Here is a 57671-nt window from a genome sequence, read left to right on the forward strand (position 1 = left end):
AAGAGGGCCCATGCGGCCCTCTTCGCGTTCCTGCAGAACGCGCAAGATTGACGCGGGGTGGAGCAGCCCGGTAGCTCGTCAGGCTCATAACCTGAAGGTCGCAGGTTCAAATCCTGCCCCCGCAACCAATCAAAACCATTAAAACCCAGCACAATAACAATACACCAACCCCGCAAGCAAAAGCTCGCGGGGCACTCCGCGTTTGTTCATTGAAGCGCGCTGGTCTGCACGCCGCCTTCGCTGGCGAAATGCCGACCTTATACTCCACCACCAGGCGCCCACATTCTGCACTGGCTGCAGAGTGCCCCCATCCCCTGAGAGCATGAAAAAAGCCGCGTCCTTGCAAGGACGCGGCGATTTTTTTGACCTCGTTTTCCGTTCTTAGCCGCGTTGGCGTTTAAGCACCCGCTCCGCCCACAGGCCGAAGGCTATGCCAATCGTCGTCCACATCAAGAGTTGCGTCGCGATTGAGGCGATACGGAAGTTCCATAGGAGAGTGGCCGGGAAGTCGGCCGGCACTTCGTCTATGGTAGGCAGCAAGAGCTGTCCCAGCCCCACGATCGCCGCGTAGGCGCCAAGCGCCAGCAGCGTTGCATCGAAACCACGCCCCGATCGGCTCGCCAATGCCGCACGTACCTTGCCTGCGATGGCCGCTGCGCCCAGCGATAAGGCGATCATCGCGAAGTAGGCTGCCGTGCGCAGGCCCACGGTTTCGTGCTTGCCTACTGCAGGCGGAGTTTGCGGGTACTTGATCGCAGGCACGACCACCACCAACAGGAACACCAATCCCGCCATCAGCAATGCCAGGCTGCGCGGCCCGATCGCACCAAACCGGCCGTAGCCATAAGCGAAGACGATGGCGAAAATTCCGCCCACCGCAGCCCCGTAAAGCGCCAGCGCCGTGAGCAGACCAGCGCCCTTCTGCGTCGAGCGACTGACGACTTCTTCCTCAGGTTCGCTGACGGTCGATCCACCGCCATGGGGGGCGCTCATGTGATGAGCCGAATGCGATTGCTCCACCCCGATAGCCAGATCGATCTGCGGTTCGGCAAAGGCACGCGCAAAAAGCGTAGCAAGCAAGGCCGCGAGAATGCCGGCCAGCATTCCGCGCCACAACAGGTCCCTGGTCACCGCAGTATCAGTGGCAGGGGAAGCCGAGGAGATGGCGGCCGTCGTGAACGAATTCGTGCACGTAAGTGCCCTGGAACAGCGCGAAGGCGCCCTGTTCTGTGCTGACGAAGTAGAGAAAGATCAGCGCCAGAAGCGTGCCGAGCACGGCCCAGGGGGCGATGTCTTCTACGGGAATGGCAGCACCGCCCTGTACGGGGATAAAGCTGTCGTCGAACAAACCGGCAGTCGTAGCCATGTCACGCTCCTTCAGGGGATTTCGCGTCCCGGGGAATCCATCAGCTTCTGGGATGAAGGTCTGGCTCTCGACGCCGGGGCATGGCGTCGATTACAGTGGCGCGACCGCGCCGGACTCAAACCGGCTTCCTCATCCCGAAGGCCGCCGCCACTTAGGGCGCGCAAGGCTGCCGCGTCAACGAAGAGTTGGAAATTCCCCGTGGCGACATCGCTCCTGCTGCTATGCGCGGCCTCCACGAAGCTGAGCCGCAGCGGCGGCTTTCCCGGCCCCGCCGACCCGCTCGATGAACCCGGCGCACAAGCTGCCGCCGCCTGCCGCCTGCCTTCGCAATACACGGCGGAACTGCGGTGCAGCCCAGCGCAGGCAGCCCGCGAAACGGTAGCGGCGATGGGCCTGACGGTGCGGATCGACCCGGCGCTGGCGGATATCGACCACGGCCCCTGGGCAGGCCGCGCCTTCGAGGACATCGCCCCGGACGCCCTTGCCGCATGGCTCAACGCCCCCGCTGGCGGCGCGCCCGGCGGCGAAACGCTGGCGCAGGTACACGCCCGCGCGGGGGCATGGCTGGACGATATCGCCGCCGCGCCCGGCGCCGTCTGCGCCGTGACCCACCCCATGACCGTCCGCGCCGCGCTGGCCCATGCGCTGGGCCTGCCGCTGCCTGCCACTCTCGCCATCGACCTTGCCCCGCTCTCGCGCACGCTGCTGTCGTTCAACGGCCGGTGGCGGCTGCAATCGCTCATCCCCAACTGAACGCTTGCCAGCCCATACGCCCGCCGGTATCCGCTGAAGGGTTCGGGAATGCCCCGCAAGGCATGAACGGGCAATGATCGCGCCGGTGCCTCGATTTCGAGGCTTAAAACGGGAAGGCGGTGCGGGCTTTACGGCCCAATTCCGCTGCTGTCCCTGCAACTGTAAGCGGTGAGCGCGATGCACATCGCCTGTCCCCCAGCGGGGATGGGCAGCCACTGGGCCGGACGCTGAAACATGCGAGGCCTGGGAAGGCCGTGCATCGAGCGATGACCCGCGAGCCAGGAGACCTGCCGGCGTCTGGTCGCTCTTGCCCTGGCCCAGGGGATGGCCGCGGCACGGTGAACTCCGTCTGAGCGACGACTGTTTCATGCGGCCGGGGCCGCATCGGCATGCGCCTTCGCGCGCGTGCCGAACCGTTCGATCGCGCGCGTCGATCCAGCGGTGCGTCCCGCCGCGTCGATTGTCGTGAGCGCGCGGGAGAAGATCTTTGAGCAAAGTGCCGACCACCGTCATCACCGGCTTCCTGGGCGCGGGCAAGACCACGCTCATCCGCCACCTGCTGCAGAACGCCAAGGGCCGCCGCCTCGCGCTCATCATCAACGAGTTTGGCGATGTCGGCGTTGACGGCGAACTGGTGAAGGGCTGCAACGACGAAGCCTGCCCCGAGGACGATATCGTCGAACTGGCCAACGGCTGCATCTGCTGCACCGTGGCGGACGATTTCCTGCCCACCATGATGAAGCTGCTCGACCGGCCCAACCCGCCCGAGCACATCATCATCGAAACCTCTGGCCTGGCCCTGCCCAAGCCGCTGGTAAAGGCCTTCCAGTGGCCCGACATCCGCACCCGCGCGACGGTGGACGGCGTGGTCGCCCTGATCGACGCCGATGCGGTGGCCGCTGGCCGCTTCGCCGCCGACGAGGTCGCATTGGCCGCAGCCCGCGCCGCCGATCCCACGCTCGACCACGATTCGCCGCTTGAGGAGCTGTTCGAGGAGCAGCTTGCCTGCGCCGACATGGTCGTCCTCAACAAGACCGACCTTGTGGACGCGGACGGCCTCGCCCGCGTCGAAGCGCTGGTGCTGGCGGAAACCCGCCCCGGCGTGAAGATCGTGCGCGCGGACCACGGCGCCGTCGACATCGCCGCCCTGCTGGGCATCACCGCCGCCGCCGAGGACGACCTCGACAGCCGCAGGTCGCACATCGATGGCCTCGACGAAGGCCACGACCATGACGACTTCGACAGCTTCGTGGCCCACGGCGGCGACGTGGCCGACTTGGACGCCCTGCTCGCCCGCATGGCCGCGCTGATCGCCGAGCATGACGTGCTGCGCATCAAAGGCATGGTCGCGGTCGCCGGCAAGCCCGGCCGCCTGATCGTGCAGGCCGTCGGCCCGCGCATCCAGCACTTCTACGACCGCGCCTGGGGCAGCGCCGAACCGCGCCGCACCCAGCTTGTGGTGATCGGCCAGAAGGGCCTCGACCGCGCCGCCATCGAGGCGGGGCTGACCGATGTTCTCGGTGCCGTTCCAGCCTGATGCACCTGCTTTCCGCCACTCCGGGCACCATCTCCAACGGCGACGAGGCGATCGACCTCGACCAGCCGCCGGGCGACATCGTGATCCTGACGGTGGCGGACAGCGAACTGGCTTGCTTCGCCAAGGCAGCCGCGCAGTTGCCGCAAGGCGCGCCCGGCGGCGCGCCAAGCGTGCGCCTCGCCAACCTGCTGCAGCTCAAGCACCCCTACTCGATCGACCTCTACGTCGAGAAGGTGATCGCCCACGCCAAGTTCGTCTGCGTGATCCTGCTCGGCGGCAAGAGCTACTGGCCCTACGGCATCGACGAGATCGCCCTGATCGCCCGCGAACGGGGCATCGCCTTCGCCGCCATCGCCGACGGGCGCGAGGACGATCCGGCGCTGGACCGCGCCTGCACCCTGCCCGCCGATCAGGTGGAGCATTTGCGCGGCTACCTGCGCCAGGGCGGCACCGCCAACGCGCTGTCGTTCCTGCGCACTGCGGCGCGCGTGATCGGCCATGATTGCGGCACGCCCGACGATCCGGTGCCCGTCGCCGATGCCGGGCTGTACCTCCCCGGCGTGGAGCGCCCCGGCCTTGCCGACCTGCGCGCCCGCTGGACGCCCGGCGCGCCCACCGCGCTACTGGTGTTCTACCGCGCGCTGATGATCGCGGGCACGCTGGACGCGGTGGACGCGATGGTGGTGGACCTGCAATCGCGCGGCCTCAACGTCGCCGCCGTGCACGTGCGCGCTTTACGCGAACCCTTCGCCATCGACTGGCTGCGCGCCTTGATGGACGAGATCGCCCCCGACGTCATCGTCAACGCCACCAGCTTCGCGTCCTCCTCCTCGGGCGAGCCGCGCACCCCCGGCGTGCTGGAACGCGCCGACTGCCCGATCCTGCAAGTCGCCTTCGCCGGCGTGGAAGAAGCCGACTGGCTCGCCGCCGCGCGCGGCCTCGGCCCGCGCGACCTCGCCATGAACGTGGCCCTGCCCGAGGTGGACGGGCGCATCTTCACCCGCGCCGTCGCCTTCAAGGCCGCGCAGCACTTCGACGAAGTGACCCAGTGCGGCATCGTCGTGCCCCGCGTGGCGCCCAGCCGCGTGGCCTTCGTCGCCCGCCTTGCTGCCAACTGGGCGCACCTGCGCGCCGCCGCTCCCGCCAAACGCCGCGTGGCGCTGGTCCTCGCCAACTACCCCAACCGCGACGGACGGATCGGCAACGGCGTCGGCCTCGACACTCCCGCCAGCGCCGCCTCGATCCTCGCAGCCTTGCGCGGCGCGGGCTACGATGTCGGCGCGGCCCCGCAGGACGGCGCGGGCCTGATGGCGCTGATGACCGGCGGCGTGACCAACGACCTGACCTCGCTGGACAGGCCCGGTGAGATCGCCCTGCCCCTCGCCGACTACCACGCCGCCTTCGCGTCCGTGCCCGAAACCGCGCGCAGCCTCATGCTCGATCGCTGGGGCGCGCCCGAGGCCGACCCGTTCGTGAAGGACGGCGCCTTCCGCCTGGCCGTCCACCAGTTCGGCAATGTCGCCCTCGCGGTGCAGCCGGCGCGCGGCTACAACATCGACCCCAAGGCCAGCTACCACGACCCGGCGCTCCCGCCGCCGCACGCCTACCTCGCCTTCCACATCTGGCTGGAGCAGCATTTCTGCGCGCAGGCGCTGGTCCATGTCGGCAAGCACGGCAATCTGGAATGGCTGCCCGGCAAGGCCATCTCGCTGTCGGAAGACTGCTTCCCCGAGATCTGCGCCGGCCCGCTGCCGCAGCTCTACCCCTTCATCGTCAACGATCCCGGCGAGGGCACGCAGGCCAAGCGTCGCATCTCCGCCGTAGTGATCGACCACCTGACGCCGCCCCTCACCCGCGCCGAAAGCTATGGCCCGCTCAAGCATCTCGAAGCGCTGGTGGACGAATACTACCTCGCCGCCGGGATGGACCCGCGCCGTCTGGAGCGGCTCCGGCGCGATATCCTCGACCTTGCACGCGGTCAGGGGCTGGATCAGGACGCAGGCGCGCTGGGCGATGATGACAATGCGCTTTCGGCCATCGACAACTACCTGTGCGAGTTGAAGGAACTGCAGATCCGCGACGGGCTGCACGTCTTCGGCCACTCGCCCGAGGGCAGGCTGCGGCGCGACCTGCTGGTGGCGCTGGCAAGGACGCCGCGCGGGTATGACGGGCCGGGGCAAGCCTCCCTCCTGCGCGCGATGGCGGAGGATTTCGGGTTCGCGTTCGATCCCCTCGACTGCCGGATGGGCGATGCCTGGTTGGGCCCGCGTCCGCAGGTGCTGGAGGCGATGTCGAGCGATCCGTGGCGCACGCTGGGCGATACGGTGGAGCGGCTTGAACTGCTGGCGGCGGCGTGGATAGAGGCCCTGGCCTTCCCGATCCAGCCCCCTACCCCGCTCATCCTGAGCTTGTCGAAGGATGCTGGCGCTGCGTTGCGATTCTTCGACAAGCTCAGGATGAGCGGGGGTAGTGCTGACGGCGGGGAAGATGTGCAGGCCGCAATGCCCCGCACCGCCGCCGTCCTCGCCGAAATCGCAAACAACCTCGCCCCGCGCGTCGACCGCTGCGGCGATGCCGAGACGCAGGCCCTCCTCGCCGGACTCGAAGGCCGCTTCGTCCTGCCCGGACCGTCCGGCGCCCCGACAAGAGGCCGCCCCGACGTGCTGCCCACGGGCCGCAACTTCTACTCGGTAGACACCCGCGCCGTGCCCACCGCCGTCGCATGGGAACTGGGCTACAAGTCCGCGCAGCTGCTCGTCGAGGACTACGTCCAGCGCGAGGGCGAATACCCGAAAGCCATGGCGCTATCCGCCTGGGGCACCGCCAACATGCGCACCGGCGGCGACGACATCGCGCAGGCCCTCGCGCTGATGGGCGTGCGCCCGCGCTGGGAGTGGACCTCGGGCCGCGTCACCGGCTTCGAGATGATGACGGTGGTCGAACTGGGCCGCCCGCGCGTGGACGTGACCCTGCGCGTCTCGGGCTTCTTCCGCGATGCCTTCCCCGAACAGATCGACCTGATCGACAGCGCCGCGCGCGCCGTAATGGCGCTGGAGGAAGCCGAAAGCGACAACCCCGCAGCAGCGCGACACCGCGCCGAACTCGCCGCGTTGGTCGAAGCCGGCGAGGACGCGGCCACCGCCGCCCGCCGCACCGGAGCACGCGTCTTCGGATCGAAGCCGGGCGCGTATGGCGCCGGCCTGCAGGCGATGATCGACGAGAAGATCTGGCACGAACGCGCCGATCTTGCCCAGGTCTACCTCGACTGGGGCAGCTATGCCTACGGCGCGGGCGTGGAAGGCGAGGCCGAGCGCGAGCTGTTCGCCGCCCGCCTCACCCAGACCGACGCCGTGGTCCAGAACCAGGACAACCGCGAACACGACCTGCTCGACAGCGACGATTACTACCAGTTCGAAGGCGGCATCGCCTCTGCCGTGGAGCACCTGAAGGGCCGCAAGGTGCTGTCCTACCACAACGACCACTCGCGCCCCGAACGCCCCGTGGTGCGCACGCTGGAGGACGAGATCGGCCGCGTCGTGCGCGCCCGCGTCACCAATCCCAAGTGGATCGCGGGCGTGATGCGCCACGGCTACAAGGGCGCGTTCGAGATCGCGGCCTCGGTCGACTACCTGTTCGCTTTCGCCGCCACGACCCATGCGGTGAAGGACCACCACTTCGACGCCGTCCACGCCGCCTTCATCGAGGACGAGGCGGTGCGCGACTTCATGGCGCAGGCCAACCCGGCAGCGCTGCGCGAAACCGCCGCCCGGCTCGCCGAGGCGCTGGAGCGCGGCTTGTGGAAACCCAGATCAAACAGCGCGGGCGTCCTGCTCGCCGAAATCGCAGGAGCTTGAAATGGCTGAACGCACCGACGAACGCCACGCCGAGAAGATGAAGAAGAAGCAGGCCGCCCACGACAAGATCCTCGCCGGCAAGACCGTCGAGAAGGGCCTGCTGATCGTCAACACCGGCAAGGGCAAGGGCAAGACCACCGCCGCGCTGGGCATGGTGGTGCGCGCCATCGGTCATGGCAAGAAGGTGGGCGTCGTGCAGTTCGTGAAGGGCGCGATGACCACCGGCGAGACCGCCGTGTTCGCCGCTTTCCCGGACAACGTGGAATTCAAGGCGATGGGCGAAGGCTTCACCTGGAACACCCAGGACCGCGCCCGCGACATCCTACTCGCCCGCGAGGCATGGGACGAAGTGAAGCGCATGATCGCCGACCCCGCCTATGACATGGTGCTGGCGGACGAGCTGAACATCGTCCTGCGCTACGACTACCTGCCGCTGGACGAAGTGCTGGAAGTGCTGACCGCCCGCGCCGAAATGAAGCACGTTATCGTGACCGGGCGCAACGCCCCTGAGAGGCTGATCGAACAGGCCGATCTCGTCACCGAAATGACGCTGGTAAAACACCCCTATCGCGAACAGGCCGTCAAGGCGCAGCCGGGCATCGAGTTCTAGGGCCGCTCCCGATGACCTCCCGCCTTTCATCCTTGGGTTCGCTGTGACGCTGCCGCCTCGCTTCGACCCCGCCTTCCGCGACGACCTCGCCGCGCTGCTGTCCTGGCGCCGCGACGTGCGGCGCTTCCGACCGGAGCCTGTTGCGGAAGATGTCGTGGCTGAACTCCTTGCCGCCGCGCAACTCGCCCCCTCTGTCGGCAATTCGCAGCCGTGGCGCTTCGTGCGAGTGCGCTCAGCGGCCTTGCGCGAGGCACTCACCCGCCATGTCGACGGCGAAGTGGCACGCGCCGGGGAGGCCATGCCCGGCCCTGAACGCCGCGCCGCCTATGCGGCGCTGAAGCTGCACGGTCTCGACCACGCGCCTGAAGTCATCGCCGTATTCTGCGACGACGCAACCGAAATCGGCGGCGGACTGGGCGCAGCAACGATGCCGCAAACGCGCGAATGGTCGGTGGTGATGGCGATCCATACCCTCTGGCTTACCGCGCGGGCAAAGGGGCTGGGGCTGGGCTGGGTCTCCATCGCCGCGCCCGAAACGGTGACGGCGCTACTGGATGTGCCCCCGGCGTGGAATTTCATCGCCCTGCTCTGCCTTGGCGAACCGGAAGAGCCGCACCTGGTGCCTGAACTTCAACGCCTTGGCTGGCAAGCCCGTCTTGACGGGAGCACCCATGTCAGCGAGCGATGACTTTTGCCGACAGGGCACGCGCCGCCTTCACATAAGCGGGGCCGCCGCAAACCGTCCATGCCTGCGGGATGCCGATGCGCGGGATACCCTCCAGCACCGGGTGGTGCATCATCTCGGTGCCTTGATCGACAATCTTGTCGGTGGCGGTATCAACGATGAGGAAGTCCGGCCGGGCTGCGGCCATCTCCTCCAGGCTCATCTGCGAAAGCGCCGGTTTGCCCAGTTTTCCGGCGAGGTTCACCAGTCCCGCACGCGTCATCAGGTCATCGATCAACGTGCCTGTGCCGGTCATGTAGCCCCGCCGCTGGTAGTAGGCGGCTACCTTGCCGCCGCCCGCTTTCGGCAGTCCGGCAAGATCGCGGTTCATGCGTGCGATCAGCGCCTCGCCGCGCTCGGGATGGCCGACGGCCTTCGCCACCTCGCGGATCGAGACAAGGATCGCGGGATAGCTGCTGGGCGACTTGATATCCAGCGCCGGGTACTTGCGCGATTTGAGCACGGCAATGGCCGGACTGCGCCGCGCGGGCATGCCGATGACGAGATCGGGGTCGATCGCCATGATCTCTTCGGCCGAGCCGCGCAGGATGGGCAGGCCCCGCGTGGCAGAGGCAGCAGCGGACATCTGGGGATCCGCAGCATTGCGGGTAAGGCCCGCGATCTGCCCTCGATCAGCCAGCGCCAACACCAGCTGGTCGGCGCACAAATTGAGCGAAACGATCCTTTGTGGCGCCGTTTTGGGCCGCTGCGCCAAGATAGCAGCGCTGCTCCACGCGGCCGCGCCGCCCAGACCGATAGCCAGAGCGAAAACCGCTAGCTTGCCACAACGAAGATAAGCCGTAAGCGCCATTTGCGCGCATCCATAGCAACACGACCCCGGGACACAAGCGTGACGGGGAACCGATCCAATTCGAGGTATTCGTGCCAGTCGATGCTTTCCCTGCCTTTTCGCCAACGGGCCGCCATCCGGCGCTGATCCCGCTACTGCTTGTCGGTGTGCTGGTCATGGCGCTGGCGTCGGTGAATCTTGGCCCCGTGACACTCTCACCGGATCGGATTTTCGCAGCATTCACCGGCCACGGCGATACAATCGCGCAGGCAATTCTGTTCCAGCTGCGCCTGCCGCGCACGCTGGTCGCGCTTCTGGTGGGGGCGATGCTCGGCTTGGCGGGGGCAGTGCTGCAGGGCTACCTGCGCAACCCGCTGGCCGAGCCTTCGGTGCTGGGCGCATCGAACGCATCGGCGCTGGGGGCGGTGGGGGCGATCTACTTCGGCGTGGCGGACTGGCATCCCGCGCTGCTGCCGGTGCTGTCGATCGCCTCGGGCCTGATCGCGCTGATGCTGCTGTTCGCGCTGGCAGGGCGCTCGGAAAGCCCGCTGACGCTGATCCTTGCCGGCATCGCCGTCTCGACGCTGGCGGGCGCGGGGATCAGCCTGGCGCTGAATCTGTCGCCCAACCCCTTCGCAGCGATGGAGATCATGGCCTGGCTGCTCGGCTCGATCGAGAACCGGACGATGGAGCATGTCTGGACCGCCCTGCCGTGCGTGATGCTGGGCATCACCCTGCTGCTCTACGACCCGCGCGCGCTTGATGCGCTGTCGCTGGGTGAGGACGGCGCCCGGTCGCTGGGCGTGGACCTTTCGCGTACCCGCATCCGACTGCTGCTGGGCGTGGCGATCGGCGTGGGGGGCGCGGTGGCGGTTTCAGGCTCGATCGGCTTCGTCGGCTTGATCGTGCCGCACCTGATCCGCCCACTGACCGACCGCAGCCCGTCGGCGCTGCTGCTGCCCTCACTGATGGGCGGCGCGATCCTGCTGACCGGCGCTGACATCCTCGTGCGCCTGATCCCGACCGCCAGCGAACTGAAGCTGGGCGTGGTGACAGCCTTCCTTGGTGTCCCGGTCTTCCTTGTCCACCTGCTGCGGGAGCGCCGCCTGTGGTGACGATCACGATCAAGGGCATTTCCGCCGACCTCGGCCGCCAGGCGGTCCTCACCGGCCTCAGCGCCACCCTGCGGCCCGGCAAGCTGACCGGGATCATCGGTCCCAACGGCGCGGGAAAGTCGACTCTGGTGCGCGCGGTGCTGGGCCTTGTCCCCACGCTGCGCGGTTCGATCGAAATCGAGGGGCGGGACCTCAAGGCGTTTTCTCCGTGCGAACTGGCCCGCACCGTCGCCTACCTGCCGCAGGGCCAGACGCTGCACTGGCCGCTCAGTGTCGAGCGGCTCGTCGCGCTGGGCCGCCTGCCGCATCTTGGTCCGATGTCGCGCGTCTCCATCGAAGATCGCGAGGCGGTGCTGGAAGCCATGGCCCGCGCCGACGTGGCGCACATTGCCAGCCGCATCGCCACCGAGCTTTCGGGCGGCGAGCGAGCACGGGTGATGTTGGCGCGCGCGCTGGCGGTGGGTGCACAGGGACTGGTGGTGGACGAGCCGCTGGCCTCGCTCGACCCAGGGCACCAGATCGATGTCATGGAACTGCTTGCCCGCGAGGCACGCGGCGGGGCGCTCGTCGTCGCCGTGCTGCACGACCTGACGATGGCGGCGCGCTACTGCGACCACCTTCTGCTGATCGAGCGCGGCATGCTGGTGGCCGAGGGCACCCCGGCGCAAGTGCTGACCGCAGAACGGCTGCGCACTGTCTACGGTGTGACCGCGCACATCGATATCGTCGGCGCCACGCCGATGGTGGTGCCGACCGGGCGCTGGCCGAAGCCTCAGGTCGAGGGGGAATGACCTCGTCGCCCCGGACCAGATCCGGGGCGACGGATGTATCAGGCCGCCGCGTAGCCACCGTCGACGTGGATGGCATCGCCGTGCACGTAGCGCGCCGCGCTTGAGGCCAGGAAGGCCACGGCCTCAGCCACTTCCGCCGGTTCCACGAAGCGGCCCATCGGGTTGCCCGCAGCAACGCCCGCCCGCAGGGTCTCGACCGAAGTGCCCCCGCTGATGCGCGAATATGTGGCGAGGATGTCGTCCATCATCGCGGATTCGACAACGCCGGGGTGAACGGAGTTAACGCGGATCGGTTTACCCAGCGTGGCGAACTCCACCGCAGCCACCCGCGTCAGCATCCGCGCGGCGGCCTTGCTGGCGCAATAGGCGGCACTGAACGCGGCAGGCCTGTCCGACGCGCCCGAGCACAGGTTGACCACCGAAGCGCCGCCCTGACGGCGGGGGCCGCTGCGGGCGAGAAGGTCGGATGCGACCTTGAGGCCGAGGAACAGACCCTCGACATTAACCTGCTGGCAGCGGCGCCAGTCTTCCAGCGCCATGGCGTCCAGCCGCTCCATCGGCGCGATGCCGGCATTGTTGACCAGCACGTCGAGAGCGCCGTAACGCCCCTCCACCACCGCAATCACCTCGGCCCAGCTTGCCTCACTCGTCACGTCGAGGGGCACAAACTCCCCGGCTGCCTCAGCGGGCGCGCGCAGGTCGGTGCTGACCACGGTGGCGCCGCGTTCTGCCAGCAGGCGAACGACGGCAGAGCCGATATCGCCGTTCGCGCCGGTGACAAGCGCGATGGCGCCGTCCAGACGGGTGGTATCCATGGTCATTTCTCCCTCGAAGCGATGTGTTTCATCGACGGTGGAGGTTTCACCCCGCGCCGTCACCTCGCATAAAGGCATAGACGGGGTCCGACTGCCCGCGGGCGCCGTGCAGGTCGAGCGGGGCGTACATGCCGCCGGTCATGTCGCGGGTGCTGGGCTCGGTGCGGGTCCAGTCGAGCACGAAGCTGCGCTCGGCGATCGCCCAGCGTCCGTCACGGCGCTCGAAACGGTCGATGTAGCGGCCGCCGGTGAGAGTGTCGGTCGCGCCGTCCATGCTGGTGGAAACGGCGATCACGTAGGTTTCACCAACGGCGCCGTCGCCGGATACCTCGATCCACTGGTTGGCGATGGAGTGGAAGGTCTGGGCGTAAGTTTCTTCGACCAGCGCGCAGATGGCGACGGCGAATTCCTGGCCGTTGCCGTTGAAGGCGCCGCTGATCACCGTACTATCTGCGTGGAACACCTGTCCCAGTAGCGCCGCATCGGCGCGGTCTACGCCCCGGCAATAGGCCATGGTGAGGTCGGCGATCTGCTGGCGCGAGACGACGGCGTCGAGGGTCTGCTGGCTATGGGTCATCGGCTGATATCCTTTTTGGCGGTTTTGGCCGGTGTTCTTCGCGCGCGCCTGGGCAAGCAGGGCGATCCCGGTATCGGCAGCGCCGTGGCCGCCGAGTGGTACGTGATTGTCCAGCGAACCCAGTTCCGGCAGCATGCCGCCGCCCGGCCAGTTGAGATTGGTGTCGAGCACATAGGTCCTGTGGCTCATGCGCCATTCGCCGCCGCGCCGTTCATGCCGGTCGAGGTATCGGCCGCAGATCAGGTGCTGCGTCTCCGCGCTGGAGGCGTATGCCATGATGTAGCTTTCGGAGGCGGCCCGGTCCCCGTCCAGTTCGATCCACATCTGCGCAGTGCGGTGCAGTGTCACCGGGCCCGCCTTCTGCGCGCCTGTAAGGATGCCTGCGAGCTGCGCGGCAGGCCCTGCGAAGAAACGGTAATCGACGGTGCCGTCATCGTGATAGCAACCCGCCAAAAGGCCCTCGTCGGCTCGGTCGACGCCGCGGCTGTGGCAGGCCAGCACGTTTGAGATCGCCTGGATATCGGCGATGCCTTCGATGTTCATCCCACCGTCTCCCCGTTGTCGATGACGATGTGGGTGCCGGTTATCTGGCGCGATTCCTCGGAGGCAAGGAACAGCACGAGGTTCGCCACGTCCTGCGGCGTGCCCTGCCCGCGCGCATGGACCTGATCCAGCCCGGCGTTGTCCTGTGGCAATTGGGCCAGCGCGGCCTGCGTCATCGGCGTATCGTGGGCGCCCGGCGCGATGGCGTTGATGCGAATTTTGTAGTCCTGCTCAAGGCAATGTATCGCCACGCTGCGGGTCAGGGCGATAATGCCGGCCTTGGCAGCGCTATAGGCGGGGATCGCGCTTATCCCCTTGAGCGCGGCGACCGAGGCGACGTTGATGATCGAACCGCCGCCGCCCTTGGTCATGTGCGGCAGGGCGGTGTGGCAACCGAGGAAGCACCCCTCCACCATCACCTGCATCTGCAGCCGGAAGGTTTCGAGATCACACTCCTCGACATTGCCGAAGCGCACGAGCCCCGCATTGTTGACCAGCACATCAAGCCTGCCGAAATGCGCCATGGTCTTGCCCACGACATCGCGCCACTGGGCCTCGTCGCGCACGTCATGCTCGAAGAACAGCGCGCCGGGGATCGATCTGGCGACTTCGCGGCCCATGTCTGCTTGAAGGTCGGTGATGACCACTTGCGCGCCTTCCGCTGCCAGAAGCCGGGCGTCGGCGGCGCCAAGGCCCGACGCCCCGCCGGTGATAAGGGCGACTTTGCCTGCTACGCGGTTCATGCTGGTTCTTCCTTTCGCTGTGAGCGATGGGTCGCTCCACTCGCATTCATCCTCTCCTCCTCCCTCGCCCTCTCCGCGCAAGCGGGAGTGACGGGGAAGGAAGGCGTTTCATCCCGTCATCCTCAGAAGTTGAAGCTGGCCGAAGCGCCGAACTGGCGCGGCGGGGCGTAGCCGGCGAGGCCGGCGTAACCGGGGCTGTCATAGACGGTCGAAAGATAGCGCGAATCCAGCAGGTTGGTCGCCCAAAGGCCCAGCGACCAGGCAGCTCCGTCCGGCTTGTAGGTCAGCGTCGCGTCGACCAGATGCGTGGGCTGGATTTTCGAGCGCGGGGTGTCGAGGATCGCGGTGTAGTACTTTGAACTGGTGTAGGTGTAGCTCACGTCGCTCACCAGATCGGCGCCGTTGCCGAGCGGGATCACGAAATTGGCCCCGAAGCTGGCGTTCCACTTGGGCGCGTTCTGCAGGCGGTATCCCTCCAGATCGATGATCGCGCCCGAGAGCGGATCGCCGTAGAGGAACTGCTTGTACTTGGCGTCAAGGTAGGCGAGCGAAGCGCGCAGGGTCATACCCTCCACCGGGACGGCGGTGGTTTCCAGCTCGAAGCCCTTGATCTCGGACTTGCCCGCGTTGAGGATGCGGTTGCCCTGCGTGGCGGTGTCCGTATCGAAGTAGATCTGCGCCACCTGCATATCGCGGTAGTTGGTGTAGAACGCAGCCAGATTCACGCGCAGATGCCTGTCGAGGAAGTCGGCCTTGATGCCGCCCTCGAAGGTATCGACCTTTTCCGGGTTGAAAGGCGTGTTACCATCCGCCGGAACGCCGACGCGCGCGGTGAAGCCGCCCGACTTGAAGCCGCGCGACCAGCTTGCATAAAGCAGGGCGTCGTCGGCCACTTCATAGTCCGCGCCCAGCTTCCAGCCGACGTTGTTCCAGCTTTTCCGGCCGCCCACGGTGAAGCTGCCGATAACGGTGTTGCCCTCGCCCGTGTAGTTCGAGCCGGCCGGATCACCGATACTGGTGATGAGGCTGGGCGTGGAAACGGTGCGCTCATGCGAATAGCGGATGCCCGCCTGCAGCTTGAGCCGGTCGGTCACCTTCCAATAGGCCTGCGCGAAGCCGGAGACGGAGTAGTTGTCCTGATCCTGCAGGTTGGTCTGGAGCAGGCCGGGCGCGGCGAACTGCAGGCGGTAGGCCTGGATGTGATCGTAGTGGTTCTTGAGGTAGAACCCGCCGACCAGCACGTTCAGCGTATCGGTGAGTTCAAGATTGGTGCGCAGTTCCTGGCTCAACTGCCAGCCTTCGGTGCGGCGGTAAGTGTCGTTCAGGAACAGCGGGGTGCCGTCCTGATCGGTGAACTCGCGCAGCTTGAAGTGCTTGTACCCGGTGATCGAGGTCCAGTCGCCCAGCGGCGTGTTCCGCCAGTTCATCGTCAGGGTGCCGGAATAAGTGTCCATGTTGGACTCGTCGGGCACCGAATTGTTGGCGCCGTAATACTTGTCGGGCGCGGTGCACATGCCCTGGGTTGCGCAGGGGCTGACGTACATGCCCGCAGTACCCGGCGCGGTGTAGAGCGCCTCGCCCGGACGGGCACCGTTGATGACGATGGGTGAGCCGTTGCGGGCGTTGACGTATTCGCCCTGAAGCGTCGCGTCGAAATTGCTGCCCGGCGTGAAGCGCAGGTAGGCGCGCACCGCGTCGAGGTTCTTGCTTCCCATGTCGGAACCGTCGACGACATTGGTTACCCAGCCTTCGCGCTGGGTGTGTATCCCTGCGACTTTCAGCGAGAGCACGTCCTTGACCAGCGGCGCCTCGATCGATCCGGTCACGTCGAAGCGGTTGTAGTTGCCGTAAACCGCCTTGACGTGGCCGCCGAACTCACCCGTGGGCTGGCCGGTGACGACGTTGATGACGCCGCCGGTGGTATTGGCGCCGAACAGCGTGCCCTGCGGTCCGCGCAGCACTTCGATGCGGTCTACGTCATACAGGTCGAGCAGCGCGCCCATCGAGAAGAACTGCGGCACCCCGTCGACCACGATCGACACGGTATTGCCCGCATAAGGGTCCGGCTCGATCACGCCGATGCCGCGCACGGTGAAGACGGCGCTTTGCGGGGTGTTGGCAAAGTTGTCGATCTGGACGTTGGGGATCTGGCCCTGAAGCGCCTGAAGCGAGGTACCCTGCGTGGCCGCGAGGGCCTCGCCGCCGATCGCGGTGATCGAGATCGGCACGTCCTGGATGTTCTCGGACTTCTTCTGCGCGGTGACGACGATTTCCTGAATGCCGCCCTGCTGTTCGGCCTCCTGCGCGAAGGCGGCGGGCGATGCCATCAGCGCGGCAGCGCCGAGAGCGAGACGTGAACTGTCCTTGAGCCAGGTCTTCATCGATATTCCTCCCTGAGTTTTTTCATTATCGTCGCGCGCGCAGGCGCATTCCCCCGAGCCAGTGGTGCACGGATGGTCACTTCGCCCCGGACATGGTCCGGGGCAGATGGCGGTATGAGAGGGCGGCCTTAGCGGCGCCCCTCCAGGTAGTCGTTCAGCACTTCGTGGAAGAAACGCACCCGCGTCTCCTGCCCGGAGAGATAGGCATCCTCGTAGCCGCGCGAATGCATTCCGCGCTGCTGCCCCTCGGCCAGCATCATGTCCTGATAGACGATCTGGTCCTTGATTTCGGGCACGCCGCGTCCGTTGTCGAAGGCGCGGTGCTGGAACTCGGCCTCGCGCAGCGGCTGAGGGCCGGCCATGATCGATTCCACCATGGTCTGCCCGGCCACAGGGAAGGCCATGCACCACAAGTCGAACGTGCATTTGTTCGGATCGGTCGGATGCGGTTCGGTGCGGAAAAGGATCACGTTGTCCGGCAAGAAGCTGATGGTGACGTTGGGGAACATCACCGTGTGCGGGCTGTCGGTAATCTCCTCGTCGTCCATATGCTCGTAGTGGACATAGCCGCGCTCCTGCCACAGGCGCTTCTTGGCGGCCTTTAGGTCGAGCCAGCCCTGCATCGCCTTGGTCTCGAAGTCCGGGTAGGACGCCGGGTCGATATCCCACTGCTGCAGGATCATGTCGAAGGGATGCTGGACGCCGTCGGACAAGCGGTCCGACAGCGAGGGGCGCATCGGCTGCACGGTACGGCCATGCCCGCCCGGCCACATTTCATGGCGCGCCGTGTCCACGTCCTGGTCGATCCAGGGCGGCACCTGCGGGTGCGCGGTGCGGGTGTGGTAGCTTTCCGAGAAATTGTCGGTCGCGAATTTCCAGTTGGTTTCGAGGTCGATCTTCATCCAGAAGACGCGCACGCCGGTGTCCATCGGGTAATTCTTGTAAAGCTCGGGCATGGGCGACAGGAAATCGAGCAGTTCGGGCGCCTCGTCGTCCATCGTGTACCACACGAAGCCGCCCCAGGTCGCGCAGCGCAGTTCCTTCAGCTTAAGCTTGCCGCAGGGGTTGCCCTGCGGAAAGTCCTCAGGGTCCTGCGCCTTTTCGAGCACGCCGTCCTTGCCCCAGACCCAGCCGTGATAGGGGCACTGAAAGCTGTCCTGTGAGCTGGCGTCCCACACTAGACGCATGCCGCGGTGGCGGCAGGAGTTGTAGAACGCCTTGATGGAACCGTCCTCCTGCTTCACGCAGAAGACGGATTCGTTCATGAAATCATGGACCACGTAATCACCGGCTTCTTCCAGCTCGGCAGTGCGGCCCGCGATGTGCCAGATGCGGGTCCACATACGGTCCCACTCGCGTTTCATGAATTCAGGTGAGGTGTAGCGGTCTCCGGTGATCGGATCGCCGCGCAGGTTCGCTGCATTACGGCCGTCGATCATCAGGGCGTCGATGTCTTGCCTTCCCATCTCGTCTCTTTCCCGTGCGCAGGCCCTTGCCAGGTCCGTGTCTTCGTTGAGGCGAGGATAACAAAACTGGTCGATCGACCAACCTATCAAAACGATCAGGCCTGAGGGGTGAGCAAGAGAGACGGAAAATCCGCCTAACGCCCGGCGACCGATCAACCTGCGGAAGGCTCCTGCAGGCTTTCGAGGCCCCTTGCGAAGAACTTCAGCGCCGGACGCGCCATGTCCTCCAGCCGCGCAACGGAATGGTGATCACGGCTGAGATCGTCGAGGAAGCCGGGGTCCTGCACCATGAAGATCAGCGCCGCCTCGATCAGATAGACGCCCGCCAGCAGGTTGCCCTCCGGGATGGTCGGCGCGTGGATGCGCAATTGATCTGTCAGGATCTGCGACACGGCGCTCAGCTTGCCGAGGATCGGGCGCAGCTCCGGCATCCTGTAAGAACTCATCAGGTGCGAGGTCATGACGATGTAATTGCGCAAGGGGTCGCCGTCGGTAGAGGCGGCATGGAGGAACGGCAGGATGAAGGCGGCAACGATCTCCTCCAGCCCGAAAGTACCTGGCTGCGCCTGCCTGCGCGCAAAGCTTTCCGCGATGGTGGAACGTAGCAGGTCCAGCTTACGCTCCAGCGCGGCGTCGAGGATGAGGTGCTTGTTGCCGAAATGATAGTGCACCAGCCCCATGCGCACCCCCGCCTCATGCGCAATATCGCGCAGCGAGGTGCCCAGATAGCCGTTGCGGGCGAACAGTATCTCGGAAGCGTCGAGGATCTGGTTGCGCGTTGCCTCTCCCTTGGGCGTGCCGCCCTTGGGAGCCCTGCCCGCGTCTGGCTTGATCTTCGCTTCCGTCATGACCCCTCGATGCGGCGCGAATGGCGTGCGGTCGCATGTCGCTTTCATGGCGGGTCAGAGTGCCGGTGACAACCGCGCACTGCGCAAGAACGGCCCCGTCCCTCAGGGCCCCGGTGCAGACGGTGCGGGAACCGGCTGCGGCGTGCTGCGCGGTGTCGCCTGTCCGCTATTGCCGGGATTGATCCGCAGCCCCTGCCCATCGATCTGCACGTCGAGCGGCACCCCGCCGAACTTGGTGCTGATTACCGCCTGCCCATCCTCAATACGAACATGGCTGTCGTCACCCACCGGAATGTCGCCGATCTCGGGCACGTCGAGCGGTTGCACCGGCCCGTCGGGATCCGCTGCCTTCGGACGCGACGGCGCAGGCCTCTCGCCCAAGGCATCGCGCATGAAGTCACGCCAGATGCGCGCGGGTACGGTGCCGCCCGAAACGCCCTTGAGCGGCGAGTTATCATCGTTGCCGACCCACACGCCGACGACGAGATCACCGGAATAGCCCACGAACAATGCGTCGCGATTTTCCTGGCTGGTCCCGGTCTTGCCGAAATTCGGTCCGCGAAGCATCGCGGCATGGCCGGTTCCGCGATTGATCGTAGCCCGCAGCATCCCCTCGATGGCCTCATGATCGCGCGAGGACAGGCTGCGCTTGCCATCGAGCAACCAGTCGAACCAACCCGCTTCAGGCACCGGAAACGCCCGCGGAGCGACCGGGAAGCTGTTTGCCGCCACCCCGGCATAGGCCGATGTCAGTTCCAGCAGCGTCATGCTGGCCGTGCCCAGCGCAAGGCTGGGATCGCCGGCCGGCAACGGCGAAGTAACGCCAAGACGCCGCGCCATGTCGATGACGGCCTCGTCTCCGACCTTTGAGAACAGGCGCACCGCCGCAACATTGCTGGAGCGCGCAAACGCGTCCTCCAGCGTGATCGTGGGCGAATAGGCGCCGCCCGCATTCTGCGGACGATAGGAACCCGCGACTATCGGGGTATTGGGAACCGTGTCATCCGGAGACATTCCCGCCTTGAGCGCGGCGAGGTAGACGAACAGCTTGAAGGTCGAGCCCGGCTGCCGCCGCGCCTGTGTCACGCGGTTGAACGGGCTGGCTGAATAATCGCGCCCGCCGACCATCGCCACGACCTCGCCGTTCCGGCGCATCGCCACCAGCGCGACTTGTGCCTCGCCCGCACCAGCCTGCCGGATAGCGCGGTGCGCGGCCGCCTGCAGACGCGAATCGAGCGTGGTGCGATAGGTTTGCCCCGCATAGCCGGCGGCCTCAATCTGGCGGGCCTGAGGCAGTGCCCAGTCGGCGAAGTAGGTGCCGGTCGGCAGTTCGCTACGGTCGCGCACGTCCAGCCGGGGCGCTGAGACGGCCCTGGCCTCCTGCTCAGTCATGTAACCAGCCTCGACCATGGTCTGAAGCACCAGCCGCATCCGCTTTTGCGAAAGCGCAAAATTGTTCGTCGGCGCCAGCCGAGAGGGCGCCTTCATCAATCCGGCGAGCAGGGCCCCCTGCCCTTCGGTCAGCTTTTCGGGCTGACGGTGGAAGTAATGCAGCGACGCGGCGCGCAGGCCATAAGTGTTGTCGCCGAAGTAGGCGTTCGAAAGGTAACGCTCTAGAATCTCGTCTTTTGTCAGCCATGCCTCAAGCCAGAAAGCGATCAGCAATTCACGCGCCTTGCGGGTCAACGAGCGTTCGGCGGTGAGGAAAGTGAACTTGGCGAGCTGCTGCGTGATCGTGCTGCCGCCCTGCGTGCTGCCCCCGGTCAGGTTGCTCCACGCAGCGCGGGCGATACCCCGTGGATCGACGCCCCAGTGACTATAGAAACGCCGGTCCTCGATTGCGAGGAAGGCATGGACGACGTGCGGCGGCAGTTTTGATACGTCTACCGGCGAATCGGTGATCGCTCCGTTGCGCGCGATCGGGGTGCCATCGGCGGCAAGCAGGGTGATTTCCGGCGGCGCGATCGGCTGCAGCGACTTAGACAGAGGCGCGGTGACGGCCAGATAGCCTATCGTGCCGACAACAAGGAAAAGGACCGCCGCAAGGCCAAGCTTGATCCGTTTCCACCGGGACCGGCGGGGCTTGGCCGGAAGCGGAAGCGCAACCGATTCCGGCGCGGCAGGCGCAAGCGGCTGGGCGGGATCGGCAATGACGTGTCCAGAAAGCTCCATCGCCCGGCACTGCTATACGATTCTTTGCCGCAGTGCATCATCAAGCGTGCAGCGGCGATGCAGGTTATCCTCCCCGAACTCGGAGAGGATAAGGACAGCGTTATTCGCGAGCCTCGGCTTTCTCCGCATAAGGCATGATCATGGTGCCATCGGGGGCGGCGGTGAAAGTCGTCTGCGTCGGGTAAGGGATCGAGATGCCTTCCGCCGCAAAGCGCTTCATGATCGCTACCACCAGTCGGTCGCGCAGCGGATGCGCCACCGCCCAGTCACGTCCCGGCACGTCGACCAACAGCGTGAAGTCCAGCGAACTGGCGCCGAAACTCTCGAACCCGGCGCGCGCGGGCTTGCCGCCTTCGGCCTCGACCAGTTCCTTCAAGATGTCGGGCACGCGTGCCAGCGTCTCGGGCGGGGTTTCATAGGCGACGCCGATGGTGAAAGGCAGGCGGATATGGTCCCGCCCGCTGACATTGAGGATTTCCTTATCGAGCAGGTTCTTGTTGGCGATGATCCGCAACTCGCCGGAATAGGCGCGGATACGCGTGGACTTCAGGCCGATGGCCTCGATCACACCCGAACTGGTGCCGAAGCTGATCTGGTCGCCCTTGCTGAACGGACGGTCGAAGATGATCGCCAGAGCCGCGAAGAGATCTGCGAATATGCCCTGCGCGGCAAGACCGATGGCGATGCCGCCGACGCCGAGACCCGCGACAAGGCCAGTCACGTTGACGCCCAGATTGTCGAGCAGCACCACCGTCGCCACCGCGAAGACCACTACGCTGACCAGCAGACGGATCAGGCCCATCGCATTAATGATCGCCTCGCCCTGGAAGTGCTCGGCCGAGGTGCGGTGTTCTATGGCGCCGAGGATGAACTCACGCGCCCAGATCGCGCCCTGCACCACGGCCGCAAGGGTGAACAGGAATGTGATGAACCGGTCGAGGACCGGCGGGGTCTGCGCATAACCGTCGACCGCCCGGATCGCGACCATAATGATGAAGTAGTTGGTCGTCTTGGACACCACGCGCCCCACGACGAGCAGCCAGTCGGCTCGGCCGCGTTCGGGATTGCATAGTTTCGTACCCAGCCGCCGTAGTGCGTAAAGCCCCGTGACGATGGTTACGGCGATGACGCCAGCGATGATAATCTGCAGCCAGTAGGTCTGAAACCAGTCAAGACTGGACCCAGAAAGATCGCGAAGCTGGACGGAAACGTCGGGAACCGCGTGGTGTGCGGGGGCGGAATTCGGGGTCGTGCTTACGCTCATCGCGTGTTCGTCATCCTGCATTGCGGCGCCGGCAGGGCCTGGTTCCGACCACGGGGTAACCCGTACAGACCGGTCGATCGGCGACACCCGGGCTGCATGAGCCAGGCATCGGCGCGGATCATTGCAATGACCGAAGCACCAAATTTGTTCCCGGCCATCGGCCGGGCCGCACCGTTCACGGGGGAAGGTCCCTCTATCCAGTCCGAGCAGTGCCCGTCAACGAATGTCGGGTCAGAAGCCCGACATGTCGGCGGGCGCAACTGCAGACTGTCAGGCCGCCGCCTCGATCCTGACGGGGATAGACTTATAGGCGGGAGTCCCGCTGGCCGGATCGAAATCATCGAGCGGTACAAGGCAATTGGCCTCGGGATAATAGGCCGCCAGCGACCCGCGTGCGATGGCATGACGGATCACCGTGAAGCCCTTGAGCGTGCGGCCCGTGGGCGTGGTCACGTCAACCCGGTCGCCATGCGCCAGCCCCAGCATCGCCAGATCCACCTCGTTGGCAAAGATCACGTCGCGCCGCCCGGTGACGCCTCGATAGCGGTCGTCCAGGCTGTAGATCGTGGTGTTGTACTGGTCGTGACTACGGATGGTGGTGAGTAGCAGCGGCTGCCCCTCCATGCTCTCCTCCACAAGCGGATGGGCGAAGAATTGCGCCTTGCCGCTCGGCGTCTTCCAGACGCGCTTGTCCGGAGCGATGGTCAGGCGGAAGCCGCCCGGTTCGCGCACGCGCAGGTTGAAATCGTGGAAGTCCGGATAAACCGCTTCGATCCCGTCGCGGATGCGGTCATAGTCGGCCACCAGCGCGGCCCAGTCGACCTTGGTATGCGGCATGGCGGCAGCGGCAAGCCCGGCAACGATCGCCGGTTCGGAGCGCACCTGCGGCCCCGGCGGCTTCAGCTTCCCTCGCGAGGCGTGGACCATCGACATGCTGTCCTCAACCGTAACCCACTGCGGCCCGGCGGCCTGAACGTCCAGTTCCGTGCGGCCCAGGCACGGCAGTACCAGCGTCTCTTTCGCGGTGAGCAGGCACGTTCGGTTGAACTTGGTGAGGATGTTCACCGAAAGGTCCAGCCCCCGCACCGCCGCGAAGCACGCCTCGGGATCGGGCATCGCGACAGCAAGGTTGCCGCCCAGCGAGATCAGCGCCCTGGATTCGCCCTCATGCATCGCCATCAGCGCCTCGACGGCATTGTGGCCGTGCTTGCGCGGGCTGGCGATGCCGAACGCCGCATCGAGGCGCTCCAGCATGTCTTCGGCCGGAAGTTCGGTGATGCCCACGGTGCGGTCGCCCTGCACGTTGCTATGGCCGCGAAGGGGGCAGATGCCGGCGCCGGCCTTGCCGAAGTTGCCGCGCAGCAGCAGCAGGTTGGCGATGGCCTGAACGTTCTGGGTGCCGTGGCTATGCTGAGTGATCCCCATGCCGTAGCACACGATCACCCGCTCGGCCCCGGCATAGACCGCCGCCATGCTCTCGATCGCCTCCCGCGTCAGGCGCGACTGCCCCTCTATCCAGGTCCACGACGTACCCTCGATATCGGCGCGAAGCGCATCGATGCCTTCGGTATGTTCGGCGATGAAGGCATGGTCGAGGATGCCGCCTTCGGCCTCATCCATCGCGAAGAGGGCCTTCATCATGCCCTTGAGCATCGCCATGTCGCCGCCGATCCGCACCTGATGATAGGCCGAGGCGAGCGGGGTGGAATGGGTCGACAGCATTTCCGTGGGATGCTGCGGAGACTTGAACCGCTCCAGCCCGCGCTCGCGCATCGGGTTGGCGACGATGATCGGCACGCCGCGTTTCGAAGCCTCGGCCAGCGTGCCGAGCATGCGCGGGTGGTTGGTGCCGGGGTTGTGGCCGATGCAGAAGATGGCGTCGGTGGTATCGAAATCTTCCAGCGTCACCGTACCCTTGCCGATGCCGATCGACTTGGGCAGGCCGGTGCTGGTCGCCTCGTGACACATGTTCGAACAGTCGGGGAAATTGTTGGTCCCGAATTCGCGCGCGAACAGCTGGTAAAGGAAAGCCGCTTCGTTCGACGCCCGGCCAGAGCAGTAGAACTCGGCCCGGTCGGCGTGGTCTAGCGCCTGCAATGCCGCGCCGGCCCGTGCGAAGGCCTCGTCCCAGGTGATCGGTATGTAGTGGTCGGTTTCGGGATCGTAGCGCAGCGGTTCTGTCAGGCGGCCTGCATCTTCAAGCTGGTGATCGCTCCACCCCCACAGTTCAGTGGCGGTGTGCTGGGCGAAAAAGCCGGGGTCGACGCGCTTGACGGTCGCTTCCCAAGTCACGGCCTTGGCGCCGTTCTCGCAAAATTCGAATGAGGAGGTGTGCTTGGGATCAGGCCACGCGCAGCCGGGGCAATCGAAACCATCGGGCTGGTTCATCTGTAGCAGAGCCCGCGTATCGGTGCTGGCCTTCATCTGCTCGGCAACCGTGCGTGCTACCGCTTTGAGCGCGCCCCAGCCACCCGCCGGTCCCTTGTAATCGCCGATGCCTTCGACGTTCCGTTCCGCAGTTTGGTCATCGGACAAGGTGCAGGCCTCCGCTGTCTGTGTTCCGATTTAGGGATGGAGCGACGTTATTTCGAGCGGAATCGTTCGTCGGAAGCGCTCGCTTGCGAATCCGCCAAATATACCATAGGGGGGTATAGTATGGGACATCTTAGCGAAAACAGTCAGCCGCTGATCATGCGGGTACGCCGCATGATCGGCCAGTTGCAGGCCGTAGAGCGCGCGCTCGTCAGCGGAGAGGACTGCGCCAAGACGCTACTGTTGAGCGCGGCTGTACGCGGCGCGGTCAATGGCTTCATCGACGAACTGATCGAAGATCATCTGCGCACGCACGTTGCCGCCCCCGAACTCACTCAGGAAGAACGCGATGAAGGCATGCAAGCCGTGATCACCGCGATCCGCCGCTACGCGAAATGACCCAGCACGATACCGTGGCAGCTCCCCAGACCGACCCGCTTTCTCACGCCCACGACTTCCTGGGCGCATCGCACGACGACAACGCCCGCCGCACCCGCTGGGCGGTGATCCTGACCGCCGTCATGATGGTGGGAGAGATCATCGCCGGTTATGCGACCGGGTCGATGGCCCTGCTGGCAGACGGCTTTCACATGGCAACCCACGCCGGCGCGTTGACCGTAGCGGCGATGGCCTATGCCTATGCCCGGCGCCATTCAAACGACCCTGCCTTCAGCTTCGGCACCGGCAAAGTGGGTGATCTTGCGGGCTTCGCCTCGGCTCTGGTTCTGGCGATCTTCGCGACCGGAATCGGCGTGGAGTCGGTCAACCGACTGCTGCACCCCGGCGCCGTGGCCTTTGGCGAGGCAACAATCGTTGCGGTACTGGGCCTGCTGGTGAACATCGCCAGCGCCCTCCTGCTCTCCGGCGACCATCACCATGGCCATCATCATGATCATGGCCACGATCATGGGCACGGTCATCATCGCCACGGCGACAACAACCTGCGATCGGCCTACCTCCACGTCATTGCCGATGCGCTGACTTCGGTGCTGGCGATCGCAGCGCTGCTTTCGGGTCGCTACCTTGGCTGGACCTGGCTGGATCCGGTGATGGGCATCGTCGGTGCAGTAGTCATCGCCCGCTGGTCATGGTCGCTGATGAAAGACACCTCCGGCGTCCTGCTCGACCGTACCGACCATCACATCGCGCAGGAAGTGCGCGAGGCGGTCGAAGGACCGGGCGACGCGCGCATCACCGACCTGCACGTATGGCGCATCGGCCCCGACGCCCACGCCGCGATCATCGCCGCCAAAACTCCCCTGGACCAGGCCGAACTGCGCCGCCGCCTGACACCCGTGCATGAATTGCGGCACGTCTCGATCGAGCGGCACTGAAACGGCTTCTCAGTCTGCCGTCCAGCCGCCATCAACGACAAGACTCGTGCCGGTCATCAGCGCCGACGCATCAGACGCCAGGAACAGCACCGCACCCATGAGGTCTTCCACCTGACCGATCCGGCCCAGCTTGATCTTCGTCAGCACGCTGGCCTTGAACGCCGCATCCTCGAAATAGGGCTTCGTCAGCGGCGTCTCGATGAACGTCGGCGCAATCGTGTTTGAACGGATGCCGTGGGACGCAAGATCCAGCGCCATAGCCTTGTTCATGCCCTCCAGCGCCCACTTGCTGGCGCAGTAAAGCGAACGCCCCGGCCCGCCTACATGGCCCATCTGCGAACCCATGTGGATCAGGCTACCCTTCGTGCCTGCCGCCATCATCCGCCGCACGCAGGCCTGCGCTACGAAGAAGGCGCTCTTCACATTGAGATCGAGAACGGCGTCGTAATCCTCCCCCGTTACATCCCACATCGGCTTCGGCCGGTTCGTCCCAGCGTTGTTGACGAGGACATGAAACGGCGCTCGCGCGTCGAAGAACGCGGCGACGGCGTCAAGGTCCGACACGTCGAGCGTGACGGCATGGGCGGTGCCGCCCTGCGCGGCAATCTCGGCGGCTACGGTCTCGATCTCACCGGCAGTGCGCGCGACAAGGGTTACTTCGGCCCCGGCCTGCGTCAACGCGGCGGCAGCCGCAAGGCCGATGCCGCGCCCTGCCCCCGTAACCACGGCGCGGCGGCCATCGAGGCGCAGGCTGGGCGTGATGGGCAGGGTCATGGTCGTTTCTCTCATCGCGAGTTCAGGAATGGCCGGGCAGGAAGAGCCCGATCCGGCCGCCCTGTCCACCCCTGCCCGTAGCCCCGAGGGGAAGAAGTGCCGATCAGGCGGCCGTCTCGGCCGTCGGCTCTGCCTGTCCGGCATAAGGCACTGCCCGGCCACCGAAGCGGCGCACACGGATGTTGGCCTGCTCGCCGTGGCCGGCAAAACCCTCCAGCGCGCAGAGACGGCTGCAGTATTCGCCGATCAGAGCCGAAGCCTCGTCGGTGGTAATACGCTGATACGTGCAGGTCTTCAGGAACTTGCCGACCCAAAGGCCGCCCGTGTAGCGCGCCGCCTTCTTCGTGGGCAGCGTGTGGTTGGTGCCGATCACCTTGTCGCCAAAGCTTACGTTGGTGCGGCTTCCCAGGAACAGTGCACCGTAATTGGTCATGCTTCTGAGGAAGAAATCGGGATCGGCGGTCATCACCTGAACGTGCTCGGAAGCGAGATCGTCGGCGACCTGAACCATCTCCTCATAGCTCTCGGCCACGATCACCTCGCCGAACGTCTCCCACGCCTTGCGGGCATGCTCGGCGGTGGGCAGAATTTCAAGCAGCCGCTCGATCTCGGCTATGGTCGCGCGCGCGAACTTCTCCGAATTGGTGAGCAGGACGCCCGGGCTGTCGGGGCCATGCTCGACCTGTCCGAGGATATCGGTGGCGGCGATTTCTGGATCGCAGCCGATCTCATCGGCGATGATCAGCGTCTCCGTAGGACCGGCGAAAAGGTCGATGCCCACGCGCCCGAACAACTGGCGCTTGGCTTCGGCAACGAAGGCATTGCCTGGGCCGACGAGGATGTCGACCGGCTCGATCGTCTGGGTCCCGATCGCCATGGCGCCGATCGCCTGGATGCCGCCCAGCGCGTAGATTGCGTCGGCCCCGGCCATCGCCTGCGCAGCAACAATTGCGCGCGCGGGCTTGCCCTGAAACGGCGGGGCGCAGGTAATCACCCGCTTCACGCCGGCGACCTTGGCAGTGATCACGCTCATGTGTGCGCTGGCGAGAAGCGGGTACTTGCCGCCCGGCACATAGCAGCCTGCGGAGTTCAGCGGGATATTCTTGTGGCCCAGCACGACGCCGGGCAGGGTCTCCACCTCGACGTCGGTCATCGAGGCGCGCTGGATTTGCGCAAAGTTCCGCACCTGCGTTTGCGCGAACTCGATGTCCTTGCGTTCCTGCGGGGATAGGCTGTTCACGCAGGCCTCGATCTCGGCTTGGGACAAGCGGTAGTCCTCGCGGTCCCAGCCATCGAACTTGTTGCTCATCTCGCGCAGGGCGATGTCGCCCCGCGCCGCGATATCAGCCAGAGCGGCTTCCACGATATCGCGCACCTTGCGGTCCGCAGTCGCCTTCGCCTCGGCACTCGCGCCGCGCTTGAGATAGATCGCCATTCGTCCTGCTCCTGCCTGGGGCCGCCGGCCCCGAGTCTCGATAGCCGACAACGCGGCTCGTCGGCGCAGGTGAATACAGGTTCCCGCCGCGCCCTGAACCGGACGCAGATCTCATCTCCACCTGATGAAAGTGATCGGCCGCAAAGCCCCTAACCGAGCCAGCGAGCAGGCGGCTATAGTCCTCGGAGTGGCGAAGTCGGCGTTTTCCGCGTCATCTTTGCCCCGGCACTTCAATCCGCGCACGCGCCCTTCGAGCAACCCGCTTAGCGCCTTGAGATTGCGATTGGCGTTGAAAGGCGCCGTGATCGCGAAAGAGAGCCCTGTTATGAACCCGTCCGCGTTTGTCGCACATGGAAAAACTCCACCGCCGGCAGAAACGGCCACACTCCGCCAGCGATTGCTCACGACCAGAAAGCTAGGAGCCATTCGGCGCGAGCAAGGGAGCAATTGCTTGTGCGGCGCGCAAAGAAATAAAGGGCTTCCAAGCAAGAGTCAGACCTCTTGTATATCTAATTTAACTTAGCTATACATATCGCCAGTAACCCTTGTTTTTTCGGGGTTTTTCAGCCGACCATGAACGACAAAACCACCGATTTTGCCTCCTCGGAGGCGCTTGCCATGTTGGCGCTCGGCCGCCTCGACGGCGCACTGGAGCATGGCACGCCGGTCGTCCATCGTATCTTTGCCGGCCAAATACTGCGAGGCACCCTCGTAGCCGCGCTCCGGCAGGAAGGCCATCTTTTCACAGAGCCACGCTTCCATGCCTGGTTCGCCGGGCTGACCACCCTGTCCGAAACACCATCACGCCATGCCAACGCCCCGCGCTCGCTGTGCGAAGGTATTCTGACCGAACTGGCACACACCAGCTGGCCCCCGCTCGCGGACATTGCGCTGCGCCTGAAACCCGCCCTGTTGGCCCCGCAGGACCTGCAATCGCAGGAAGCCTACGCCCGCACCCACGCCACGATCGAAGATGCCCGCATCTTGGTCGAAGGGCACTCGCCGGAGCGCGCGCCCCTTCCCTTCACGTCGCTATCCCACCTCTACGGCGCCGTGGCCGACAGCCTTCGCTTCGCCCCCGCCGAACGCCAGCCCTCCCCTATGGCGCTGGCTCGGCGCCGCTTCACTGTAGAGCACCCTGCCCCATCCTCACCTCGCTGGGCGATCGAAATCCAGTATGGCGAATGGCTGCGCAAAGCAGGCATTTTACGCTGCGCACTGCCCTTCACTGACCTGATCCGCCTCGAAGTCCTGACGGTCGACAATCCCGGCACCGCCCGTACCATCCGCGCCGACGCGTTGCACGCCGCTGCCAGCCACATGTTCCGGCAACTAGGCGAAGCCACCCGGTTGTCTCTCGAAGGCGACGAACGCCTCGCCGGACAACGCACCACATCGCGCGCACCGGCACTGTTCGAATTACTGGCGGGCTTTGGTCCCATGCGTTCCGCACAGATAGAAAGTGCGCTTGGCGCGACGCGCATCGGCGTGCGAGGGATGGTCGTCACACTCGAAGATCGAGGCATGATAGCGCGCAGTACAATTGCCGGGTCGCACCTTCATGCGCTTGTGGCTGGCACCTTCTCCGGTCCTGCGGAGATCGAGGAAGGCACCCTGTCCCCCTTCACGGCGCAGGCGCTTGCCGATTTCGAAGCATCGATGGCCCACGTGGACAGCCTTTTAGGCGGCAGCGTCGATCAAGAGGATGAAGGCGAGGATTGATCATCTTTCGGGGCCAACTTCTGGAAAGTAAGTCTTTAGGCCGAAAAACAGCCCTTCGCCTTGTTTCCAAGCCCAATTTCGACTTCGCCGCAAACCACCCTTAGAGCGGCGATACGCAACCGCAGATAGGCAGGTGGCCAAAGAGGCCTCAAATGCGCCCCACGGGCTCCTGAGGGCATTTTTGGTAAAATTGACCTTAGGTGGGATCAACAGAGGCTCAAATTCACCAAATATCCGACCATCGTCCGCTCAGCCCACTTCCGCGCGGAGCAATGGCCGAAAACTCATTCCGCGATCAGGTTGCGGATGGCAGCCAGCACTTCATCGACCGACGCGCCTGACTTGGGCACCACGCGCAGCGTCAGTCCGCTACGCGCCGAGCGGGAATAGCGCAGCATCGGCTTGCCGTTGCCGGCTTTGAGAATAACTTCCCCGCCACTCTCCTTCGCCTTTGCGACAGTAGCACGGACAAGTCGCTTGGCGATCTCTGGACCACTAAGGCGGGTACCAAGGTCAGCACGTTCGTCGCTGATCACCTTGCCTTCTGCCGCCATGAGCGCGAACGCGCGCGGATCGCCCGCCAGCGGCTTCACGTCGCGCGCAACACGCACGGTGATGTCGTGGGTATCGGCGAATGCATCGACGATCTCGTCCGGCAGACGGGCGACATCGAGCAGACGGCTCAGCCACGAGCGGGAGATTTTCAGATGTTCCGCCATCTCGCTCTGAGACCCGTCGTAGAATTCGTTGAGCGCGCGCATGTACTCCTTCGCGCGCTCCCAATCCGAGATATCCTTACGAGAACGGTTCTCGATGTCGGAAACCCGAAACGCCTCTTCATCGGAGACGTGCTGGATGGTGACGAGGTATTCGAAGTCGGGATGGTGATGGGCGCGCAACCACTGCACCGTCCACCACCGACGAACGCCCGCGATGATCTCGAAATCGTGGTCAGGATCGTTCTGAAGGCGGCGAACGATTGCCGGAATGCGCTGCTTCTTGGCCGAGAGAAATGCGTCGATCAAGTCGCGGCATGTCTCCTCATTGAGGTGATCGAGATCGCGGTTGTGAAGGCGCCAGGGACGGCAACGAACCGGGTCGACCCATTCGGTCCGGTCGGTCACGACCTTGCCGGTAGCAAGCCGCGCAAGGGTCTGACTGCGGCTTGCCATGATGCTTTCCGACGGAGCAGAGGCGTCCAGCTCCTCGTCATCGAGGCCCTCTGTGAGACTGCTTCCGAAGCCGCGATTACCCTTGCTCATCTCTTGGTCCTTCCTGAAAGCGCCTTATCGATACCTCTGTTGCCACGTGGCAACCGCACCGAAGATGCCCTTCCCTGTAATTTCGGCAATCACTCCATTGTCTAGGGGGAGTATGATTAGCCATTTGAAAATAAGACATTTTTTAGCTCGTTGCCACGTGGCAACAGATCAACTCACGTCCTTCGCCCGGCTGGTCCAGGTGCGCAGAACGTCCTGCTCGATATCGTGACAAACGTCGTTCAGGAAACGTACGCAGCGGTTGTGGACCTCATGCGAGGTCACCGGGCGATCCAGCTCGTAGACCGTCTTCATGCGCGAACTGGCGTTGTCGATCTCGGCGCTGACCTTGAGTACCGAATTGATCATCGAGCCCCCGAAGACCTGGCGCATCATCGTCAAAATCTCGCGGTGCATCGACTTGCTGTCGTCGACACGGCTGCCGACAAGACGGATGAAATTATAGGCCGGCTTTACCCTCCCCCCAAGCTGCTCCAGCTGCTTCATCGTCGTGCGTGCCATGTCGATGAAGGACACTGTCGAGGCGAAATCCATCACACTCGGCGGCGCCGGGATGACCATCGCATTGGCCGCCTGCAGTACCGCCATCGAGACCATACCCAGCGCCGGCGGCGGATCCATGATGACGATGTCGTAATCGTCGACGACGGTGTCGATGGCCTGCCCGATCAAATCGATGACATCGAAGCTCTGATTCTGGGCAAGGTAACCGGCGATCTCGTATTCCAGGTTATAGAGCTTGAGGTTTGCCGGGATCAGGTCGAGCCCATGGAAGTGGGTCTTGCGGATGATCGAGCGCACGCCGAGCAGCTCGGGATTATGGAAGTGCCCATAGAGAGTGTCGTCTTCACCGAGGTCGACGTCGGGACGGTAGCCGAACATCATCGTCGAGCTGGCCTGGCTGTCGCAATCGATGAAGAGCACGCGGTAGCCACGGATCGCGAAATGCTGGGCGAGGTGCAGCGCCAGCGTCGACTTGCCGACCCCGCCTTTGAAATTGGAAATCGAGATGATCGCCGGAACGTCCTCCGGCGCGCGCCAGGGGCGAGTGCCGAAGACGGCGCGCATGTGGTCGAGTTCCTCCAGCGTATATTGCACCCGGTGGCCCGATGCAGTCCGATCGCGTGCAGGCAAGCGCCCGTCGCGTTCAGCTTCGCGAATCGCCGACGCTGTCCGACCGACGAGCGATGCCGCTTTCGAAATCGCGAAAGAGGGGCCAACTTTATGGCCGGTCTCCGGGTCGAGCGCACCGTCACGGATGCGCTTCAGGATGGTGAGGGCCTTACGGTGAAGCAGGTCGAGGCTGTCCTCCAGCAGTTCATTGCCGGGGACGTCGGAGCGGGCATCGGATGCAGGGTGGGTCGCCATGAATACCAGTCTTGTGGGTTTGAGCCCCGACAGTACCCTCGTTGGAAGTTTCGAGCAACAATCGTCCACCAGTCTTCCAATCGAGCCGATGATCTCCGAGCCTTTTAACCGCGGGAAGGAATGACGGACGACACGTGCCGTTGTTCGGACCGATGATCTCGGTGCCGTTTTGTCGCGCAGCGCGCCGTTCACGAGTTGTCAGCGTTGGTTCTGGAGTCCGATTTCCGCGGTTTTCCCACGACACCGATGATCTCGGTGCAGGCCGATGATTCCGGTGCGCTTTGCCGATGATCTCGGTGCCTGAATGACCGATGATCTCGGTGCAATAACCTATACTAGAATCCCTAAATCAAAACCGATTCGCGAATCGGCTGTTTATGAAAATGCAGGGAAAAAGGTGAGAACTCCGGAACGGCTCCGAGATCATCGGTGACATTGTAGGTTTCAACCACCAAATGCCCCCGAAACTGCCAACGCACTTGCGTTTGAGGACCAAACCTGTTGTCTGAACCCCACATTACGGGTCCCGAGTCGGGGCAGAGCTAGGGTGATATGAGCAGCGGGGATAGCAGTAAGCCGATCGGACACCAGTATGCCCTTGCCATGTTGGATGGCGGGGAAGCGCAGGTTCGTTCGCTCGCGCTGCGGGCCGGGTCACAGGTTACCATGGATGCGTTTCTGCGGGTTCAGGACGAGGAGCCTGTGCCTGCGTTCCTGCATTCGGCCCTGTGCGCCATGTCGCTGCCGACCAAGCGCCCCAAGGACGAGACGCAGCCGATTCTGCGTGAAGACGGCAAATATGCCTTGGCCATCAATCCCAGGCCCGTGCTGCAGACGGTAGACGGTAAGCCTGTGCTGCGCAGCCTGGGGGTGCCCTATGGGGCATATCCCCGCGTTGCGTTGATCTATCTGCTATCACAGGCCGTGACCAAGCGGTCGCGCGACGTCTATCTGGGGCGTAACTTTACCGAGTGGATGCGCCGTCTGGGCTATCAGACCGTATCTTACGGACCGCGCGGAACCGCCAATCGAATGCGGGAGCAGGTGGATCGCCTGCTCGCCTGCGAATGGCAGATTCGCTGGGATGGCACCGAAGCCGAAGGCAACGCATTTGCCGTGCGCGATGTGAAGATTTCCAACGAATACGCCGGTTCGCTGGAGAAGAACGGAGCCTTCGCGAGGGAAATCCGTATGTCAGAGGGGTTCTACGGGCACCTTATCGAGCATGCCGTGCCGCTCAACGAGGTGGCGATTCGCGAACTCAAGGGCACGCCGACAGCGCTCGATCTCTATACATATCTTGCCTATCGCCTGCCGCGCATCACCAGCGACAAGGGGCAGACAATTTCGTGGGACCAGCTTGCCCGCCATCTCGGCAACGACGCTGACTCCAAGCGTTTCCGTCAGACGGTGCGTGAAACGATGCAACTGGTCTCGGCGGTCTATCCCAATGCCGACGTCGACCTTTCAGGGCGCAAGGTAGTTTTGAATCCCTCGCCCGCGCCGCTCGAGCGCAAGCTCGTGGGCACGCATTTGCGGTTGCTTGGAGCGCCAGCGACAGAAAGGGCACCGAGATCATCGGTCCCCGCAAAAGACGGTGAGAGCAAACGGGCAGACACTGCAGCTGAGGAGGCTACGCTTGCCTTCCCCAGCGGTAGCCTCAGCTTCGGTGCGCGCGAGACGGCGTTCCGTATAATCGGCGTCGACAAGGGACATCCCTGGTCGGTGGATCAGATGGCCGATGCTTTCAGGGCGGGTTTCCCGGGGATCGCGCGCAAGCGCAGCGAGAAGGAATGGCTTCGCGTCTGGGAAGCTTTCGTCGTCAGCTACGCTAAACGTCGGGACAATTCGGAAGGCGAATGACCGATGATGTCCGAGCCGTTTTCGGCTTGGGCAGGGAAGGGGGCTCTCATACCCTTTGCAGGGAGCCCCATTTTACCCGCTCGTCGACCAGTTTGCGAAAATTGAGCGTCGCTGGCGACGCGTCGCGGGCGTGGAACATCACCAGCTGACTGGAAAATGGCATTTCGATATGCCGGAACACCAGCGTATCGACGTTGAAGCGGGCCAGTGATCGCGACAGGATCGTGATGCCCATCCCCGCAGCCGTCAGGCCGACGAGTGTGCCGAAACTGTTGGCCTCCAACGTCACGTTCGGCCGAAAGCCCTGAATTTCGCAGTGCACCGTGAGCATTTCGTTGAACCCGGCCCCGTTCATGGAACCGAACAGGATCAGCGGCTCGCTTTCTATATCTGTCAGAAACAGCGCGCGCTGCAGATTCGCCAATGGATGGTCGCGGCGCATGGCCAGAACCATGCCTTCGCGCTGTAGGGGGAGGGTGTGCATCGTCTCGGGCAGATCGAGCGCCGAGAATGCGCGCAGGATGCCGATGTCGATCGTGCCGCGCTCCACCCCGGTGATCTGTTCGTCACGGGGCAGCTCGTTCAGCTCGACGCTGATCTGCGGGAACGAACGGCGGTAGCGCGCGAGCGTGTCCATTACTGCGGCAATGAACGGGACGGACGGCGACATGCCGAGGCTGAGCCGGCCGATCTCTCCGCTATGAGCAAGGCGGGCTACGCGCGCTGCGCGTTCGGCTTGGGCCAGCGTTTCTTGTGCCTGGGGCAGGAACTGACGTCCGGCCTCGGTCAATTGCACGCGCCGGCTGGTCCGGTCGAAAAGCCGCACGCTCAATTCTTCTTCAAGCGTGCGTATCTGCTGGCTTAGCGGAGGCTGCGAAATGCCCAGCCGCTGTGCGGCATTGCCGAAATGCAGCTCTTCGGCGACGCAGATGAAGTAGCGAAGGTGCCTCAATTCCACGGTTTGCAGTCCTTAACCATTCAGAGGTTTTAGATATCGATCAAGCCTCTTTATATATTGGACAGAAAAGATTGAAACGAGCATCGGCAAAATGCGAGCAAAACTCCTCGTGACGCAACCGGCCAGAACCGCATTCCCCCAAAACGGCGACCGGGGCGTCTTTCCTTTTTTCTGAATCCCGGGCGTTCCAGCTCGGTCCCTTGGATTGCCGCGCCATGCGGCCAGCCATGGGGCGAAAAAAGCCCCGAGAGGATAGCGAAAGGGGCCGTAGGCTGCGGGTAGTCCGCAGGGTACGGCGTACGGAGAAGTCGATGATCGGTATCGTCAAAGTCGCCCTCAACCGCCCGCTGACGTTTATCGTCATGGCCATCCTGATCGGCATTGGCGGCATCATTGCGGCGCTGAAGTCCCCGGTCGACATCTTCCCCGAGATCAAGGTTCCGGTCATCGCGGTCGCCTGGCAATATGCCGGTCTGCCACCGCAGGACATGACCGACCGTATGGTCACCCCTTTCGAGCGCGTGTTGACGACTACCGTCAACGACATCGAACATATCGAAAGCCAGTCCTACCAGGGCTTCGGCATCGTCAAGATCTACTTCCAGCCGAACGTCGACATCCGCACTGCGACGGCCCAGGTAACCTCGATCTCGCAGACGATTCTGCGTCAGCTTCCGCCGGGGTCGACGCCGCCGCTCATCATCAACTATTCGGCTTCCACTGTGCCGATCCTGCAGCTTGCGATGTCAGGCAAGGGGCTGTCGGAACAGCAGCTGTTCGACATCGGGCAGAACCAGATCCGGCCCAAGCTGGTTACCGTCCCCGGCCTTGCCATGCCGTTCCCTTCCGGCGGCAAGCAGCGCCAGGTCCAGATCGACCTCAACCCGCAGGCTCTGCAGGCGCGCGGCCTTTCGGCGCAGGACGTCGGGAATGCCATTGCCGCCCAGAATCAGATCAATCCCGCCGGTTTCGTGAAGATCGGCGCGACCCAGTACAGCGTAAGGCTCAACAACGCGCCGGATTCGATAGAGGCGCTCAATGAGCTGCCGGTCAAGGTCGTCAACGGTGCCACCATCTACATGCGCGATGTCGCCTATGTCCGCGATGGCAGTGCCCAGCAGCAGAACGTCGTCCATGTCGATGGCGGGCGCTCTGTTCTTCTCACCGTGTTCAAGAACGGCGCGGCATCGACGCTGGCGGTGGTCAACGGGGTGAAGGACGCGCTGCCCAAGATCCAGGAGACGCTGCCCGCCTCGCTCAAGATCCTGACCGTGGGCGACCAGTCGCTGTTCGTGAAAGCGGCGGTCAGCGGCGTGATCCATGAAGGTGCGATCGCAGCGGCGCTGACCTCGCTGATGATCCTGCTATTCCTCGGTTCCTGGCGCTCCACCGTCATCATCGCGCTGTCGATCCCGTTGGCCGTGCTGGCCGCGATCGCTGCGCTGGCGGTGTTCGGGCAGACGCTGAACGTCATGACGCTGGGCGGCCTCGCGCTTGCGGTTGGCATCCTGGTCGACGATGCAACGGTGACCATCGAGAACATCAACTGGCACCTGGAACAGGGCAAGGGGGTGATCGAATCGATCCTCGACGGCGCGGCGCAGATCGTGACGCCGGCTTTCGTATCGCTGCTGTGCATCTGCATCGTCTTTGTGCCGATGTTCTTCCTGCCGGGCGTTGCCGGATACCTCTTCGTGCCGATGGCGCTTTCGGTGGTATTCGCGATGATCGCTTCGTTCATCCTGTCGCGCACGCTGGTGCCGACCATGGCGATGTACCTGCTGAAGCCTCATCAGCCGCATGACGAGAACAGCCACAATTCCGGCGAGCCGGGTTCGCGTAACGTCTTCGTGCGGTTTCAGCGGGGCTTCGAGGCCCGGTTCGAAAAGCTGCGTTCGGGCTATATCGGCATGCTGCACCGCGCGCTCAATGCGCGCCGGGGCTTCATGATCGGCTTTATGGCAATAGTGGTGCTGTCCTTCGGGCTGCTGCCGTTCCTGGGAAGCAACTTCTTCCCGACCGTCGATTCCGGCCAGATCGCGATGCACGTGCGCCTGCCTTCGGGCACACGCATCGAAAGTTCCGCCGCGCGCTTCGAGGAAGTGACGCGGGCGGTGCACGGCATCATTCCTGCCGACCAGCTGGCGTCGATCACCGACAATATCGGCTTGCCGGTCAGCTCGATCAACACGATCTACAACAACAGCGGCACGATCGGGCCTCAGGACGGCGATGTCCTGATAACGCTTAAGGAAGGTCATGAGCCTACCGAGAAGTATGTCGAAAAGCTGCGCGCGCAGTTGCCGCGCCGGTTTCCCAGCGTGACGTTCTCATTCCTGCCTGCCGACATCACCAGCCAGATCCTCAACTTCGGTTCGCCTTCGCCGATCGACGTCCAGATCGCGGGCAGGGACGTTGCGGCATCGCGTGCCTATGCGCACAAGCTGATGGTGAAGCTGGCGAAGATCCCCGGTCTTGCCGACCTTCGCATCCAGCAGCCTTCGCATGCGCCTCAGCTTCAGGTCGATGTCGACCGCTCGCGCATTGGCCAGTACGGCCTGAGCGAAAGGGACGTGACGACCAGCCTCGCCAGTTCGCTTGCCGGTACATCGCAGACCGCGCCGGTGTTCTTCGTGAACCCGGACAACGGCGTGTCCTACCCGGTCGTGGCGCAGGCACCTGAATATCAGGTTGGTTCGATGAACGCGCTGTCGGACATTCCCGTGTCGGGAGCGGTCGGCATCCCGACGCAGCCCCTGGGTGCACTTGCCTCGCTTTCGCGTTCCAGCACTGCGCCGATCTCGTCGCACTACAACATCCAGCCGGTGATTGACATCTACGGCACCCCGCAGGGCCGTGATCTTGGCGGCGTGGCGGCGGATGTGCAGGAGGCGATCCAGTCGCTCAAGGCCGAGGAGCCCAAGGGTTCCACCGTAACGATCCGCGGTCAGTACCAGACGATGAATACGGCTTTCTCCGGCCTCGGCTTCGGCCTTCTGGGGGCGATCTTCCTGATCTACCTGCTGATCGTCGTGAACTTCCAGAGCTGGGTCGATCCGTTCGTCATCATCACCGCACTGCCCGCCGCACTGGCCGGGATCGTGTGGATGCTGTTCGCCACCGGCACCACGCTATCGGTACCGGCGCTGACCGGGGCGATCATGTGCATGGGCGTGGCGACGGCCAACTCGATCCTTGTCGTCAACTTCGCGCGGGAGAAACTGGCGGAGCTTGGCGATGCGCGCGAGGCGGCGATCCAGGCCGGCCTCGTCCGTTTCCGGCCGGTGCTGATGACCGCGCTTGCCATGGTCATCGGTATGGCACCGATGGCCTTTGGTCTGGGTGAGGGCGGCGAACAGAACGCGCCGCTCGGCCGGGCCGTTATCGGCGGTCTTATCTGCGCGACGATCGCCACCTTGTTCTTCGTCCCTGTCGTGTTCAGCTTCGTCCATCGCCGCCGTACGCACGGCGGCGGGCAGACCTCTCCCGTGGAAATGCAGCCCAGCCATGCTTGAACCTGAAACTTCGCAAAACCCCGGCGAAAACACCGGACCCGACAGCCGCACGCTGAAGCGCGTCGGAATCGGCGCTGCCGTAGTGGCCGTTGCACTGGTCGGGTTCGGCATCGCCACCCGGATCAACGCCACCGGCGATCTGGAGGAAGTGGCCGCCCAGGCTGCCGTGCCGACCGTGACGGTCGTTTCGCCGACCACGGCCGAGGGCGGGGAGGGGCTCGTGCTACCGGGCACGATCCAGGCCTATAACAGCGCCGCGATCAACGCGCGGACCAATGGCTATGTGCGCCGCTGGCTGGCCGATATCGGCGACCATGTGCAGGCGGGCGAAACCCTGGCTATTCTCGATGCGCCTGAGATCGACCAGCGCCTCGCGCAGGCCAAGGCGGATTACCAGACCACGGTGGCCAACCAGAAGCTTGCCGCATCGACCGCGCGCCGCTGGCAGGCCATGCTGGCGCAGGATGCCGTTTCGCAGCAGGAAGTAGATGAGAAAGTCGGCGATCTTGCAGCCAAGACCGCAGTCGCCAATGCCTCGCTCGCCAGCGTGCGCGAATTGAACGCGCTGCGTGGTTTCACCCGCCTGTCGGCGCCCTTTAGCGGCGTCGTGACCAGCCGTTCGGCGCAGGTAGGTGCGCTGGTGGTGGCGGGCAACGCAGCCTCGCAGCCGCTGTTCACCGTTTCCGACGTGCACCGTATGCGCATCTATGTCCGCGTGCCGCAGGTCTATTCCTCGCAGGTTCGTGCAGGCATGCAGGCCAAGCTGACCCTGCCGGAATTTCCGGGGCGGGAATTCACCGCCAGCCTGACGCGAAGCGCCAATTCGGTCGATGCCCAGTCCGGCGCCATGCTGGTCGAGCTTCAGGCCGACAACGGCGACGGTGCGCTGAAGCCGGGCGCCTATGCCCATGTCAAATTCCCCATCGACGGGGCAGGGACGGGCCTGCGCCTGCCCGGCAGCGCGGTGCTTCCAGCCGAGGACGGCCCGAGCGTTGCGCTTGTCGGCAAGGATGGGCGCGTAACCCTGCGCCGCGTCACCATCGCGCGGGACGAGGGCAAGACGGTGCTCGTCTCGGTGGGGGTAAAGCCGGGTGACAAGGTCATCGATTCCCCGCCGGACTCGATCCAGACCGGCGACAAGGTACAGATCGCCGCGCCTGACAAGGGGGCCGATAAGGGGGCGAAGCCCAATGGTTAAGTCGATCGCCGGAATTCCGGCGGCGGCCATGCTGTCGCTCGTGCTGGGAGCCTGCTCGATGGCGCCCGACTACAAGCCGCCGGTGACCACCCCGCCCGCGCAGTTCAAGGAAGTGGCCGGCTGGACCGGAGCGACCCCCGGCGACGATGCCGTCCGCGGAGACTGGTGGAGCGCTTTCGACGATCCGGTTCTGGCCGATCTGGAGCGGCGTGCCGCCGCTGCCAGCCCCACACTGGCCGCCGCGCTCGCGCGCTACGATGCGTCGCTCGCTGCTGCGCGCGTCAACGAAGCCGATCTGCTGCCCTCTGCCGGGATCAGCGGCGATGCCTCGCGTGAGCGGCGCTCTGCGAACCGCCCGCTGACGACCGGCTCGGCTGCCCAATACAACGACTATGTCGTGGGCGGATCGATCGCTTACGAGCTGGACCTGTGGGGCCGCATCCGCAACCAGGTGAAGGCATCGAAGGCCGAGGCTCAGGCAAGCAAGGCCGATCTCGCGTCGGCGCAGCTCAGCCTCCAGGCGTCTGTCGCAGACGCCTATTTCCGCCTGCGCGGGCTCGATGCGCAGGCGCAGTTGCTGGACCGTTCGGTTGACGCTTTTGCGCGGGCCTATGACCTGACGTCCAAACGCCGCAGCGGCGGCATTGCCTCGGGCATCGACGTCAATCGTTCGCGCACCGTGCTTGGCAATGCCCGCGCGCAGGTCGCCACCGTGGCCAACCAACGCGCTGCGACCGAGCATGAAATCGCTGCACTGGTCGGCGAACTGGCAAGCCAGTTCTCGCTGCCTGCCGCCGTTGGCCCATTAGATCCGCCGAAGCTGCCCATCGCGACGCCGTCCGAACTGCTCCAGCGCCGCCCCGACATTGCATCTGCCGAGCGGCGGGTCTTCGCCGCCAACGCCCGTATCGGCGTAGCGCGTGCGGCCTTCTTCCCCTCGCTGACGCTTGGCGCGAATGGCGGCTGGGAAACGACCGGCGGCAGCCTGCTGACCGCGCCGAACACGTTCTGGGCGCTTGGCCCGCTGTCCAGCCTGCTCACCGTGTTCGATGGCGGCAAGCGCACCGCGCAGGTCAAGATTTCGCGCGCCGAGTACGAGGAAGTGGCCGCCGACTACCGCGGCACGGTGCTGACCGCCTTCCGTCAGGTCGAGGATTCGATTGCAGCGCTCCACCACCTCTCGGACGCTTCGGTCGCGCAGAAGGACGCTGCCGAGGCAGCGCAGCGCACTAGCGACATCGCCATGTCGCGATACCGCGACGGTGCTTCGGGCTATCTCGATGTGGTGACCGCGCAAACCGACGCGCTCGATGCGCAGCGGGCCTATATCTCGGTGCAGACGCAGCGGATGCAGGCGAGCATCGAACTGGTGCGCGCAACCGGCGGCGGCGCGGCCGATGTTCCGGTGGCGAGCACGCAGTAGCGCTCGTTTCGTTGCGCTGGCAATGGCGCGCTAGTTCAGCCGCAACTCTCCTTGCCGGCGGTCGCTGCTGCCGGGTAAGGCGGGGAGAGGGGCGGTTGGTGATCGCTGCATGAGGCAACATGCACGCCCGGCCAGCGCATAGACAACGTGTCGGCCGGCTCCCCGGTTACGATGATCGACCCGAAAGCCCTGGTAATGGCGGCGGATCAGCCCGGCATGGACCAGTTCGGAAACCGCTCGGCTGAGGTTGGTCTTGCCAGACTTGCGGATGCGTTCGTGGACTTCCGCGGCGATCGCAGCTTCCGCTGCTTCCGGTTCGCTCGGGACCTTGCCCAGGGCCAGTAGTTCCGCGCGGACCTTTTCCGGCAGCATCAGTCGCTTGGGATCACGTCCGCCCATGGGCGTCAACGCATCACAGAGCCAGTCGCGCAATAGCGTCGAGCGTCCCCCGCGCGTCACGAACGGCCCCGCGCTCCCGTCCGGTCGCGCGATCTCGGCGATCAGGCTGAGTACCATGAAAGCATAGCGTGGGCGCGTGCTGGCATGGGCGACGCGGTCCAGCAGCTCCGCCATATCGCTGGCCTGGCCGCGTTGCTGGGGAGGGGGCGGTTCAAGGAACATAGCGAGGCAAAATAGAGCACATAAACGGAATCGTGAGAATCCCCTTTCCGGGCGGCCTTTCGCTTTGTCAGCCATGACACTTTACCGCGGGGCAAAGTGTCACAGGGGAGATTCTGCCTGCGGAGCGAGACCGCCCCGATTCTGGTCAGCCAGTTATGACGGTGGTTCGGCCATGCCCCGAAGATGGTGGTGCATCCGCTACGGCCATCCAATCGAAGCGATTCGCTTACTGTGAATTTTCACGGAACTTTTGGTAAAACCAATCTAATTTATTTTGTTTTGGGGGAACAGACGTACCGAAGGTCAAGAAAACTCCCTGTTTCCGGGCTTCGGGAAAGTGTCGTTGCTGCCATTTCTTCTAATTTAATGGATTGGGGATGGACGATAAATCGCCACGGCGAAGGATAAAAGTGAGATTGATCGCCACCAAGATGTTGCCCGGTGCCGCTTCATTCGCCGCGCGCCCCCTCGTATGGTCCAATCGTCGATTGCAAGGCTACCGATGGGCGTAATTGGCCGGACAGGTGTGGGTACGAGAGCCGAAAAGTACACCATATTGGTCCGGTTGACGCAAAATCCGTGGTCGCAGCAGTGCCGATGGCGTGGTCTCAAGACCTCGTAGAGGCGGTGTTTCGACCAAAACGGTAAGACCAATGAATAGGGAAGAGATGTTATGAGGCTATTTTCGTCTGTACTGCTGTGCTCCGCCAGCCTGGCTGGTCTTTCGGCGCCTGCCATGGCGCAGGACACTGCACCCGCTGCAGAAGAAGACGCCGGACTGGGCAGTGTCATCATCGTCCAGGCACGCCGCCGCGACGAAGCGGTGCAGGACGTTCCCGCCGTCATCGACACTGTGACTGCGGACGACGTGGCCAAGCTCAACTTCCGTGACTTCAAGGAAGTCGCGTCCATCGTTCCCGGTTTGCAGCTGACCACCGAAACAAACGGCACCGGCGGCAACGCGCGCCTGCGCGGCGTCAACTTCGACATCACCGCCAGCGGCAGCAACCCGACGGTCGAGTTCTACTTCAACGACGCCCCGATCACCGCCGGCGCTATCCTTCAGCAGATGTACGACATCGGCCAGATCGAAGTGCAGCGCGGCCCCCAGGGCACGCTGCGCGGACGCGCTGCGCCTTCGGGCTCAATCACCATCGGCGCCAAGAAACCCAATCTCTATGAAATCGGTGGTTTCACCGACATGACGGCCAACGACATCGGCACGGTCAACTTCAAGGGCGGCCTCAACCTGCCCGTGATCGAAGGCGTGGCCGCAATCCGCGTCGCCGGTGTGTGGGATGAAAACGAAGGCGACCGCGTCCGCCCGATCACCGCAGGCCGCGATCCTTTCTCGCGCACAAAGAGCGGCCGCGTCTCGGCGCTGGTTCAGCCGACTGACTGGCTGAAGCTGGAAGGCCTCTATCAGTATATGGACCGCAGGGCGTTCACTTACGATCAGGTCGCCTCGTTCAGCGAAGCCAATCCTGACGCGGCTGCCAGCCCCGTCTACATCAGCACTGCCGACCGGCGTTCGATCCAGGAAACTGCACGCGAAGTCCACCAGGTCTATGAAATCTTCAACTGGCGCGCTGAGGCATCGGCCATGGGCCAGGTGCTGATCTATCAGGGCCAGCACAATACTCAGAAGATCCGCGCGCCCGAGAACCAGGACTTCGGCAACTTCTTCCCGGGTGATGTCGACCAGTTCACCTATTCGCACCCCGCCTGGACGTCGCACGAAATCCGGTTGCAGAACGATGCGCGCATCGCCGACATCTTCGATTACGTGGTCGGCTACTTCGATTACAAGACCAGCGTGCCGACCGAGTTGACCCGCCCGACGATCATCGGTTTCCCGACGAGCGCGAATACCGGCCGGATCGCGGCCTTGGTGCAGACTGCCGTAGACCGCGTCGCGGACAGCACTGAAAGGTCGTTCTTCGGCAACCTCACCGCCCACATCGGCGCCAGCACGGAAATCGCCGGCGGTGTTCGGCACATCTCCTACAAGTCGGAGAACGCGCTTTACGTCGACAATGTGCTGACCGACACGCAGGGGCAGGATGCGAAGAAGTGGATCTACTCGGCTTCGGTGAAGCACAATTTCACGCCGGACTTCATGATCTACGCAAGCACCGGCAGCTCTTGGCGCCCGGGCATCAACGTCGTGGGTGACTTCAGCCAGCGGCAGTCGGCACTGGAAAGCAGCTTCATCAACCTGCCGGCGGAAACCTCGAAGTCCTACGAAATAGGCTTCAAGAGCACGCTGATGGGCGGGCGCCTGCACGCGAATGCGACGGCCTACCACCAGAAGTTCAAGAACTACCCCTACCGTGTCGGTGGACGCGGAATCTACTTCGTGGACTACACCAATCCGACGAACCCGATCGTCTCGCAGTTCAACTTCGTCGGCGCGGTGCCGGTCGAAGTGAACGGCATCGAGGGTGACGTTTCCTTCGATGTCATGCAGGGCCTCAGCGTAAGCGCGGTCGCCAGCTATTCGATGGGTAAGATCAAGGGCGGGTTGATCCCGTGCAACGATCTGAACCGCGACGGAATCCCTGATGCAACGACCAATGCGCCCGGCTTGGGTGCGTTGCAGGTGGCAACCGAGGGCAACAACCTTGCTGCCTGCGCTGTCTCGCAGCGGTCGGGCTTTCAGTCGCCGTTCAGTGCCTCGCTTACCAGCGAGTACAACTTCGCGGTCAGCAATCACGTGAATGCCTATTTGCGCGGACTGCTGAACTTCGCGGGTACGTCGCGGGTCGATCCGAACAACGTCTACGATGATATCGGATCGTACGGGCTGGTGAACCTTTACGCCGGTATCCGCGATTCGAAGGGGGCGTGGGAGGTTTCGCTGTTCGCCAAGAACCTGTTCGACACCACCAAGACGCTGAGCCGCAGCGACCCGCTGTTCACCTCCTATCGCAACGCGGCGGCGGGCTTTGCGGCGACGACCTATACCAGCACCTACACTGCCGTTACCACCACCGCCCCGCGCGAGTTCGGCATCAACGTGCGTTACGCCTTCGGCTCGCGCTGAGTTTGCGCCGGTCATCGGGAGAGGGTGGTCCTTTCCCGATGACGCCATCGGCGATGGTGACGATTACCTCAATGCAGGGCAGCAGTATCGAGCATCCCCGGCCGGGGATGCTCGATACTCCCGAACAGGTTTAGCAATACGACTGCCCGGCATCGAAGGCGGACGTGGCCGTCTCGGATGGCCGCGGTGCCCTTCGTGGGCAGCGCGGCGGGGGCATTCCTACCAATCGGCCATCGCTGCGGGACCGGAAAGATCGCGCCATTCCTGGAAATGCGGGACCAGTTCATCCGGCAGTTCGTTCTCGAACGCCGCGTCCATCGGATAGTGCGGCATAGCCTGCGCCACCGCACCCAGCAGGGCCATCCCCTGCAACCGGTCCTTCGAACGCTTGAGCGGATTGCGCTTGTGCTGCGCCGCCATCCATAACTTGTGCAGCGCAAACCATCGCGGGTCCGGCGCTACGATGCGCGCGGGGGACCCATCACGGCAGCCGATCACATGATCCACGGTGCGGCCAAGCAGCAACCATTCCTGCTCCGGCAACGGGACTGGCCTCGGCTGGTCGCGTCCGCCCAGCGTCGCCGCGCGAGAGGGCGCCACAAGCAGTTCGACTTCGTATGCCTTGGCGTTGCGGGCCAGGAAATCGCGCTCGATGTTGACGGTGAAGGTGGGATCGACCGCTTTCAGCATTTCCCAGACGCGCTTTTCCTCATCCTGCGTCTGCGCAACCCAGGCGAGGTCGAAGTCCTCCGTCTCGTCGGGAAGGTCTATGCGGCAGTTGGCTTCTGCCATGTAGGCAGCGATGGCATTGGTCCCGACCACCAGCAGGTGCGAGCCGAGCAGGGCGCGCCGATCGCATTCGCGCAAAATCGGCCCAGCATCCGACGACAGTAGGGGCAGTCGCAGCGCGCGGTAGAGAGCCGCGCTTTCCGCGAGCGCCGGGCGCAGACCTTTGATCCGCTCCTTCAGCGCTTCCTTTTCGGCGCGATAGGCGAAAAACCGGGCCTCCAGTTCTGGCGTCATCGCGCCTAAGCTACGGCCGTTGCCCCCCCGGTCGAAGATACGGTAGAGGTATTCGCGCTCACCCACCGTCTTGCGCCGCAGATCGTAGGGCAGGGCGGCCAATGCCCGCTCTGCGTCGATCCAAACCTCGTAGCGCTGGCGCAGGTTCACCAGCAGGCGGGATTGTTCGTCACTGAAGGGGCGGATACGAGCCATGGGGATTTATCCCACAAATTCCACAATTCGTAAAGATGTGGGATAATTACCCTGGCGCGGTGCCTGCCAGCAGCGGCTGGAGCCGGCGCCGCAGCAGCGCGACCAGCAAACTGACCTTGGGCGACAGGTGCTTGAGGCGCGGATATACGGCCCATATCGGCTCGTCATCGGGGCATTCGGGGGCGAGTATTTCCTCCAATCGCCTGGCTGCGATGGGAGCGGCGGTGTAGAAGGCGGGCAACTGGCAGATGCCCATCCCGTCCAGCGCTGCTTCCAGCACCATCGTCCCGCTGTTGCAGCGCCAGCGCCCTTCGGGGCGAAACGTCTCGCCGCGCTGGAAATGCCATGTCGAAGAGGAGCCGACGAGGCAGTCGTGCTCCTTGAGGTCGGCGATGCGCTGGGGAATGCCGCGCGCGGCAAGGTATGCCGGTGCAGCCACTGTCACCATCGCGCGCGAGGCGACGCGGGTGGCGACGAGGCGTGAATCCTCCAGATGCCCGGTGCGGATGGCCACGTCGTAACCGTCGCGGATCAGGTCCACCACGTCGTTGTCGAGGTCGCAGGCGATCGACAGCTCCGGGTGCTCGCCCGCATATTCGCGCAGGATCGGGCCGATGAAACGCTCGCCCAGGGTGTAGGAACAGGTGATGCGCAAATTGCCGCGCGGGCTTCCCTGCGCGGCGACGGCGGCGATGGCGTCCTCGCGCTCGGAGATCAGACGGCTGCCGGTTTCGTAGAAGATGCGCCCGGCTTCGGTCAGGCCCAGCGATCGGGTGGTGCGATGGAACAACTGGCTGCCCAGCTTCGCCTCAAGCCGGCTGACGGCGCGGCTCATGTGGGTGACAGAGGCGCCGAAGCTGCGTGCGGCTGCAGTGAAGCTGCCGGCCCTCGCCACCGTCACGAATTCCTCGATGCCGTCCCAGGCGCCAATCATGCACTTTTTCCGCTCGGTTATAATGCTTTTCCCAAGAACCCCATTAACGACAATCCTGCAAGGCGCTAGAAGGCACTGCATAGACAGGAGACTGCACAGATGAAGACCCGCGCCGCCGTTGCCTTCGAAGCGAAAAAGCCGCTCGAGATCGTCGAAGTGGACCTCGAAGGTCCGCGCGAAGGCGAAGTCCTGGTCGAGATCATGGCGACCGGCATCTGCCACACCGATGCCTATACCCTCGACGGCCTCGACAGCGAGGGCATCTTCCCCTCCATCCTCGGCCACGAAGGCGCTGGCATCGTGCGCGAAGTGGGCGCGGGCGTTACCAGCGTGGCGCCGGACGATCACGTGATTCCGCTCTACACGCCGGAATGCCGCCAGTGTAAGTCGTGCCTCTCGGGCAAGACCAACCTGTGCACTGCGATCCGCGCCACGCAGGGTAAGGGCCTGATGCCTGACGGCACCAGCCGTTTCAGCTACAAGGGCCAGCAGATCTTCCACTACATGGGCTGCTCGACCTTCTCGAACTTCATCGTGCTGCCCGAAATCGCCGTCGCCAAGATCCGCACCGACGCGCCATTCCAGACTTCGTGCTACATCGGCTGCGGCGTGACTACGGGCGTGGGCGCCGTGGTGAACACCGCCAAGGTGCAGGTCGGCGACAATGTCGTGATCTTCGGGCTGGGCGGTATCGGCCTCAACGTGATCCAGGGTGCGAAGATGGCGGGCGCGGGCCTGATCATCGGCGTAGACATCAACCCTGACCGTGAAGAGTGGGGGCGCCGTTTCGGCATGGACGCCTTCGTCAACGGCAAGGGCAAGAGCCGCGAAGAAGTCATCGCCGAAGTTCTGGCGCTGACCGATGGCGGTGCGGATTACACTTTCGACTGCACCGGCAACACCGAGGTCATGCGCACCGCGCTCGAAGCCTGCCATCGCGGCTGGGGCACCTCGATCGTGATCGGCGTGGCCGAGGCGGGCAAGGAAATCGCCACGCGTCCGTTCCAGCTCGTCACCGGCCGTAACTGGCGCGGCAGCGCGTTCGGCGGCGCCAAGGGCCGCACCGATGTGCCCAAGATCGTTGACTGGTACATGAACGGCAAGATCCAGATCGACCCGATGATCACCCACGTCCTCAGCCTGGACGAGATCAACAAGGGCTTCGACCTGATGCATGCAGGCGAAAGCATCCGTTCGGTCGTCGTCTTCTGATGGAGACCGTTTCCACCAACCGCACCCACGGCGGTACGCAAGGCGTCTATCGCCACCAGAGCGCCGAGACGGGGACGGAGATGACCTTCTCCGTCTTCGTGCCGGATCATGCGCCGGGCGCGAAGCTGCCGGTGGTGTGGTATCTTTCGGGGCTCACCTGCACCCACGCCAATGTCACCGAAAAGGGCGAGTTTCGCGCTGCCTGCGCGCAGCACGGGGTGATCTTCATTGCGCCGGATACGTCCCCGCGCGGCGATGATGTGCCAGACGACGAAGCCTATGACTTCGGCAAAGGAGCGGGCTTCTACGTCGACGCCACGCAAGAGCCCTGGGCGGCGAATTTCCGCATGCGCGCCTATATCGAGAGGGAGCTGCCCGCGCTGGTCGATGCGCAATTCCCGGTCGACACGGGCCGGCAGGGGATCACCGGCCACTCGATGGGCGGGCACGGCGCGCTGACGATCGCACTGCGCAATCCCGGCATCTTCCGCTCGGTCAGCGCATTCTCGCCGATCGTTTCGCCGCTGAATTGTCCTTGGGGCGACAAGGCGCTGACGGGCTATATCGGCGCGGATCGCGCTGCCTGGCGCGAATACGACGCCTGCGCGCTGATCGAAGACGGCGCCCGCCTGCCGGACTTGTTGATCGATCAGGGGACGGCGGATAGCTTCCTCGAAGGCCAGCTCAGGACGCAGCTTCTGGCGGAGGCTTGCGAGAAAGCGGGCCAGCCCGCGACCATCCGTATGCAGGAGGGTTACGACCACTCCTATTACTTCATCTCCACCTTCATGTCGGATCACATCGCCTGGCATGCATCGCGCCTTAAAGCCTGATCCTTCGATGGGCCGCGGAGAAGCTGTCTGACACCTAATGTAGCGCCTGAAAGCGGGTTCGATACGCAATTTTGCGCAAGGGATCGCAACCGATCCGATTGGATCACCGTCTGTCTCGGTCCGGGAATAGGGGGCTGCGGACTGGGGTAAAAATACGGAAAACTGCGGGTTACATCGTCTGCTGACTGCCGTTTGCGGACGAAACCCTACCTTATTCCGCGTTTGCAATACCGCTTTCCGGGGTGCCGAATGCGATAGGGCCGGAGCGGCTGCAATTGAACGTGATCGCCGCCTGCGCATCCGTAATCTGAATGGTGGAGGCATTTCGCCGCCATCGACGGATTGAGGGTCAGGCGGGCAGCCACACATCATGCGGGCAACTTCGGACAACAAGGATCGAACGGCAGGAGCAAGCGGACGCCGTGGGTTTCGCTGCGCGCTGCTCGGCATGGGAGCCCTGCTGGCGTTGACGGGCGTGAACGCCTTCGCGCAGGGCAATCCTCCTGCTATCAGCCAGTCGCCCACGATCGACCGTGACCGCCTTGACCGCGCCGGTCCGGCCATCCCGCGCACGGGGCCTGAGGTGCAACTGCCATCGGCCCCGGCCCGCGTCGAAGTAGCGGCCCCGGTGCAAGTCGCGCTTACCCAGGTCCGCTACGAAGGCGCGACCCTGGCGAGCGAAACGCTGGACGAGGCAACGCGGCCTTTCGTCGGATCGCCGCTCGATCGCGACATGCTCCAGAAGCTGGCGAACGCGATCAGCGCCGCCTATGCCAAGAGCGATATTGCCTTCTATGCAGTGAGCATTCCGGCACAGTCGGCAGCGGGCGGCGTGTTGGTGGTGCGCGTGGTAGAAGGGCGCATTGTCGAATACAAGCTGGCCAGCGAGTCCAGCAGCACGCCCAAGCGCCTGATCGATGCGCAGGTCAAGCGGCTGATGCGTGACACGCCCACCCACAAATCGACGATCGAACGCACGCTTTCACTGCTGCGCGACATTCCCGGCCAGACGGTGCAGGCGAACCTTCGCACCACGACGACGCCGGGCGAACTCGCGCTCGATCTCGACGTGAAGCGTAAGCAGGTAGATGTGACGCTCAACCTCAACAACCGCGGTGTCGTCAACGTCACTTCGGGCGCGCAGGCGCAGCTTGCCGTCTCGCTCAACGGGCTGCTGCGCGAAGGCGATACTACGCGGCTGTCGGGCTACGTCCCGTTCCAGCCGAGCCGTTATCAGTTCTACTCCGCCAGTCACGCGACCCCGGTCGGTTCCGCCGGAACCACGGTTGGTCTGAGCGGTGCTTACGTGCGTACGCGGACCCGAGACCTCGGCATCAAGGGTGACGCCAGGCAGTTGGGCATCGTCGTGGCCCATCCACTGATCCGTTCCTACAAGCGCAACCTGACGCTGACCGCGTCGTTCGACGGGACCAACAGCACCAATTATTATCTCGATACTGCCTTCGGGGGGTTTCGCACCCGCGCGCTACGACTTGGCGCAAACTGGTCTTCGATTGGCGACACCAGCGGTTACGGCGTTTCGCTCAGCCTTAGCCAGGGCTTCAACGCCCTGGGTGCGCGCGAGATTGAGGGCTATTCGACACCTTCCTACCGCAAGGCCAACCTGCAGACCACGTTCGTCAAGCAACTCAGCCCGTCGATAGCTGCCAAGGCCACAGTGCGCGGGCAATATAGCAGCGACCGCTTGCCAACGACGGAGCGCGTCGTTCTTGGCGGTGAAGGTGCGGGCCTTGCTTTTCGTGATGGATTCCTGACGGCCGATAAAGCTGCGACGGGCGGTGCGGAGCTGTCCTGGCGAGTACTGGGCGGGACAACCGATCCACGCGGCTTGACCGTCTTCGCTTATGCGGATGGCGCTTTGGCGCATTCCTATGCGCGCCCGCTGTATGGATTGCCAAGTCGAGACTATTCGTTGGCATCAGCAGGTGGGGGAGTGCGAATCACTCCAATAAAGGGCTGGACTGGATCGGCACAAGTTGCAGTACCTGTCAAGAAGGCATTTGCAGGGATTAGCGAAAAAACCCGCTTTTTCTTCAGCGTGTCTCGCACGCTCTGATCGCCCGTTTTGCGTACACGCAAAACCCACTTGCGGCGGAAAACAGGAAATCACTATGCAGAACATCTGGGAAGTCTGGCCCGACGCACTGACTACGGCTGAGTGTGACGCGATCGTTGCGCGCGCCGAACATTACCCGCCCGCAGAGGCGACGATCGGTTTTTCGGACGCGCTGCGTAGTGACAAGGGCTATCGCACTTCGACGATTCGTTGGTTCGATACTTCGCGGGAGAAAGACATTGTCGGGCGCGTCATGGATTTCGTCCGCTGCTCCAACCGCACCAACTTCGGCGTCGATGTGGAGGCGCCATTCGAGTTGCAGTTCACTGAATACCGGGCAACGAACAAGGGCCATTACGATTGGCATCAGGACGTTTGGTTGGAATCACCGCGACCTTATGCCCGTAAGCTCTCTGTCGTGGTGCAGCTCTCCTCGCCGGATGAATACAAGGGCGGCGAGTTCGAGTTCTTCGGCATCCAGAACCCTGGACCTACTTTCGGCGGGCGTGGCAGTATGCTGATATTCCCGTCGTTCCTGCAGCACCGGGTGCTGCCTGTCACCGATGGCCTGCGCCGCAGCCTGGTGACCTGGATCGAAGGTCCCAACTGGCGCTGAGGCAACAGCTCTCGCGACAGGCATCTCCATGCACAACCAAGCAATCGTCAACTTCCCGGTGCTGCCCTGGCTTGCCGCTGCCGCAGCGCTGGGCCTTTTGCTGCTCTCCGGCGCGGTGATCCATTCGGATCTTGGGCGCCGGCGGATACCCAACAGCCTTTGCATCGCCATAGCCGTCCTTGGTCTGCTCTTCGCAGTGGGCGAAGCGGGCTGGTCGGGCTTGCCTGACTTCGCGTGGCGCATGGCGATCGCCGTGCTGGTGGGCTTGCCTCTGGCTTTGCTGTTCTTGTTCCGGCTGCTGGGGGGCGGTGATGTGAAGCTCCTTGCTGCCCTTTTGCTTTGGGTGCCTGCATCGGACATGCCCGCAATGTTCGCGGTCACCGTCCTGACCGGGGCGCTGGTTGCAATCGCCCTCAAGCTGTTGAACCGGGTGTTCTGTTTCATTCGCGCGGACACGGTTCCTTATGGCCTGGCGATCGTAGTGGGCGCGCTGTGTGTCCTGATCCCGCGCTTCGACGGCCTTGCGGCGGCGGCCTGCACCTTCGTCGCCTGACAGTGTGGAAGTACATTAATTCGAGTGTTGCAGCCATAATGGGCAGAACCATTGAAGGGGTTCGAAACGGGCGCCTGTGGCGGCTCGGTTTCGCGCAACTGGTCGGCAATGGACCTCAAAATACCCGAAAACCTGCGAAAAAAGCTCGCTCAGGTACGCAACGTCAGTGGTTGCGATGGCGGCTTTGATGGCGCCGATTCGATGCCGGTTCAACTGGTCAGCCAGCGATCGCGGCGTCACCCTCAGGGCAATTACGAGGTGAGCTAGAGCCTCGTTACGTCAGTGGAGGAAGAGAACTTGCGGCAGACCCTGTCCGTTTCGGCAGCCCGGCTTTCGGTCGGTATCATGGCGTCCCTGGCGGCGCTTTGCGGCCCTGCCGCGCTTGCCCAGACTTATGGACCAGATGCGACCACGCCCGGAGAAGCTGCCGTCGCCGGAGCGCTCGATACCGTAACCAGCCCGGCTACCAGCCCTTATGCAGCGATGCTCGGCGCTATCGATGCGCTGCCCGATACTGCCGCCCGTGCGGATGCGCTGGGGCAGTTGAGCCCGCGCAACTACCGCCTGATGCCGCGTCTTTCGATCCAGTCCATGGATGCGACCGACCGCGAGATCCGCGGCTACCTGCAGCAGCGCCGCGAAATGGCGCTTGATGCCTCCGCCGATGTGCCTGTGAGCGGCGATCGGACCATTTCCGTTATGGGCAGCTATGGCTTGCGGCAAGGAAAGTATAAGGCGCGGATAGACCGTCCAGCCGCGAATTCGGACAGTCGCTCGGTGCGTGTAGGCTTCGACGTTTCGCCCGTCCCGGGCCTGATCGTGGGTGCCTCGATCGGCATCGACGGTCTCGACACCGCGCTCGATCGTAGCCAGCGGCCGCGCAGCACGATGTTCAATGCTGGCGTCACCCCTTACGCCAGCTATACCAATGGCCGCTTTTATGTGGACGCGACCGCCGGATATACCCGTAGCTGGTACCAGCTACGCCGTCAGGTCTCCTACAATGGTTTCAACGATCAGCTGCAGGCCGGAGCGAATGGCGATAACGCCGCAGCTTCGGTCGAGGCTGGTGGCATCCTGCAGCTCGGCGTCCTTCGGGCGCAACCTTTCGCCGGGCTACAATACCGCTATGCCGACCTTGGCGGCATAGTGGAGAGCGGCGGCGCGGCATCGCTGGCCGTCGCCAAATTCAAGTCTGAGTCCGTTCGCAGCAGCCTGGGTATGCGTGTGTCCACCGCGCTGCACAATGGAAGCTGGACGCTTCGGCCGAGTGTCGAAGGGCAATGGCAGCGTGAACTGCGCTCGCGGCCGGAAAGCCGGATCGAGGCAGTGTTCGTCAATGGCGGAACGCCGATCTTCACCCTGCCGTCATGGCGCTATGATCGCGATACGGCGGTTGTCGGGGCCAGCCTGACCGCGGTGCATGGTGAACGCACGGCCGTTCGCTTCTCGTATTCAGGTGAGTTCGCCAACGACCGGCACGTGCATGGGTTCGCGGTCACCGCCAGCCGGCGGTTCTGATGGGGCGTTCATCACGCAGTCGTCTGCGCGAAACGGCGAGATCGGACCCATGATAGAGCCGATCCGAACATAGTCCGCGCGGCGCTTCGATTCAGCTTCCGCTATCTATTCGTGCAAGCAACATGAAACTAGGGGCGCGCGATGGGTGGTTTTGTACGGGATATTCTCACCACGCTTTCCTATGAGCCTGATCCGGTCGAGGCTTCACGCGTGGAAGGCGCTGAACTTTCACGGCTGGATCAACGGCTTGCAGGTTTTGTCCAGGGCAATGGGCGGCGCACGGCGATTTCGATCCGACCGGGAGACTGCAGCGTCTGGGACGGTAATCCGCGCGACGTTCCGGGCCTTTCGGCAGATAGTTGCCGTTCTCTGATTGAATCTATCGCGCAGGAGGACGGTAATCGCATTCCGGTTCTGGTGCGCAATAATCCGCCAGGATCGGAGCTTCCTTACGAGCTGCTCGTTGGCAGCCGCAGGCGCTTTTCCGTCAACTGGCTCAATCACAATGGCCGGCCGGAAATCCGCCTCAACGCGATGGTCGTGGACCTGAGTGATGAAGAGGCGTTCCGGCTTGCGGACATTGAGAACCGCGAACGCCAGGACATTACCGAGCTGGACCGTGCGCGCAGCTACCAAGGCGCTGTGGATCGTTTCTACGGTGGCGTGCAGTCGCGCATGGCTGAGGCACTTAATCTGTCCAACAGCCAGCTCAGCCGCTTGCTGTCGCTGGCGCAGATGCCGGACGAGGTCGTCGATGCTTTCGCCACGCGCGAGGAACTGCGAGTGCGTCATTCAGAAGTGCTGACCCCGCTGCTGCGCCGGCCCGAACAGCGTGAGCGCCTGCTCGTCGCTGCGCGTAGTGTCGGGCAGGAGCAGCAGCGCCTGGCTGCTGCGGGGGATCGGATGATCCCGGCAGCCACCGTTCTCACCCGTCTCAAGCAGGCGGCGATGGAAGGCGGCTCGGCGCGCACGCAGGATATGCAGGTGGTGGTGGGAGAGGACCGGGTAGGCCGAATCAAGCCGGGCCGCGATGGGCTGGCCGTTGAGTTGGCGATCGCAGAGGATGCCGACCTTGACCGCATCCTCGCAGCCCTGCGGGCGGCGATCCTCGATAGCCGTGCGCGACTCGCCGCGGACGAAGACGCGGCTGTCGACTGACCGCTAGCCGTTCAGCCGCTCCGAAGGACGCGGTCCGGCGATAAATCACTTTCAATCCGGCTCTATTACCCGGCCCGTGCGCAAGTCTCCACTTGCTCGCGGGCCGGTTCGGTTTTCGGGTTTCTCCCGCCTTGCAGGGGGGGCTTGCGTGCCGTCTTGCGCTTCAGGAGGCTCATTTTCCGGCTAAAGCCGGTGCTTTTCGGAATCTCTGATCGAGACATTCCGTTCCTGAGCTTTGCGTTGCCGTAGCGGCTTTTTCTGAACGCGATCTTGCCTCCGGACTGTGCCTAACCGTCATCGCACAGGGCATTTCATGGAGGACAACACAATGCCGCGTAATAAACCGCGCCAGACGACAAGGCATATCCTGCTTTGCGCGACGGCTATTCCGCTTCTTCTTCTGGGCGCTTGCGCCGACGGCGTCGGCTTCCGCGTCGGTGCCGGCGGCGGCGGCACGCCGTCGGGTCCGTCCGGTCCCACAGGCCCAACCGATCCGTCCGGCCCCAGCGGCCCGACTGGGCCCAGCGGTCCATCCGGTCCTACTGGACCGACCGACCCGTCAGGTCCGAGCGGTCCTTCGGGTCCGAGCGGGCCTTCGGGTCCCAGCGGCCCGACAGGTCCGACAGGTCCGACTGATCCTTCCGGGCCCACGGGTCCTGCCGGCCCGACAGGTCCAACTGGCCCCACTGGCCCAGGAGGTCCATCGGGCCCCAGCGGTCCGACTGGCCCCGCTGGCCCGACCGGTCCTGGAGGTCCCTCAGGCCCCAGCGGCCCGACTGGTCCCGATGGCCCGACCGGTCCTGGAGGTCCCTCGGGTCCCAGCGGTCCGACTGGTCCCGATGGCCCGACCGGTCCTGGAGGTCCCTCGGGCCCCAGCGGTCCGACTGGTCCTGATGGTCCAACCGGTCCTGGAGGTCCCTCGGGCCCGAGCGGCCCGACCGGCCCCACTGGCCCAACAGGTCCTGGGGGCCCGACGGGTCCAACCGGCCCAACCGGACCCACTGGTCCGTCGAGCATCACCGGCACAGTCGCTGGCGTGACTATCGGCGGCAATCCGATCCTCGGTCCGAGTGGCCCCGGAACGCTGATTGACGTCAACGTCACTCCGGGCACCTCCACGAGCAACGGCGGCGGTATCGCGGTCGATGTCCTGACTGGTGACGGCAGCCTGGTGAATGTAGCCCTGCCGACGACGACGGCGCAGACGCAGGAAGCGCTTGCTCCGGTCGGCTCGCTTGCCGGTGCGTTGCTGGGCAGCCAGGTCGGCGGGGCCGTCACGCAGATCACCGACGGCCTTTCGCCCACGGTGGCGGTTGTGACCTCGACCGTCAGCCAGGTGACGACGCCGCTGCTTGCAACGGTCGATACCGTGCTCGCCCCGGTAATCGGACAGAACGGCCTGCTGGCACCGGTAACGGGGCAGCTCGGCGGTCTGATCGGTGGCATCACCGGCAACCTGCCTGTCGGCGGCGGCGGAACGGTGCCAACGTATACCGGCCCGCTCGTTGGACTGGACCTTGGCAACAATGTCCTGACCGGCCCCAGCACCAGCGGTACGCTTGCCGGTGTCAACGTGCTCTCGGATAATCCGGGGCTGGTTTCGGGGCAGCTGGTGACGGCTGACGTGCTTGCCAACGGCAATGTGCTCGACGTGACGCTACCGACGACGGCGGCGGGCGTTGCGCAGGGTCTGGCCCCGGTGGGCAACCTTGCCGGATCGCTTCTTGGTCAGCAGGTCGGTGCCGGGGTTACGCAAGTGACGAATGGTCTGGCTCCGGTTCTCGCTCCGGTGACCGGTGTGGTCGAGGGTGTGGCATCGCCCCTGCTCGACGTGGTCAACGGGACCCTCGGCCAAGTGGCCGGCGGCGTTGGATCGGGAGGAAGCGCTGGGTCCGTGCTCGCTCCGGTAACGGGTGTGGTGAGCGGCCTGCTCGGCGGAGCCGGCGGCGGCGCGGGCGCAGGAACGATCCTCGCTCCGGTAACGGGTGTGGTGAGCGGCCTTCTCGGCGGAGCCGGCGGCGGCGCGGGCGCAGGAACGGTTCTCGCCCCGGTAACGGGTGTGGTGAGCGGTCTGCTCGGCGGAGCCGGTGGCGGCGCGGGTGCGGGAACGGTGCTCGCTCCGGTAACTGGT

The 57671-nt window shown here is 64.3% G+C and carries 44 protein-coding genes, 1 tRNA gene and 2 riboswitches (1 of these 47 running past the window's edge); of the genes, 25 read left to right on the top strand and 20 right to left on the bottom strand.

Going from position 1 to position 57671, the window contains the following annotated elements; genetic code table 11:
• Positions 1–51: 51 nt before the first annotated feature.
• Positions 52–128, top strand: a tRNA-Met gene (locus GVL61_RS09965).
• 253 nt (positions 129–381) lie between these two features.
• Here the strand turns inward: GVL61_RS09965 and GVL61_RS09970 are convergent.
• Positions 382–1131, bottom strand: coding sequence for a CbtA family protein (locus tag GVL61_RS09970; protein WP_159979505.1), 750 nt, complete (start codon positions 1129–1131; stop codon positions 382–384).
• A 7-nt stretch (positions 1132–1138) separates the two neighbouring features.
• Positions 1139–1366, bottom strand: a complete 228-nt coding sequence (locus GVL61_RS09975; protein WP_200844734.1) for a CbtB-domain containing protein — start codon at positions 1364–1366, stop codon at positions 1139–1141.
• A gap of 58 nt (positions 1367–1424) precedes the next feature.
• Positions 1425–1495, bottom strand: a riboswitch (cobalamin riboswitch).
• A gap of 69 nt (positions 1496–1564) precedes the next feature.
• Here GVL61_RS09975 and GVL61_RS09980 point away from each other — a divergent pair.
• The 5 genes from GVL61_RS09980 to bluB all read left to right on the top strand — a co-directional run bounded on the left by GVL61_RS09980 (position 1565) and on the right by bluB (position 8808).
• On the top strand, positions 1565–2119 hold the full coding sequence (locus GVL61_RS09980; RefSeq protein ID WP_159979507.1) for a histidine phosphatase family protein: 555 nt from the start codon (positions 1565–1567) through the stop codon (positions 2117–2119).
• Between the two features lie 66 nt (positions 2120–2185).
• A riboswitch (cobalamin riboswitch) is annotated at positions 2186–2429 on the top strand.
• Positions 2430–2606: 177 nt separating this feature from the next.
• Entirely contained in the window at positions 2607–3656 is a 1050-nt protein-coding gene (gene cobW / locus GVL61_RS09985) for a cobalamin biosynthesis protein CobW (RefSeq protein WP_159979509.1), read from the top strand.
• The gene (cobN, locus tag GVL61_RS09990; RefSeq protein WP_159979511.1) at positions 3656–7510 is read left to right on the top strand and encodes a cobaltochelatase subunit CobN; all 3855 of its coding nucleotides are present in this window, start codon (positions 3656–3658) and stop codon (positions 7508–7510) included. The genes cobW and cobN overlap by 1 nt, the downstream gene beginning before the upstream one ends.
• Position 7511: 1 nt before the next feature.
• Positions 7512–8120: a cob(I)yrinic acid a,c-diamide adenosyltransferase gene (cobO, locus tag GVL61_RS09995; protein WP_159979513.1), complete on the top strand. Its 609-nt coding sequence runs from the start codon at positions 7512–7514 to the stop codon at positions 8118–8120.
• A gap of 43 nt (positions 8121–8163) precedes the next feature.
• Positions 8164–8808: a 5,6-dimethylbenzimidazole synthase gene (gene bluB, locus GVL61_RS10000; protein WP_159979515.1), complete on the top strand. Its 645-nt coding sequence runs from the start codon at positions 8164–8166 to the stop codon at positions 8806–8808.
• Here the strand turns inward: bluB and GVL61_RS10005 are convergent.
• Entirely contained in the window at positions 8795–9655 is an 861-nt protein-coding gene (locus tag GVL61_RS10005; RefSeq protein WP_159979517.1) for an ABC transporter substrate-binding protein, read from the bottom strand. The genes bluB and GVL61_RS10005 overlap by 14 nt on opposite strands.
• 155 nt (positions 9656–9810) lie before the next feature.
• Here GVL61_RS10005 and GVL61_RS10010 point away from each other — a divergent pair, with 155 nt between their 5' ends.
• Positions 9811–10749: an iron ABC transporter permease gene (locus GVL61_RS10010; RefSeq protein WP_159979727.1), complete on the top strand. Its 939-nt coding sequence runs from the start codon at positions 9811–9813 to the stop codon at positions 10747–10749.
• Positions 10743–11540 carry an ABC transporter ATP-binding protein gene (locus GVL61_RS10015; protein WP_159979519.1) on the top strand — a complete coding sequence of 266 codons (798 nt, stop codon included), beginning with the start codon at positions 10743–10745 and terminating at the stop codon, positions 11538–11540. Before GVL61_RS10010 ends, GVL61_RS10015 begins: the two co-directional genes overlap by 7 nt.
• A gap of 38 nt (positions 11541–11578) precedes the next feature.
• Here GVL61_RS10015 and GVL61_RS10020 read toward each other — a convergent pair whose 3' ends face one another.
• The 9 genes from GVL61_RS10020 to GVL61_RS10060 form a co-directional block, all read right to left on the bottom strand.
• Positions 11579–12355, bottom strand: a complete 777-nt coding sequence (locus GVL61_RS10020) for an SDR family NAD(P)-dependent oxidoreductase (protein WP_159979521.1) — start codon at positions 12353–12355, stop codon at positions 11579–11581.
• 46 nt (positions 12356–12401) lie between these two features.
• The gene (locus GVL61_RS10025; RefSeq protein WP_159979523.1) at positions 12402–13475 is read right to left on the bottom strand and encodes a nuclear transport factor 2 family protein; all 1074 of its coding nucleotides are present in this window, start codon (positions 13473–13475) and stop codon (positions 12402–12404) included.
• Complete coding sequence (locus GVL61_RS10030; protein ID WP_159979525.1) at positions 13472–14218, bottom strand: SDR family NAD(P)-dependent oxidoreductase; 747 nt, start codon at positions 14216–14218, stop codon at positions 13472–13474. The genes GVL61_RS10025 and GVL61_RS10030 overlap by 4 nt, the downstream gene beginning before the upstream one ends.
• A gap of 122 nt (positions 14219–14340) precedes the next feature.
• Entirely contained in the window at positions 14341–16599 is a 2259-nt protein-coding gene (locus GVL61_RS10035; protein ID WP_159979527.1) for a TonB-dependent receptor, read from the bottom strand.
• Positions 16600–16727: 128 nt separating this feature from the next.
• Entirely contained in the window at positions 16728–18065 is a 1338-nt protein-coding gene (locus GVL61_RS10040; RefSeq protein ID WP_159979529.1) for an SRPBCC family protein, read from the bottom strand.
• 152 nt (positions 18066–18217) lie between these two features.
• The gene (locus tag GVL61_RS10045; RefSeq protein ID WP_159979531.1) at positions 18218–18913 is read right to left on the bottom strand and encodes a TetR/AcrR family transcriptional regulator; all 696 of its coding nucleotides are present in this window, start codon (positions 18911–18913) and stop codon (positions 18218–18220) included.
• A gap of 102 nt (positions 18914–19015) precedes the next feature.
• The gene (locus GVL61_RS10050; protein ID WP_235037612.1) at positions 19016–21085 is read right to left on the bottom strand and encodes a transglycosylase domain-containing protein; all 2070 of its coding nucleotides are present in this window, start codon (positions 21083–21085) and stop codon (positions 19016–19018) included.
• Positions 21086–21185: 100 nt separating this feature from the next.
• Positions 21186–22349: a mechanosensitive ion channel family protein gene (locus GVL61_RS10055; RefSeq protein ID WP_159979533.1), complete on the bottom strand. Its 1164-nt coding sequence runs from the start codon at positions 22347–22349 to the stop codon at positions 21186–21188.
• Between the two features lie 270 nt (positions 22350–22619).
• A complete protein-coding gene (locus GVL61_RS10060) occupies positions 22620–24884 on the bottom strand; it encodes an FdhF/YdeP family oxidoreductase (RefSeq protein ID WP_159979535.1) in 2265 nt (754 codons plus the stop codon).
• Between the two features lie 120 nt (positions 24885–25004).
• Here GVL61_RS10060 and GVL61_RS10065 point away from each other — a divergent pair, with 120 nt between their 5' ends.
• Together GVL61_RS10065 and dmeF are read left to right on the top strand one after the other, a co-directional pair.
• Complete coding sequence (locus GVL61_RS10065; protein WP_159979537.1) at positions 25005–25280, top strand: metal/formaldehyde-sensitive transcriptional repressor; 276 nt, start codon at positions 25005–25007, stop codon at positions 25278–25280.
• Positions 25277–26215: a CDF family Co(II)/Ni(II) efflux transporter DmeF gene (gene dmeF / locus GVL61_RS10070; RefSeq protein WP_159979539.1), complete on the top strand. Its 939-nt coding sequence runs from the start codon at positions 25277–25279 to the stop codon at positions 26213–26215. The genes GVL61_RS10065 and dmeF overlap by 4 nt, the downstream gene beginning before the upstream one ends.
• 9 nt (positions 26216–26224) lie before the next feature.
• Here the strand turns inward: dmeF and GVL61_RS10075 are convergent, their stop codons facing one another.
• Both GVL61_RS10075 and hisD read right to left on the bottom strand, forming a co-directional pair.
• Positions 26225–26989, bottom strand: a complete 765-nt coding sequence (locus tag GVL61_RS10075; RefSeq protein WP_159979541.1) for an SDR family NAD(P)-dependent oxidoreductase — start codon at positions 26987–26989, stop codon at positions 26225–26227.
• Between the two features lie 103 nt (positions 26990–27092).
• On the bottom strand, positions 27093–28424 hold the full coding sequence (gene hisD / locus GVL61_RS10080) for a histidinol dehydrogenase (RefSeq protein WP_159979543.1): 1332 nt from the start codon (positions 28422–28424) through the stop codon (positions 27093–27095).
• Between the two features lie 573 nt (positions 28425–28997).
• Between hisD and GVL61_RS10085 the strand changes: the two genes are divergently transcribed.
• On the top strand, positions 28998–30146 hold the full coding sequence (locus tag GVL61_RS10085; protein ID WP_159979545.1) for a hypothetical protein: 1149 nt from the start codon (positions 28998–29000) through the stop codon (positions 30144–30146).
• A 284-nt stretch (positions 30147–30430) separates the two neighbouring features.
• On the opposite strand, the gene GVL61_RS10090 is transcribed toward GVL61_RS10085, so the two are convergent.
• Both GVL61_RS10090 and GVL61_RS10095 read right to left on the bottom strand, forming a co-directional pair.
• A complete protein-coding gene (locus tag GVL61_RS10090) occupies positions 30431–31408 on the bottom strand; it encodes a ParB/RepB/Spo0J family partition protein (protein ID WP_159979547.1) in 978 nt (325 codons plus the stop codon).
• 168 nt (positions 31409–31576) lie between these two features.
• Positions 31577–32794, bottom strand: coding sequence for an AAA family ATPase (locus tag GVL61_RS10095; protein ID WP_159979549.1), 1218 nt, complete (start codon positions 32792–32794; stop codon positions 31577–31579).
• Positions 32795–33346: 552 nt separating this feature from the next.
• On the opposite strand from GVL61_RS10095, the gene GVL61_RS10100 reads away from it, so the two are divergent.
• A complete protein-coding gene (locus GVL61_RS10100; RefSeq protein WP_159979551.1) occupies positions 33347–34657 on the top strand; it encodes a replication protein RepA in 1311 nt (436 codons plus the stop codon).
• A gap of 46 nt (positions 34658–34703) precedes the next feature.
• On the opposite strand, the gene GVL61_RS10105 is transcribed toward GVL61_RS10100, so the two are convergent.
• Positions 34704–35615, bottom strand: a complete 912-nt coding sequence (locus GVL61_RS10105; protein ID WP_159979553.1) for a LysR family transcriptional regulator — start codon at positions 35613–35615, stop codon at positions 34704–34706.
• Between the two features lie 311 nt (positions 35616–35926).
• Here GVL61_RS10105 and GVL61_RS10110 point away from each other — a divergent pair, with 311 nt between their 5' ends.
• From GVL61_RS10110 to GVL61_RS10120, 3 genes are read left to right on the top strand one after another with little or no spacing between them, the layout of a single operon-like run.
• Entirely contained in the window at positions 35927–39130 is a 3204-nt protein-coding gene (locus tag GVL61_RS10110) for an efflux RND transporter permease subunit (RefSeq protein WP_159979555.1), read from the top strand.
• Entirely contained in the window at positions 39123–40328 is a 1206-nt protein-coding gene (locus tag GVL61_RS10115; protein ID WP_159979557.1) for an efflux RND transporter periplasmic adaptor subunit, read from the top strand. Before GVL61_RS10110 ends, GVL61_RS10115 begins: the two co-directional genes overlap by 8 nt.
• Positions 40321–41751, top strand: coding sequence for an efflux transporter outer membrane subunit (locus GVL61_RS10120; RefSeq protein WP_159979559.1), 1431 nt, complete (start codon positions 40321–40323; stop codon positions 41749–41751). Before GVL61_RS10115 ends, GVL61_RS10120 begins: the two co-directional genes overlap by 8 nt.
• Before the next feature lie 30 nt (positions 41752–41781).
• Here the strand turns inward: GVL61_RS10120 and GVL61_RS10125 are convergent, their stop codons facing one another.
• Positions 41782–42324: a hypothetical protein gene (locus GVL61_RS10125; protein ID WP_159979561.1), complete on the bottom strand. Its 543-nt coding sequence runs from the start codon at positions 42322–42324 to the stop codon at positions 41782–41784.
• Positions 42325–43045: 721 nt separating this feature from the next.
• Here GVL61_RS10125 and GVL61_RS10130 point away from each other — a divergent pair.
• Entirely contained in the window at positions 43046–45418 is a 2373-nt protein-coding gene (locus GVL61_RS10130) for a TonB-dependent receptor (protein ID WP_159979563.1), read from the top strand.
• Between the two features lie 219 nt (positions 45419–45637).
• Here the strand turns inward: GVL61_RS10130 and GVL61_RS10135 are convergent, their stop codons facing one another.
• Positions 45638–46636: a GSU2403 family nucleotidyltransferase fold protein gene (locus GVL61_RS10135; protein WP_159979565.1), complete on the bottom strand. Its 999-nt coding sequence runs from the start codon at positions 46634–46636 to the stop codon at positions 45638–45640.
• Between the two features lie 46 nt (positions 46637–46682).
• A complete protein-coding gene (locus tag GVL61_RS10140; protein WP_200844735.1) occupies positions 46683–47570 on the bottom strand; it encodes a LysR family transcriptional regulator in 888 nt (295 codons plus the stop codon).
• A gap of 99 nt (positions 47571–47669) precedes the next feature.
• Here GVL61_RS10140 and GVL61_RS10145 point away from each other — a divergent pair, with 99 nt between their 5' ends.
• From GVL61_RS10145 to GVL61_RS24770, 9 genes are all read left to right on the top strand, one after another.
• A complete protein-coding gene (locus GVL61_RS10145; RefSeq protein WP_159979567.1) occupies positions 47670–48782 on the top strand; it encodes an S-(hydroxymethyl)glutathione dehydrogenase/class III alcohol dehydrogenase in 1113 nt (370 codons plus the stop codon).
• Positions 48782–49615 (top strand): S-formylglutathione hydrolase, encoded by an 834-nt coding sequence (gene fghA / locus GVL61_RS10150; RefSeq protein ID WP_159979569.1) that lies wholly within the window; start codon positions 48782–48784, stop codon positions 49613–49615. The genes GVL61_RS10145 and fghA overlap by 1 nt, the downstream gene beginning before the upstream one ends.
• 370 nt (positions 49616–49985) lie before the next feature.
• Positions 49986–51692, top strand: a complete 1707-nt coding sequence (locus tag GVL61_RS10155) for a ShlB/FhaC/HecB family hemolysin secretion/activation protein (protein WP_159979571.1) — start codon at positions 49986–49988, stop codon at positions 51690–51692.
• Positions 51693–51747: 55 nt separating this feature from the next.
• Positions 51748–52308: a 2OG-Fe(II) oxygenase gene (locus tag GVL61_RS10160; RefSeq protein WP_159979573.1), complete on the top strand. Its 561-nt coding sequence runs from the start codon at positions 51748–51750 to the stop codon at positions 52306–52308.
• 28 nt (positions 52309–52336) lie between these two features.
• Positions 52337–52861: a prepilin peptidase gene (locus GVL61_RS10165; protein ID WP_159979575.1), complete on the top strand. Its 525-nt coding sequence runs from the start codon at positions 52337–52339 to the stop codon at positions 52859–52861.
• 51 nt (positions 52862–52912) lie between these two features.
• A complete protein-coding gene (locus GVL61_RS10170) occupies positions 52913–53128 on the top strand; it encodes a hypothetical protein (RefSeq protein ID WP_159979577.1) in 216 nt (71 codons plus the stop codon).
• A gap of 30 nt (positions 53129–53158) precedes the next feature.
• Positions 53159–54382: an autotransporter domain-containing protein gene (locus tag GVL61_RS10175; RefSeq protein ID WP_235037613.1), complete on the top strand. Its 1224-nt coding sequence runs from the start codon at positions 53159–53161 to the stop codon at positions 54380–54382.
• A 141-nt stretch (positions 54383–54523) separates the two neighbouring features.
• Positions 54524–55540: a ParB/RepB/Spo0J family partition protein gene (locus tag GVL61_RS10180; protein ID WP_159979579.1), complete on the top strand. Its 1017-nt coding sequence runs from the start codon at positions 54524–54526 to the stop codon at positions 55538–55540.
• 1036 nt (positions 55541–56576) lie between these two features.
• On the top strand, positions 56577–57671 hold the 5' portion of the coding sequence (locus GVL61_RS24770) for a hypothetical protein (RefSeq protein ID WP_200844737.1). The gene runs 246 nt beyond the window's last position; only the first 1095 of its 1341 coding nucleotides appear in the window; the start codon lies at positions 56577–56579; its stop codon lies off the right edge, out of view.

The organism is Novosphingobium sp. 18050 (genome assembly GCF_902706195.1).
Lineage (GTDB): Bacteria > Pseudomonadota > Alphaproteobacteria > Sphingomonadales > Sphingomonadaceae > Novosphingobium.

What these genes read in the sequence shown, in the direction of transcription:
- GVL61_RS10135 (WP_159979565.1), bottom strand. Translation starts at nt 46,636, where the DNA reads ATGGCTCGTATCCGCCCCTTCAGTGACGAACAATCCCGCCTGCTGGTG.
- GVL61_RS10020 (WP_159979521.1), bottom strand. Translation starts at nt 12,355, where the DNA reads ATGGATACCACCCGTCTGGACGGCGCCATCGCGCTTGTCACCGGCGCG.
- GVL61_RS10155 (WP_159979571.1), top strand. Translation starts at nt 49,986, where the DNA reads ATGCGGGCAACTTCGGACAACAAGGATCGAACGGCAGGAGCAAGCGGA.
- GVL61_RS10165 (WP_159979575.1), top strand. Translation starts at nt 52,337, where the DNA reads ATGCACAACCAAGCAATCGTCAACTTCCCGGTGCTGCCCTGGCTTGCC.
- GVL61_RS10145 (WP_159979567.1), top strand. Translation starts at nt 47,670, where the DNA reads ATGAAGACCCGCGCCGCCGTTGCCTTCGAAGCGAAAAAGCCGCTCGAG.
- GVL61_RS09975 (WP_200844734.1), bottom strand. Translation starts at nt 1,366, where the DNA reads ATGGCTACGACTGCCGGTTTGTTCGACGACAGCTTTATCCCCGTACAG.
- GVL61_RS10115 (WP_159979557.1), top strand. Translation starts at nt 39,123, where the DNA reads ATGCTTGAACCTGAAACTTCGCAAAACCCCGGCGAAAACACCGGACCC.
- hisD (WP_159979543.1), bottom strand. Translation starts at nt 28,424, where the DNA reads ATGGCGATCTATCTCAAGCGCGGCGCGAGTGCCGAGGCGAAGGCGACT.
- GVL61_RS10085 (WP_159979545.1), top strand. Translation starts at nt 28,998, where the DNA reads ATGAACGACAAAACCACCGATTTTGCCTCCTCGGAGGCGCTTGCCATG.
- cobO (WP_159979513.1), top strand. Translation starts at nt 7,512, where the DNA reads ATGGCTGAACGCACCGACGAACGCCACGCCGAGAAGATGAAGAAGAAG.
- GVL61_RS10065 (WP_159979537.1), top strand. Translation starts at nt 25,005, where the DNA reads ATGGGACATCTTAGCGAAAACAGTCAGCCGCTGATCATGCGGGTACGC.
- dmeF (WP_159979539.1), top strand. Translation starts at nt 25,277, where the DNA reads ATGACCCAGCACGATACCGTGGCAGCTCCCCAGACCGACCCGCTTTCT.
- GVL61_RS10045 (WP_159979531.1), bottom strand. Translation starts at nt 18,913, where the DNA reads ATGACGGAAGCGAAGATCAAGCCAGACGCGGGCAGGGCTCCCAAGGGC.
- cobN (WP_159979511.1), top strand. Translation starts at nt 3,656, where the DNA reads ATGCACCTGCTTTCCGCCACTCCGGGCACCATCTCCAACGGCGACGAG.
- GVL61_RS10090 (WP_159979547.1), bottom strand. Translation starts at nt 31,408, where the DNA reads ATGAGCAAGGGTAATCGCGGCTTCGGAAGCAGTCTCACAGAGGGCCTC.
- GVL61_RS10130 (WP_159979563.1), top strand. Translation starts at nt 43,046, where the DNA reads ATGAGGCTATTTTCGTCTGTACTGCTGTGCTCCGCCAGCCTGGCTGGT.
- GVL61_RS10075 (WP_159979541.1), bottom strand. Translation starts at nt 26,989, where the DNA reads ATGACCCTGCCCATCACGCCCAGCCTGCGCCTCGATGGCCGCCGCGCC.
- GVL61_RS10095 (WP_159979549.1), bottom strand. Translation starts at nt 32,794, where the DNA reads ATGGCGACCCACCCTGCATCCGATGCCCGCTCCGACGTCCCCGGCAAT.
- GVL61_RS10040 (WP_159979529.1), bottom strand. Translation starts at nt 18,065, where the DNA reads ATGGGAAGGCAAGACATCGACGCCCTGATGATCGACGGCCGTAATGCA.
- GVL61_RS10140 (WP_200844735.1), bottom strand. Translation starts at nt 47,570, where the DNA reads ATGATTGGCGCCTGGGACGGCATCGAGGAATTCGTGACGGTGGCGAGG.
- GVL61_RS10110 (WP_159979555.1), top strand. Translation starts at nt 35,927, where the DNA reads ATGATCGGTATCGTCAAAGTCGCCCTCAACCGCCCGCTGACGTTTATC.
- GVL61_RS10125 (WP_159979561.1), bottom strand. Translation starts at nt 42,324, where the DNA reads ATGGCGGAGCTGCTGGACCGCGTCGCCCATGCCAGCACGCGCCCACGC.
- GVL61_RS10025 (WP_159979523.1), bottom strand. Translation starts at nt 13,475, where the DNA reads ATGAACATCGAAGGCATCGCCGATATCCAGGCGATCTCAAACGTGCTG.
- GVL61_RS10005 (WP_159979517.1), bottom strand. Translation starts at nt 9,655, where the DNA reads ATGGCGCTTACGGCTTATCTTCGTTGTGGCAAGCTAGCGGTTTTCGCT.
- GVL61_RS10055 (WP_159979533.1), bottom strand. Translation starts at nt 22,349, where the DNA reads ATGAGCGTAAGCACGACCCCGAATTCCGCCCCCGCACACCACGCGGTT.
- GVL61_RS10035 (WP_159979527.1), bottom strand. Translation starts at nt 16,599, where the DNA reads ATGAAGACCTGGCTCAAGGACAGTTCACGTCTCGCTCTCGGCGCTGCC.
- GVL61_RS10010 (WP_159979727.1), top strand. Translation starts at nt 9,811, where the DNA reads ATGGCGCTGGCGTCGGTGAATCTTGGCCCCGTGACACTCTCACCGGAT.
- GVL61_RS10180 (WP_159979579.1), top strand. Translation starts at nt 54,524, where the DNA reads ATGGGTGGTTTTGTACGGGATATTCTCACCACGCTTTCCTATGAGCCT.
- GVL61_RS10030 (WP_159979525.1), bottom strand. Translation starts at nt 14,218, where the DNA reads ATGAACCGCGTAGCAGGCAAAGTCGCCCTTATCACCGGCGGGGCGTCG.
- GVL61_RS10100 (WP_159979551.1), top strand. Translation starts at nt 33,347, where the DNA reads ATGAGCAGCGGGGATAGCAGTAAGCCGATCGGACACCAGTATGCCCTT.
- GVL61_RS10160 (WP_159979573.1), top strand. Translation starts at nt 51,748, where the DNA reads ATGCAGAACATCTGGGAAGTCTGGCCCGACGCACTGACTACGGCTGAG.
- GVL61_RS10120 (WP_159979559.1), top strand. Translation starts at nt 40,321, where the DNA reads ATGGTTAAGTCGATCGCCGGAATTCCGGCGGCGGCCATGCTGTCGCTC.
- fghA (WP_159979569.1), top strand. Translation starts at nt 48,782, where the DNA reads ATGGAGACCGTTTCCACCAACCGCACCCACGGCGGTACGCAAGGCGTC.
- GVL61_RS10050 (WP_235037612.1), bottom strand. Translation starts at nt 21,085, where the DNA reads ATGGAGCTTTCTGGACACGTCATTGCCGATCCCGCCCAGCCGCTTGCG.